54 protein-coding genes (1 of these 54 only partly in view) are annotated in these 53,871 nt (G+C 71.2%); 29 read left to right on the top strand and 25 right to left on the bottom strand.

What is annotated here, in order from left to right; genetic code table 11:
• From ACP56T_RS06385 to ACP56T_RS06375, 3 genes are all read left to right on the top strand, one after another.
• Positions 1–2,047, top strand: partial view of a transglycosylase domain-containing protein gene (locus ACP56T_RS06385; protein WP_430911290.1) — the 3' portion only. The gene continues 185 nt to the left of window position 1, outside the view; only the last 2,047 of its 2,232 coding nucleotides appear in the window; the start codon falls outside the window, past its left edge; its stop codon occupies positions 2,045–2,047.
• 94 nt (positions 2,048–2,141) lie between these two features.
• Entirely contained in the window at positions 2,142–2,747 is a 606-nt protein-coding gene (locus tag ACP56T_RS06380) for a DUF1214 domain-containing protein (RefSeq protein ID WP_430911479.1), read from the top strand.
• On the top strand, positions 2,744–3,340 hold the full coding sequence (locus ACP56T_RS06375; protein ID WP_430911289.1) for a DUF1254 domain-containing protein: 597 nt from the start codon (positions 2,744–2,746) through the stop codon (positions 3,338–3,340). Before ACP56T_RS06380 ends, ACP56T_RS06375 begins: the two co-directional genes overlap by 4 nt.
• A 12-nt stretch (positions 3,341–3,352) precedes the next feature.
• On the opposite strand, the gene ACP56T_RS06370 is transcribed toward ACP56T_RS06375, so the two are convergent.
• Both ACP56T_RS06370 and ACP56T_RS06365 read right to left on the bottom strand, forming a co-directional pair.
• A complete protein-coding gene (locus ACP56T_RS06370) occupies positions 3,353–4,153 on the bottom strand; it encodes a hypothetical protein (protein ID WP_430911288.1) in 801 nt (266 codons plus the stop codon).
• A gap of 18 nt (positions 4,154–4,171) precedes the next feature.
• On the bottom strand, positions 4,172–4,390 hold the full coding sequence (locus ACP56T_RS06365; RefSeq protein ID WP_430911287.1) for a hypothetical protein: 219 nt from the start codon (positions 4,388–4,390) through the stop codon (positions 4,172–4,174).
• A gap of 490 nt (positions 4,391–4,880) precedes the next feature.
• On the opposite strand from ACP56T_RS06365, the gene ACP56T_RS06360 reads away from it, so the two are divergent.
• From ACP56T_RS06360 to ACP56T_RS06340, 5 genes are all read left to right on the top strand, one after another.
• Positions 4,881–5,096, top strand: coding sequence for a hypothetical protein (locus tag ACP56T_RS06360; protein ID WP_430911478.1), 216 nt, complete (start codon positions 4,881–4,883; stop codon positions 5,094–5,096).
• A gap of 51 nt (positions 5,097–5,147) precedes the next feature.
• Positions 5,148–6,101, top strand: coding sequence for a glutathione synthase (gene gshB / locus ACP56T_RS06355; RefSeq protein ID WP_430911286.1), 954 nt, complete (start codon positions 5,148–5,150; stop codon positions 6,099–6,101).
• Positions 6,102–6,215: 114 nt separating this feature from the next.
• Positions 6,216–7,814 carry a gamma-glutamyltransferase family protein gene (locus ACP56T_RS06350; RefSeq protein WP_430911285.1) on the top strand — a complete coding sequence of 533 codons (1,599 nt, stop codon included), beginning with the start codon at positions 6,216–6,218 and terminating at the stop codon, positions 7,812–7,814.
• A gap of 75 nt (positions 7,815–7,889) precedes the next feature.
• Entirely contained in the window at positions 7,890–9,170 is a 1,281-nt protein-coding gene (gene oxlT / locus ACP56T_RS06345) for an oxalate/formate MFS antiporter (RefSeq protein ID WP_430911284.1), read from the top strand.
• 156 nt (positions 9,171–9,326) lie between these two features.
• On the top strand, positions 9,327–9,593 hold the full coding sequence (locus ACP56T_RS06340) for a hypothetical protein (protein ID WP_430911283.1): 267 nt from the start codon (positions 9,327–9,329) through the stop codon (positions 9,591–9,593).
• 70 nt (positions 9,594–9,663) lie between these two features.
• On the opposite strand, the gene ACP56T_RS06335 is transcribed toward ACP56T_RS06340, so the two are convergent.
• Together ACP56T_RS06335 and ACP56T_RS06330 are read right to left on the bottom strand one after the other, a co-directional pair.
• On the bottom strand, positions 9,664–10,173 hold the full coding sequence (locus tag ACP56T_RS06335; RefSeq protein WP_430911282.1) for an OsmC family protein: 510 nt from the start codon (positions 10,171–10,173) through the stop codon (positions 9,664–9,666).
• Positions 10,174–10,282: 109 nt separating this feature from the next.
• Positions 10,283–11,059, bottom strand: a complete 777-nt coding sequence (locus ACP56T_RS06330; RefSeq protein WP_430911281.1) for an ABC transporter ATP-binding protein — start codon at positions 11,057–11,059, stop codon at positions 10,283–10,285.
• 113 nt (positions 11,060–11,172) lie between these two features.
• On the opposite strand from ACP56T_RS06330, the gene ACP56T_RS06325 reads away from it, so the two are divergent.
• Both ACP56T_RS06325 and ACP56T_RS06320 read left to right on the top strand, forming a co-directional pair.
• A complete protein-coding gene (locus ACP56T_RS06325; protein WP_430911280.1) occupies positions 11,173–11,448 on the top strand; it encodes a hypothetical protein in 276 nt (91 codons plus the stop codon).
• A gap of 201 nt (positions 11,449–11,649) precedes the next feature.
• A complete protein-coding gene (locus tag ACP56T_RS06320; protein WP_430911279.1) occupies positions 11,650–11,829 on the top strand; it encodes a hypothetical protein in 180 nt (59 codons plus the stop codon).
• Between the two features lie 6 nt (positions 11,830–11,835).
• On the opposite strand, the gene ACP56T_RS06315 is transcribed toward ACP56T_RS06320, so the two are convergent.
• From ACP56T_RS06315 to ACP56T_RS06300, 4 genes are all read right to left on the bottom strand, one after another.
• Complete coding sequence (locus ACP56T_RS06315; protein ID WP_430911278.1) at positions 11,836–12,693, bottom strand: ABC transporter permease; 858 nt, start codon at positions 12,691–12,693, stop codon at positions 11,836–11,838.
• Positions 12,694–12,782: 89 nt separating this feature from the next.
• Positions 12,783–13,751, bottom strand: coding sequence for an aliphatic sulfonate ABC transporter substrate-binding protein (locus ACP56T_RS06310; protein ID WP_430911277.1), 969 nt, complete (start codon positions 13,749–13,751; stop codon positions 12,783–12,785).
• A 98-nt stretch (positions 13,752–13,849) separates the two neighbouring features.
• Positions 13,850–14,236: a type II toxin-antitoxin system PemK/MazF family toxin gene (locus ACP56T_RS06305; RefSeq protein WP_430911276.1), complete on the bottom strand. Its 387-nt coding sequence runs from the start codon at positions 14,234–14,236 to the stop codon at positions 13,850–13,852.
• Positions 14,190–14,435 (bottom strand): AbrB/MazE/SpoVT family DNA-binding domain-containing protein, encoded by a 246-nt coding sequence (locus tag ACP56T_RS06300; RefSeq protein ID WP_430911275.1) that lies wholly within the window; start codon positions 14,433–14,435, stop codon positions 14,190–14,192. The genes ACP56T_RS06305 and ACP56T_RS06300 overlap by 47 nt, the downstream gene beginning before the upstream one ends.
• A 213-nt stretch (positions 14,436–14,648) precedes the next feature.
• On the opposite strand from ACP56T_RS06300, the gene ACP56T_RS06295 reads away from it, so the two are divergent.
• Complete coding sequence (locus tag ACP56T_RS06295) at positions 14,649–17,438, top strand: [protein-PII] uridylyltransferase (protein ID WP_430911274.1); 2,790 nt, start codon at positions 14,649–14,651, stop codon at positions 17,436–17,438.
• 87 nt (positions 17,439–17,525) lie between these two features.
• On the top strand, positions 17,526–18,152 hold the full coding sequence (gene grpE, locus ACP56T_RS06290; protein ID WP_430911273.1) for a nucleotide exchange factor GrpE: 627 nt from the start codon (positions 17,526–17,528) through the stop codon (positions 18,150–18,152).
• A gap of 7 nt (positions 18,153–18,159) precedes the next feature.
• On the opposite strand, the gene ACP56T_RS06285 is transcribed toward grpE, so the two are convergent.
• From ACP56T_RS06285 to ACP56T_RS06270, 4 genes are all read right to left on the bottom strand, one after another.
• Positions 18,160–18,543 (bottom strand): hypothetical protein, encoded by a 384-nt coding sequence (locus ACP56T_RS06285; protein WP_430911272.1) that lies wholly within the window; start codon positions 18,541–18,543, stop codon positions 18,160–18,162.
• A gap of 106 nt (positions 18,544–18,649) precedes the next feature.
• Positions 18,650–19,408 carry an outer membrane protein gene (locus tag ACP56T_RS06280; protein ID WP_430911271.1) on the bottom strand — a complete coding sequence of 253 codons (759 nt, stop codon included), beginning with the start codon at positions 19,406–19,408 and terminating at the stop codon, positions 18,650–18,652.
• Between the two features lie 41 nt (positions 19,409–19,449).
• Complete coding sequence (locus tag ACP56T_RS06275; RefSeq protein ID WP_430911270.1) at positions 19,450–19,590, bottom strand: hypothetical protein; 141 nt, start codon at positions 19,588–19,590, stop codon at positions 19,450–19,452.
• Positions 19,587–19,958: a hypothetical protein gene (locus tag ACP56T_RS06270; RefSeq protein WP_430911269.1), complete on the bottom strand. Its 372-nt coding sequence runs from the start codon at positions 19,956–19,958 to the stop codon at positions 19,587–19,589. The genes ACP56T_RS06275 and ACP56T_RS06270 overlap by 4 nt, the downstream gene beginning before the upstream one ends.
• Positions 19,959–20,099: 141 nt before the next feature.
• Between ACP56T_RS06270 and ACP56T_RS06265 the strand changes: the two genes are divergently transcribed.
• Together ACP56T_RS06265 and ACP56T_RS06260 are read left to right on the top strand one after the other, a co-directional pair.
• Positions 20,100–20,948: a DUF6502 family protein gene (locus tag ACP56T_RS06265; RefSeq protein WP_430911268.1), complete on the top strand. Its 849-nt coding sequence runs from the start codon at positions 20,100–20,102 to the stop codon at positions 20,946–20,948.
• Positions 20,945–22,315 carry a DUF5666 domain-containing protein gene (locus ACP56T_RS06260; RefSeq protein WP_430911267.1) on the top strand — a complete coding sequence of 457 codons (1,371 nt, stop codon included), beginning with the start codon at positions 20,945–20,947 and terminating at the stop codon, positions 22,313–22,315. The genes ACP56T_RS06265 and ACP56T_RS06260 overlap by 4 nt, the downstream gene beginning before the upstream one ends.
• Before the next feature lie 22 nt (positions 22,316–22,337).
• Here ACP56T_RS06260 and ACP56T_RS06255 read toward each other — a convergent pair whose 3' ends face one another.
• The 3 genes from ACP56T_RS06255 to ACP56T_RS06245 form a co-directional block, all read right to left on the bottom strand.
• The gene (locus tag ACP56T_RS06255) at positions 22,338–22,571 is read right to left on the bottom strand and encodes a hypothetical protein (RefSeq protein WP_430911266.1); all 234 of its coding nucleotides are present in this window, start codon (positions 22,569–22,571) and stop codon (positions 22,338–22,340) included.
• Positions 22,572–22,663: 92 nt separating this feature from the next.
• Complete coding sequence (locus ACP56T_RS06250; protein ID WP_430911477.1) at positions 22,664–23,941, bottom strand: hybrid sensor histidine kinase/response regulator; 1,278 nt, start codon at positions 23,939–23,941, stop codon at positions 22,664–22,666.
• 137 nt (positions 23,942–24,078) lie between these two features.
• Positions 24,079–25,308: an FIST N-terminal domain-containing protein gene (locus ACP56T_RS06245; protein WP_430911265.1), complete on the bottom strand. Its 1,230-nt coding sequence runs from the start codon at positions 25,306–25,308 to the stop codon at positions 24,079–24,081.
• Positions 25,309–25,550: 242 nt separating this feature from the next.
• Here ACP56T_RS06245 and ACP56T_RS06240 point away from each other — a divergent pair, with 242 nt between their 5' ends.
• The 3 genes from ACP56T_RS06240 (at position 25,551) to ACP56T_RS06230 (ending at position 27,433) form a co-directional block, all read left to right on the top strand.
• Positions 25,551–26,228 carry a response regulator gene (locus ACP56T_RS06240; RefSeq protein WP_430911264.1) on the top strand — a complete coding sequence of 226 codons (678 nt, stop codon included), beginning with the start codon at positions 25,551–25,553 and terminating at the stop codon, positions 26,226–26,228.
• A gap of 107 nt (positions 26,229–26,335) precedes the next feature.
• Entirely contained in the window at positions 26,336–27,007 is a 672-nt protein-coding gene (locus ACP56T_RS06235) for a transglutaminase-like cysteine peptidase (RefSeq protein WP_430911263.1), read from the top strand.
• Positions 27,008–27,106: 99 nt separating this feature from the next.
• Positions 27,107–27,433: a hypothetical protein gene (locus ACP56T_RS06230; protein ID WP_430911262.1), complete on the top strand. Its 327-nt coding sequence runs from the start codon at positions 27,107–27,109 to the stop codon at positions 27,431–27,433.
• Positions 27,434–27,452: 19 nt separating this feature from the next.
• Here ACP56T_RS06230 and ACP56T_RS06225 read toward each other — a convergent pair whose 3' ends face one another.
• The 4 genes from ACP56T_RS06225 to ACP56T_RS06210 all read right to left on the bottom strand — a co-directional run bounded on the left by ACP56T_RS06225 (position 27,453) and on the right by ACP56T_RS06210 (position 31,050).
• Positions 27,453–27,959: a Ros/MucR family transcriptional regulator gene (locus ACP56T_RS06225; RefSeq protein ID WP_430911261.1), complete on the bottom strand. Its 507-nt coding sequence runs from the start codon at positions 27,957–27,959 to the stop codon at positions 27,453–27,455.
• A gap of 213 nt (positions 27,960–28,172) precedes the next feature.
• The gene (locus ACP56T_RS06220) at positions 28,173–29,330 is read right to left on the bottom strand and encodes an ABC transporter permease (RefSeq protein ID WP_430911260.1); all 1,158 of its coding nucleotides are present in this window, start codon (positions 29,328–29,330) and stop codon (positions 28,173–28,175) included.
• Positions 29,331–29,358: 28 nt separating this feature from the next.
• On the bottom strand, positions 29,359–29,796 hold the full coding sequence (locus tag ACP56T_RS06215; RefSeq protein WP_430911476.1) for a DUF4112 domain-containing protein: 438 nt from the start codon (positions 29,794–29,796) through the stop codon (positions 29,359–29,361).
• A 99-nt stretch (positions 29,797–29,895) separates the two neighbouring features.
• Positions 29,896–31,050 carry an aminotransferase gene (locus tag ACP56T_RS06210; RefSeq protein ID WP_430911259.1) on the bottom strand — a complete coding sequence of 385 codons (1,155 nt, stop codon included), beginning with the start codon at positions 31,048–31,050 and terminating at the stop codon, positions 29,896–29,898.
• A gap of 425 nt (positions 31,051–31,475) precedes the next feature.
• Between ACP56T_RS06210 and ACP56T_RS06205 the strand changes: the two genes are divergently transcribed.
• The 6 genes from ACP56T_RS06205 to zwf all read left to right on the top strand — a co-directional run bounded on the left by ACP56T_RS06205 (position 31,476) and on the right by zwf (position 42,989).
• Entirely contained in the window at positions 31,476–31,664 is a 189-nt protein-coding gene (locus ACP56T_RS06205) for a hypothetical protein (protein ID WP_430911258.1), read from the top strand.
• A 204-nt stretch (positions 31,665–31,868) separates the two neighbouring features.
• Positions 31,869–33,194: an MdtA/MuxA family multidrug efflux RND transporter periplasmic adaptor subunit gene (locus tag ACP56T_RS06200; RefSeq protein WP_430911257.1), complete on the top strand. Its 1,326-nt coding sequence runs from the start codon at positions 31,869–31,871 to the stop codon at positions 33,192–33,194.
• A 250-nt stretch (positions 33,195–33,444) separates the two neighbouring features.
• On the top strand, positions 33,445–36,567 hold the full coding sequence (locus ACP56T_RS06195; protein WP_430911256.1) for an MdtB/MuxB family multidrug efflux RND transporter permease subunit: 3,123 nt from the start codon (positions 33,445–33,447) through the stop codon (positions 36,565–36,567).
• Positions 36,564–39,896 carry an efflux RND transporter permease subunit gene (locus tag ACP56T_RS06190; protein ID WP_430911255.1) on the top strand — a complete coding sequence of 1,111 codons (3,333 nt, stop codon included), beginning with the start codon at positions 36,564–36,566 and terminating at the stop codon, positions 39,894–39,896. Before ACP56T_RS06195 ends, ACP56T_RS06190 begins: the two co-directional genes overlap by 4 nt.
• Entirely contained in the window at positions 39,893–41,395 is a 1,503-nt protein-coding gene (locus tag ACP56T_RS06185; protein ID WP_430911254.1) for an efflux transporter outer membrane subunit, read from the top strand. Before ACP56T_RS06190 ends, ACP56T_RS06185 begins: the two co-directional genes overlap by 4 nt.
• 97 nt (positions 41,396–41,492) lie before the next feature.
• Complete coding sequence (zwf, locus tag ACP56T_RS06180) at positions 41,493–42,989, top strand: glucose-6-phosphate dehydrogenase (protein ID WP_430911253.1); 1,497 nt, start codon at positions 41,493–41,495, stop codon at positions 42,987–42,989.
• A gap of 3 nt (positions 42,990–42,992) precedes the next feature.
• Here zwf and ACP56T_RS06175 read toward each other — a convergent pair whose 3' ends face one another.
• The 3 genes from ACP56T_RS06175 to ACP56T_RS06165 form a co-directional block, all read right to left on the bottom strand.
• Positions 42,993–43,754: a restriction endonuclease gene (locus ACP56T_RS06175; protein WP_430911252.1), complete on the bottom strand. Its 762-nt coding sequence runs from the start codon at positions 43,752–43,754 to the stop codon at positions 42,993–42,995.
• A 248-nt stretch (positions 43,755–44,002) separates the two neighbouring features.
• Positions 44,003–44,488 carry a Ros/MucR family transcriptional regulator gene (locus ACP56T_RS06170; RefSeq protein WP_430911251.1) on the bottom strand — a complete coding sequence of 162 codons (486 nt, stop codon included), beginning with the start codon at positions 44,486–44,488 and terminating at the stop codon, positions 44,003–44,005.
• 360 nt (positions 44,489–44,848) lie between these two features.
• Complete coding sequence (locus ACP56T_RS06165) at positions 44,849–45,505, bottom strand: class II aldolase/adducin family protein (protein ID WP_430911250.1); 657 nt, start codon at positions 45,503–45,505, stop codon at positions 44,849–44,851.
• A gap of 89 nt (positions 45,506–45,594) precedes the next feature.
• Between ACP56T_RS06165 and ACP56T_RS06160 the strand changes: the two genes are divergently transcribed.
• Together ACP56T_RS06160 and ACP56T_RS06155 are read left to right on the top strand one after the other, a co-directional pair.
• Entirely contained in the window at positions 45,595–45,750 is a 156-nt protein-coding gene (locus ACP56T_RS06160) for a hypothetical protein (protein WP_430911249.1), read from the top strand.
• Between the two features lie 104 nt (positions 45,751–45,854).
• The gene (locus tag ACP56T_RS06155) at positions 45,855–48,518 is read left to right on the top strand and encodes a bifunctional acetate--CoA ligase family protein/GNAT family N-acetyltransferase (protein ID WP_430911248.1); all 2,664 of its coding nucleotides are present in this window, start codon (positions 45,855–45,857) and stop codon (positions 48,516–48,518) included.
• 3 nt (positions 48,519–48,521) lie between these two features.
• Here ACP56T_RS06155 and ACP56T_RS06150 read toward each other — a convergent pair whose 3' ends face one another.
• Positions 48,522–48,725, bottom strand: coding sequence for a hypothetical protein (locus ACP56T_RS06150; protein WP_430911247.1), 204 nt, complete (start codon positions 48,723–48,725; stop codon positions 48,522–48,524).
• A gap of 298 nt (positions 48,726–49,023) precedes the next feature.
• On the opposite strand from ACP56T_RS06150, the gene ACP56T_RS06145 reads away from it, so the two are divergent.
• The 3 genes from ACP56T_RS06145 to ACP56T_RS06135 all read left to right on the top strand — a co-directional run bounded on the left by ACP56T_RS06145 (position 49,024) and on the right by ACP56T_RS06135 (position 50,085).
• Positions 49,024–49,233 (top strand): cold-shock protein, encoded by a 210-nt coding sequence (locus ACP56T_RS06145; RefSeq protein WP_430911246.1) that lies wholly within the window; start codon positions 49,024–49,026, stop codon positions 49,231–49,233.
• Positions 49,234–49,340: 107 nt separating this feature from the next.
• A complete protein-coding gene (locus ACP56T_RS06140; protein ID WP_430911245.1) occupies positions 49,341–49,709 on the top strand; it encodes a DUF6481 family protein in 369 nt (122 codons plus the stop codon).
• A gap of 172 nt (positions 49,710–49,881) precedes the next feature.
• Entirely contained in the window at positions 49,882–50,085 is a 204-nt protein-coding gene (locus ACP56T_RS06135) for a hypothetical protein (RefSeq protein ID WP_430911244.1), read from the top strand.
• A gap of 92 nt (positions 50,086–50,177) precedes the next feature.
• Here ACP56T_RS06135 and ACP56T_RS06130 read toward each other — a convergent pair whose 3' ends face one another.
• A complete protein-coding gene (locus ACP56T_RS06130) occupies positions 50,178–50,711 on the bottom strand; it encodes a Dps family protein (protein WP_430911243.1) in 534 nt (177 codons plus the stop codon).
• 185 nt (positions 50,712–50,896) lie between these two features.
• Positions 50,897–52,537 carry a L,D-transpeptidase family protein gene (locus ACP56T_RS06125; RefSeq protein WP_430911242.1) on the bottom strand — a complete coding sequence of 547 codons (1,641 nt, stop codon included), beginning with the start codon at positions 52,535–52,537 and terminating at the stop codon, positions 50,897–50,899.
• Between the two features lie 240 nt (positions 52,538–52,777).
• Between ACP56T_RS06125 and ACP56T_RS06120 the strand changes: the two genes are divergently transcribed.
• The coding region (locus ACP56T_RS06120; RefSeq protein ID WP_430911241.1) for an MCP four helix bundle domain-containing protein at positions 52,778–53,871 on the top strand (1,094 nt) is incomplete at its 3' end.

Genomic DNA, 53,871 nt, shown 5'->3' with positions numbered 1-53,871 from the left:
CAGCGAGGGCGTCACCATCGGCACCGGCGGCGGCATCCTGATGCTGGCGCTCGCGCAACCCGCCTTCAACCTGACCAGCGACAACTGGCTCAAAGCACAGGACCTCGCCGTCACCTTCCTCGACCGTTACGGCACCGAGGTCGGCCGGCGCGGGATCAAGCACGACGATTCGCTCAAGCTCGACGAGTTTCCCGAGATCATGATCCGGGCCCTGGTCTCGACGGAGGACAGGCGCTTCTACGAGCACTGGGGCATCGACCCGATCGGGACCTTACGCGCCGTGGTCTCGAACTCGCGCGGACGCGGCAACACCCAGGGCGGCTCCTCGATCACGCAGCAGCTCGCCAAGAACCTCTTTCTCACCAACGAGCGCTCGCTGGAGCGCAAGATCAACGAGGCCTTCCTGGCGCTCTGGCTCGAAAGCCATCTGACCAAGAACGAGATCCTGAAGCTCTATCTCGACCGCGCCTACATGGGCGGCGGCACCTTCGGCGCGGTTGCCGCGGCGGATTATTATTTCGGCAAGCCGCTGAAGGACATCAGCCTCGCGGAAGCCGCCATGCTCGCCGGCCTGTTCAAGGCGCCGACGAAATACGCGCCCCACGTCAACCTGCCCGCCGCCCGCGCCCGCGCGGCGGACGTGCTGCACAACATGGTGGAGGCCGGCTTCCTCACCGAAGGCCAGATCCAGACGGCCTTGCGCAACCCGGCGACCCCCGTGACGCGCACCCGCGACATCACGGCGGACTATTACCTCGACTGGGCCTTCGGCGAGATCAAGGCCATGGCCGACGCCGGCAAGTTCAAGAACGACCGCGTGCTCACCGTGAAGACGCCGCTCGACGTGCCGCTCCAGAAGCGCGCCGACGAGGTCGTGGCCGATACCCTGCGCAAGTTCGGCGACCAGTACGACGTCGACGAGGCGGCGATGGTCATCCTCGATCCCGACGGGGCCCTGCGCGCCATGGTCGGCGGCGCCGATTACGGCGAGAGCCAGTTCAACCGCGCCACCGACGCGCTGCGCCAGCCGGGCTCCTCGTTCAAGCCCTATGTCTATGCCGCGGCGCTGGCCTCGGGCGTGTTCAAGCCGGACACCACGGTGGTCGATTCGCCCGTGTGCCTCGGCAACTGGTGCCCGCAGAACTACGGCCGCTCCTATTCCGGCCGCCAGCCCATGTGGCTCGCGGTGGCGAAGTCGATCAACACGATCCCGATCAAGGTCTCGATCGCGCTCGGCAAGGCCGTCGGCATCAAGGGCGACTTCCAGGCCGCCAAGGCCGGGCGCGTCAAGATCATCGAGACGGCGCATGCCATGGGCATCACCACGCCGCTGGTGGATTCGGTCTCGCTCCCCATCGGCTCGGCCGAGGTGCGGGTGATCGACCAGGCGGCGGGCTACGCCGTCTTCGCCAACGGCGGCAAGCGCGCCACGCCCTACGCCGCGATGGAGGTGAAGAACTCCTCCGGCGAGGTGATCTACCGCCATTCCGACGAGAAGCCCGAGCAGGTGCTCTCGACCGGCGTCGTCGCCGACATGAACTACATGCTGAACAAGGTGGTCGAGGAGGGCACGGCCCGGCGCGTGCAGATCGAGGGCGTCAAGATCGCCGGCAAGACCGGCACGACGAACGCCTACCGCGACGCCTGGTTCGTCGGCTACACGGGCAATTACGTCGGCGCGGTCTGGTACGGCAACGACGACCACACCTCCACCAACAAGATGACCGGCGGCTCGCTGCCCGGCCTCACCTGGCACGACGTGATGGAGACCGCCCACAAGGGCATCGAGCTCAAGCCCCTGCCGGGCCTCAAGGACGGCGGCCGCCCGGCGGCGCAGGCCAAGGCGGACGACGCCGCGCCGGGGAGCCAGCCGGGCGCCTCCGGCAAGCTGTCGCGGCGCTCCTTCGAGGTCATCGGCGGCCTGACGGGGCTTTTCCGGGACGTGGCGCCCGCCGCCCCGGCGGGCTTCAAGCCAGGGGCCGAGGGGCCGGCCGGCGGCAGCTTCGCCGAGGGCAACCGTCCCGCCGGCCGCTTCGCGACCCCGTGAGCGCGGAGGCTTTTTTCGCGTGAGCGGTGGGGCGCAGACGATCACCGGCTCGGAGGCTGCCTCGGGCGAGGAGGCGGGTCCGCTCCGGCGCGGCCTGCGCCGCGTCGTGACGCGCTCCTCGCGGGTCTGGCTCTCGCTCTACGCCCTCGCGCTCGGCGCCGGGCTCGGGCTGGGGAGCGCCGACTGGGCGACGCGCGGCGGCTATCCGTTCGGCGGGGTTCCGGTGGGAAGCTGGACGGCCTGGCCGCGCTCGGGCTCCGTCGGCTCCGATCCCTATACCCGCGCCGTCAACGCGCGGCGGGGCGAGATCGCGCTGGCCATCGGGGAGGGCATGCTGCTCACCGCCGCGAGCGACGATGCCGGGCGTGGGCTCGACGCCGGCTGCACCTACCGCATCGCCGGCAACACCCCGCCCGCCCGCGCCTGGACGCTCACCGTCGCCGGGCGCGGCAAGCGCGATCCCGAGCGGCCGCTGCTGCGCGAGGGCTTCACCTCGACGGAGGTGCTGCGCGAGCGCGACGGCCGCTTCGTCGTGACGCTGAGCCCCGAGGTCGAGCCCGGCAACTGGCTGCCGACCCCGCGCGCCAGCGGTCCGCTGCGGCTGGCCCTGCGCCTCTACGACACGCCGGTCGCGGCGAGCGTCGCCTCCCTCGACCGGGACGCGCTCCCCGCGATCACCCGCGTGGGATGCCCCCGATGAAGGCGCCTTTCCTCCTCGCCACGGCGGCCGGGCTGGTGATGGCCGGCATCGTCCATATCGTCACGGTGCTGGCGATCCCGCTGCTCTCGGAATCGGACGCGCTCACGCGGGCGCAGGCGAGCGAGAGCCTCGACCATCCCTTGCGCATCTATACCCTCGCCACCGGGGACAACCCGGCCCCGGCCGAGGCGTGGCTGCCGATCCCCGATCCGGCGGTGGCGGTGGGCGTCTGCGCCTACGATCTCGGGGACGGCCCGATGCGCGTCTCGGCCCGCACGGGGCCGCTCGCCCTGTCGCTCGCCGTGCACGGGCGGCGCGGCTCGTTCTATGCCGTGACCGATCAGGCGGCCGTGCGCGGGGCGCTCGACCTCGTGATCCTCACCCGCGCCCAGTACGACGAGGCGCTCGCCAACGACGACGAGAACGAGCCGAGCCGCGACGTGCGCATCGTCGCGCCGGAGGCGAAGGGCTTCGTGGTGATGCGCGTCGTCGCCGGCCTGCCGAGCCAGCGTCCGGCCGCCAACGAGGCGGTCCAGGCGGTGTCCTGCACCCTCGACGCCCCCGGCGACGAGCCGGCCAAGCCGAAGGGCTGAGACCGCCCCGTCCTAATTCTTCACGACGAGGGGGGCTGCCGGCGGCGGCAGGCTCGCGGCGGCGGTGGCGCCGGGGGCCAGCCCGCAGCGGATGGCGGCGTCCGGCGGCAGCAGCGGATCGAGGAGCGCCCGGCGCCCGGCCAATCCGGTGAGCGCGCGCTCGGCCGCGACGGCCTCCGTGCCCGGAACCTCGATGAGCAGATGCTCCAGCGCGTAGCGGTAGCCCTCGGCGCGCTCGGCCGCCGCGAGGCGGACCCAGGCGATGAGGCAGCGGTTCTCGCCCACCCGCATCGCCGCCTCGCGCACGTCGTCGTCCTCCAGGGTCTTGACGAAGGGCAGGCTGCGCAGCCTGAGCGCGTCGGCGTCGATCACCCGCTGCGCCGTCGCGGCGAAGAGCGGGATCAGGCGGCCGTCCGCGACGATGTCGTCGCCGAGCCGGCGGTAGCGCGACACCGGGGAGCGGAAGGCCCCGGCCATCAGCGAATCGTGATAGTCGGCCACCTCCGGCCAGCGCCAGGAGGGCGGCAGCACCCGCGTGCGCGTGAGGTTGGCGAGGACGTCGAGGAAGGCGTCGCGGGTGAAGGCCGGCATCAGGAAGCGCCAGGCGCGATCGCGCAAGACCGTCTCGTCGTCCGTGAAGGCGAAGGCGGAGGCCGGTTCGCCGCGCGTGCGGGCGGCGAGGGTGCCGGTGGTCTCGACGAGGCTGTTCCAGGCGCCCGGTTTCGGCCGGCCGAAATCGCCCTCCTGCGCGCAGGCCCCGAGCAGGACGAGCGGCGCCAGGATCCAGCGCGAGCGGGGCGGGCGCGGCGGCACGGTTTCCGACGCGGACGTTCAGGAGCGGCGGCGGCGGCGCGGGGCCGGCTCGACCGCTTCCGGCATGCGCTCGTAGCGCACGCCGAGGAAGAGCAGGATTTTTCCGCGCGGCTCGTCGTCGCGCAGGGCGTCGCGCTGGCGAAGGCGGTGGGTCGGGAAGGGGACCACCGAACCGGTCCGCGCGCGGATGGGCGCCGAGGGGCCGGGCGGAGGGGCGGGCATCGTGTCGCAGGCCATGTCGAAGCTCCTTGCGTGTCTCACCGGGGGCGGCGCGGATCGCGGCCGGTCCCCCGGACGGGGACGTCGGCAGGGTGTCTCGTCGGTACGAGCGAAAATCAGCACGACATGGTTAACGGAGCGTTGTCGAAGCGCACATGGCGGTCGCTCCACGGCCCGGTTTTCCGGCTGGCAGGTGACTTGCATGGCCTGTTGAGCCCATGGCGGGCGTTTCCTCCCTTTTGACTTGGGCCCCGTGCGTCTCGCGCGGGGCCCTCTTTCTGTCCGGCCCCCGTCCCGGCCGCCTGTCACCCGGTGGCAACAAGGGGAACCTCCCGCGCCCGGCGACGCTTGCCTCCCCGGCGCGCCGGCAGATATGCCCTCCCCCATGCGCGCTCAGGACGAAGGACAGAGCTTCATGCGAGCGGATACCGCCGGACCCCGTCGCTTCCCCACGCGCCTCAAGCGGCGCCTGCTGGCCCTGCTCGGGGCCTCCTGCGTCGTGCTGCCGATGCTGGCGAGCCCGGTCATGGCGCAGCGCGAGGACCAGGGCTTGCAGCTCGGCTGTGCCAACGACTATTTCCGCCTCTGCGCAGGCGTCGACCCCAACAGCGACGAGGCCGAGGCCTGCATGACGAAGAACCGCAAGCGGCTCTCCCCCGATTGCCGCAAGGCCATCGGCGTCTACGACAAGAAGACGGGTACGAAGTCCTTCCAGGACGACTGACCGCGTCGGGAGGGGGCGGCGCGGTATCGGACGGGGGTTCGAGGGAAGACGATGAGCCTCACCGTTGCGGTCCAGATGGACCCGATCCAGGCGATCAGGATCGCCGGAGATACGACCTTCGCGCTGCTGCTCGAGGCGCAGGCGCGCGGGCATCGCCTGATCTACTACACGCCGGACCGCCTCTCCCTTCAGGGCCGGCGGGTCACGGCCCGCGTCCAGGACCTGAGCGTGCAGGACGTGGAGGGCGCGCATGCGAGCCTCGGCGAGATCCGCCGCGTCGACCTCGCGGAAGCGGACGTAGTGCTGATGCGCCAGGACCCACCCTTCGACATGGCCTATGTCACGGCGACCCATATCCTGGAGCGCCTGCCGGCCTCAACCCTGGTCGTCAACGACCCGAGGGAGGTGCGCAACGCTCCCGAGAAGCTCTTCGTCCTCGACTTCCCCGAGCTGATGCCGCCGACGCTGATCAGCCGCGACAAGGCGGAGATCGAGGCGTTCCGGGCCGAGCACGGCACCGTGGTGATGAAGCCCCTGCACGGGCACGGGGGCGCCGCCGTGTTCCGGGTGTCCGAACGAGACCCGAATTTCGGCTCGATGTTCGACCTCTTCTCCGCCACCTTCCGAGAGGCCTGGGTGATCCAGCGCTTCCTCGAGAAGATCACCGAGGGCGACAAGCGCATCATCCTCGTCGACGGGGAGCCCATGGGCGCGATCAACCGCGTGCCGGCGGTGAACGACATCCGCTCCAACATGGTGCGCGGCGGCGCGGCGGCGGCCTCCGACCTCACCGAACGCGAGCGCGAGATCTGCGCGACCATCGGCCCGGAGCTGCGCCGGCGCGGCCTGATCCTCGTCGGCATCGACGTGATCGACGGGCATCTCACCGAGATCAACGTGACCTCGCCCACCGGCATCCGCGCCATCCGCCGGCTCGGCGGGCCCGATCTCGCGGTCTCCGTCTGGGACGCGATCGAGCGGCGCCTCGCGGCGCGGGGCGCCTGAGCAGGACGCTCCGCCTTCCAAAGAAAAATCCGGCGGATCGGCGCCGGGCGCCTGCGGCGGCGCCCGTCTTGCGTCCGCCCGGCGCCGGCTTCCCTCTTCGCATCGGACGCGACCATGCCCGAAACCCCCGTCTTCGCCACCGCCGCCGTCGCGGCCCCTCACCGGCTCGCCGCCAAGGCCGGCCAGGGCGTGCTCGCGCAGGGCGGCAACGCCATCGAGGCCATGGTCGCGATGGCCGCCGCCATCGCGGTGGTCTACCCGCACATGAACGGCATCGGCGGCGACGGCTTTTGGCTGGTGCGCGAGCCCGGAGGCCGGGTGCGCGGCATCGAGGCCTGCGGGCCCGCCGGCAGCCTCGCCACCATCCGGCGCTACCGCGAGAAGGGATACGACGCGATTCCCTCGCGCGGGCCGGACGCGGCGGTGACGGTGGCGGGCACCATCGGCGGCTGGAGCCTCGCCCTCGATCTGTCCCGTGCGCTGGGCGGCCGCCTGCCGCTCTCCGCGCTCCTCGCCGACGCGATCCGCCATGCGCGCGAGGGCTGCCCGGTCTCGCCGAGCGAGGCGCGCTACGTGCCCCAGGAGCTCGACACGCTCCACGGCGCCCCGAACTTCGCCGCGACCTTCCTGAAGGACGGCAAGCCCTGGCCGGAGGGCGAGATCCGGCGGCTGCCGGCCCTCGCCGCGACGCTGGAGCAGCTCGCCCATGCCGGGCTCGACGATTTCTACCGGGGCGATCTCGGCCGGGAGATCGCCGCCGATCTGGAGCGGCTCGGCGCCCCCGTCACGCGCGCCGATCTCGAAGCCTACGCGGCCCGCGAGCGGGCGCCCCTCTCGCTGCGGCGGCGCGACGCCACGCTGTTCAACTTCCCGCCCCCGACCCAGGGGCTGGCGGCGCTGATGATCCTGGGGCTCTTCGACCGGCTGAACGTCACGGCGCCGGAGACGCCGGACCATTATCACGGGCTGATCGAGGCGACGAAGCGGGCCTTCTCCGTGCGCGACCGCGTGGTCACGGATTTCGACCGCCTGAGGCACGACCCGGCGACCTTCCTCGATCCCGCGTTCCTCGCCCGCGAGGCCGGCGCGATCCGCATGGACCGGGCAGCGAGCCTGCCGATCCGCCGCCCCGACGAGGGCGACACCGTCTGGATGGGCGCCATCGACAAGGACGGCATGGCAGTGTCCTTTATCCAGTCGGTCTATTGGGAATACGGCTCGGGCACGGTGCTGCCGGCCACCGGCATCTGCTGGCAGAACCGGGGCACCTCGCTCTCCCTCGATCCGAACGCCGTCAATCCGCTGGAGCCGGGCCGGCGCCCCTTCCACACCCTGATCCCGGCGCTCGCCGTCTTCGACGACGGCCGCGTCATGCCCTATGGCAGCATGGGCGGGGACGGGCAGCCTCAGTTCCAGTCGCAGATCTTCACCCGCTACGCCGATTACGGCATGAGCCCGGCCGACGCGGTCGACGCGCCGCGCCTGCTCTACGGCCGTACCTGGGGCGCGGAATCGCTCACGGTGAAGGTCGAGGATCGCTTCGATCCCGCCTGCATCCGGGCCTTGCGCGCGCGCGGCCACGACGTCGAGGAGCTCGGCGGCCCCTATATCGATTCGCTGGGCCATGCCGGCATGCTGATCCGCCATCCCGGCAACGGCCGCGTCGAGGCGGTGCACGATCCGCGCTCGGACGGAGGCGCCGAGGGTCTCTGAGCGCTCCCCGCGACGCCGGGAAGGCAGCCGCTGGCGCGGATGTTGCCTTCTCCCGGCGGTCCTGTGGAGTGTATTATGGATACAACAATTTCGAAGCGCCGCTGGGTGCAGCTCGCGCTCGGCCTCGTCGTCATGATGACGATCTCGAGCCCGCAATATGTCTGGACGCTCTTCACCAAGCCGCTGATGGCGACGACGGGCGCCAGCCTGCCGACGATCCAGTGGACCTTCACGATCCTGATCGTCCTCCAGACCTTCTTCTCGCCGATCCAGGGCTACCTGATCGACCGGTTCAGCCCCAAGCTGATGATCGCGCTCGGCGCGGTGCTGTCTGGCCTGGGCTGGGTGCTCGCCGCCAAGGTCACGACGATCTGGGGGCTCTACGCCACCTACGGGCTGTTCTGCGGCCTCGGCACCGGCATCGTCTATGTCGGCATCGTCGGGCTGATGGTGCGCTGGTTCCCCGACCGCCGGGGCTTCGCGGTGGGCATCGTGGCCGCCGGCTACGGCATGGGCGCGATGCTCTCGACCTTCCCGATCACCGACATGCTGGCGGCGTCGGGCTACCGGCATACATTGACCGTGTTCGGCTTCGTGCTCGGCGCCATCGGCCTGATCGCGGCCCTGGGCCTGCGCGCGCCGCATGCCGACGAGGTGCTGCCGGCGCCGGCCGTCAACCTCGCCACCGCCGCCCACGACACGGCCCCGAAGGCCATGCTCAAAACGCCGCTGTTCTGGCTGATGTTCGCGATGATGGCGATGATGTCGACGGGCGGCCTGATGGTGGTGGCCAACTTCGCCTCCTTCGCCCGCTCCTTCGGGGTGGCCGACGCCATGGTGTTCGGCTTCGCGGCGCTGCCCTTCGCGCTCACCTTCGACCGCATCACCAACGGCCTGACCCGTCCCTTCTTCGGCTGGGTCTCGGACAGGTTCGGGCGCGAGAACACCATGGCCATCGCCTTCTCGGGCGAGGCGGCGGCCATCGCCCTGCTCCTGGTGTTCCGCGAGAACGCCTACGCCTTCGCCCTGCTCTCGGGGGTGGTGTTCTTCGCCTGGGGGGAGATCTTCTCGCTCTTCCCCTCGCTCCTGACCGACACCTTCGGGACGAAGCACGCCACCACGAATTACGGCTTCCTCTACATGGCGCAGGGGGTGGGCTCGCTGCTCGGCGGTCCGGTCGCTGCGGCGATCTACGACGGGGCGGGAAGCTGGATGCCGGTGTTCTGCATCGCCATCGCGCTGGACCTGATCACCGCGACGCTGGCCTATCTCGTGCTCAAGCCCGCCCGCCGGAACTGGCTCGGCCTCGGGCCCTCCGAGCCCGCGCTGGCGACGGCCAAGCCCGCCCTCGGCTGAGACCGAAATGGTTAGCCGCCGATGTGCGCATCCGCACGTCGGCGGCGCCGGCCGCGACCCATATCCCGCTCAACGAAGAAAAGCAGCCCGATGTCTTCGTAGTATTCCTTCGGGAATACGACTTCTCAGGCTGTGTCGAAGCAAATGGATATGGTCATGAACACCCGTATCGTCTCGGTCGCTGCCGCCCTCCTGATCGCCGTCGCGCCGCTGTCCTCGGCCTCCGCGCGCAGCCTCGTCGGCTACGGTCATCCCGGCGGCGAGCAGACCGCCGCGGTCGCGCCCTACGCCTCGGAGGACGTGATCGTCACCGGCTCGATCGGCCTCCGCGAGGCGGACTCCTCGGCCAAGTACGGCAACGCCAACCAGCCGGAGCGCTCGGTTCCGCAGTTCGGCACCACCTCCGGCGGTCCGGCCTTCTGACCGGCCCTCTCGTCCCGGACGGCGACAGGCGGCGGAGCATCGGCTCCGCCGCCTTTTCCATGCCCGGCCCTCAGCCCCGCGTGGCGGTGACGGCGAGCGCGGGCTTGTGGTTGAGGGTCTGGAAGACGACGCAGTAGCGCTCCGTCAGCTTGAGGAGCTGGTCGAGCTTCTCCTGGGGGGCGTCGGTGTCCAGCGCGAAGGAGAGGCGGATGGCGCGGAAGCCCACCGGCGCCTCCTTGTCGACGCCGAGCGTGCCGCGGAAGTCGAGATCGCCCTCGGCGCTCACCGTGCCGGCGCGCAGCGGGATCTCCAGGGCGGTGGCCACCGCCTTCACGGTGACGCCGGCGCAGGCGACGAGTGCCTCGAGCAGCATGTCGCCCGAGCACAGCTCGGCGCCCGATCCGCCGGTCGCCGGATGCAGGCCGGCGATGGCCAGCGCCCGCCCCGTCTCGACCTTGCAGGCGATCGAGCTGTCGTCGAGGGTGCCCTTGGCCTTGAGCGTGATGACGGCCGAATTCGGCGTGGAGCGGTACTGGTCCTTCAGGGGGGCCTGAAGCGCGCGCAGGGTTGTGGCGTCCATGGGATGTTTCCTCGGTCTCTTGTCTGGCGTTCCGATGCCGACCGCCGTTAGCGGTTCGAGCCGGCAAGCTCAAATCGAATCGGCCCGATGAGATGGGGCAGCCCCGCCGCTACCACCAGGCGGCGCTCGGTTCGGCCACCCTGTCCGTCTCGGCGGGCCGCAGCGAGCGATCGAGGGCGGCCAGGATGCGCCGGGCCGCCGCCTCGCTCGACGCCGCGGCCGGATCGCGCGGACGGGCGAGGGGCAGGGCGACGGTGTCGTCGAGCCGGCCGGGCTTGGGCCGCATCACCACCACCCGGTCGGCCAGCGCCACCGCCTCGCCGACATCGTGGGTGACGATGAGGACGGTCGGCCGCGTCTCCGCCCAGAGCGCCAGGAGATGCCCGTGCAGGTCGCGCCGGGTGAAGGCGTCGAGCGCCGAGAACGGCTCGTCGAGGAGCAGCACGCGCGGGTTGGCGACGAAGGCGCGCGCGATCGAGACCCGCTGCTGCTGGCCGCCGGACAGTTCCCTCGGCCAGCGCCGCGCGTGCTCGGAAAGCCCGACCCGTTCGAGGGCATGGGCCACGCGCGCCTCGCGCTCGGCGCGGGGAACGTCGGAGAGCCCGAAGCCGACATTGCCGGCGACGTCGAGCCAGGGCAGCAGGCGCGGCTCCTGGAAGACGAGCCCGACGAACGGATGGGGGGCCGAGATGGTCTCGCCGTCGAGGCGGATCGCGCCGGCGCTCGCCCGGTCGAGCCCGGCGACGAGCCGCAGCAGAGTGGTCTTGCCGCAGCCCGAGCCGCCGATCAGCGCGACGATCTCGCCGGCCGGCACCGCGAGCCGGATGTCCGAGAGCGCCCGCGTGCCGTCGGCATAGGTCTTCGAGAGATCGTCGATGTCGAGCATGCGCCGCCCCCGTCCCGCCGCGCTCCTCCGAGGGGCACGGCCTGTCGCGCCAATGCCATAGGCGGCGGGGGCCGCCAGTGCTAGGCGGGTGGCGTCGAGAGGGAGTGCCGAGCATGCCGGGACAGGTCCGCCGGGGCGCGATGCTCGCGCTCGCCGTCCTCGCCGCGCTTCCGGCTTCCGCCGCCGATCTGCGCGAGCCCGTCCGCGCCGGGCGCTTCCTCGCCACCTGCGAGCATCTCGGCCGGTTCTGCTCCGCCGACGGGTGCGGGCGCGATCAGATCGACGCCGCGCTCGCCTGCCGCGCCCTGTGTCCGGGCTCGGTCACGCTCCGGGTGGTGCCGGCCCGCTGCCCCCTGCCGGAGCCGGTCGTGCTGCGCCGGCGCGGGTGATCGGCGTTCTGAATTCAGATTCGCCACAGTTCTGGGCGGGGCGCGGCATGTCTCCGCGCCGGGCATGTGCGTTTTAGGCCCTCTGAATACGCGTGAAACCAATAGCGTGATCGTGCATTGACACGGGTCGACACATCACCGGCCGCACCGTGGCGGCTTACCGGGAGCGAGCGGCTCGCCGGACGCGGAAGGCACGCCGTCATGTACAAGAAGGATCTTCACCCACCCCATTCCGGCCCCGCCGCGAACCCGGTCCTGTACGGGATCGCCGCCGGCCTGGCGCAGCTCTTCCCGCCCGTGGACGCGCCGATGCACGGCAAGGACGAGCAGCACTCCGGCCGCGAGCGGCGCGACGAGGGCTCCGAGCGCGAGGGCGAGTAGGTCCCGTCAGAGGGTTTCGCGGGCCGTGTCCTGCCAGCGGGTCAGGGGGCGGGTCAGGGCCACGAGGATGGCGTCGGCGAGCTTCCCGAGGACGGCGAAGGCGATGATCGCGGCGAGGATCTGGTCCGGCTTGCTGAATTGCTGGCCGTCCACCAGCAGGTAGCCGAGCCCCTCGGACGCTCCCATCAGCTCCGCCGCCACCACGAACAGGAAGCCGAGGCCGAGCCCGGTGCGCAGCGCGATGAGCGTCGCCGGCAGCACGGCGGGCAGCAGGATGCGCCGTGCCAGGGCGAGCCGCGACAGCCGGAAGATGCGCCCGACCTCGACGAGCTTGCGGTCCACCGAGGCGATGGCGCCCGCCACCCCGACATAGACCGGGAAGAACACGCCCACCGCGATCAGCGCCACCTTCGGCGTCTCCAGGATGCCGAGCCAGAGGATGAAGAGCGGCACCCAGGCGAGGGAGGGCACCGCCCTCAGGGCCTGGAGGCTGGGGTCGAGCAGGTCGCGCGCGAGCGGCAGGGTGCCGGTGAGCGCGCCGACCGCGATCCCCGCCACCGCGCCGAAGGCGAAGCCGAGCAGTACCCGCAGCAGTGTCGCCGCGACATGCGTCCAGAGTTCGCCCGAGGCCGCGAGCCCGTAGAGGGTCGCGCCGATCCGGCTCGGCGGCGGCAGCAGCCTGCCCTGCGCGTAGCCGTTGCGGACGGCGAGCTCCCAGGCCAGCGCCAGCGCCAGCGGCAGGAGGATGCCGAGCGCCAGCCGGCCGGCTCTCCCGAGCGTCCTTCGCGCCGGGTGCGGGGACGGGCGGGTCGCCTCGCGGGGGAGGGACGAGGGGAGGGCGGGTGTTGCGGTCTCGGCCGGCATCCGCTCCTCCTAGAGGCGTTTGCCTCCGTGTGGAACGGGGGGCTCGCGGCTCTGCCGCCCCGCGCCCCGTCCGCGCGTCCGGTAAAGGGCTACCGGGCGGCCGGCGGGTTGAACTGCGGGTCGATCAGCGCCTCCACCGCCGCCTTCACGTCCGTCTCCGGCGGCACGATTCCGGCCTGCTGGAGGGCGATTCCCGCCGCGCGGATGCTGTCGGCCTGGGCCGGGCCGACGGCGGGATGGGACAGGTCGGTGCGCTCGACCTGGCGGGCGATCACCGGCTCCGGCAGCTTGGTGGCGGCCGCCAGCGCCGCCTTGAGCGCGTCCGGGTTCTTGAGCGCGAAGTCGCGGGCGCGCTCGTAGGCGGCGATCACGGTCCGCACGATCTCGGGATTCGCCTTGGCGAAGTCCTCGCGCACGTCGAGGACACCCCAGGTGTTGGCGGCGGGGTCGCGGAAGAACAGCACGTCGTCGTTCTCGATCTCGGAGGCCGCCATCATCGGGTCGAGCCCGGCCCAGGCGTCGACGTCGCCCCGGTCGAGGGCCGTGCGGCCGTCCGCGTGCTGGAGCAGCACGAGCTTGGCGTCCTTCTCGGTGAGCCCGGCGCCCTGGAGCGCCCGGATCAGGAAGATGTGCGGATCGGTGCCGCGCGTCACGGCGATGCGCTTGCCCTTGAGGTCGGCGACCTTGGCGATGCCCGTCCCTTTTCGGGTGACGAGGGCCGTCCATTCCGGCCGCGAGAAGGCGTAGACGACCTTGATCGGGTTGCCGTTGATGCGCGCCAGCAGCGCCGCCGCCCCCGCCGAGGAACCGATATCGATCGCCCCGCCGTTGAGGAACTCGAGCGCCTTGTTGGAGCCGAGCGACTGCGTCCAGCGCACCGTGATGCCCTGCGGCTTCAGGGCCTCCTCGAGATAGCCCTTCTCCTTCAGGAGCAGGCTCACGGGGTTGTAGGTCGCCCAGTCGAGCCGGACCTCCTTCACCTCGGCGGCGGAGGCCGCGCCGTGCGAGAGGAACAGGGCGAGGGCGGCGCTGGCGAAGGCGCGACGGGACAGGTGCATGGCGGGTCTCCCCGGCCCGTCGGACGCGGGCCTTTGCCGTCCGAGCTAAGGCGATCGCGTTCGGTTTGTCAAACGACAAATCCGCTGAAGAGAACGGATCACTCCAACTGCAAGAAGGCCGCGAGTTTTGCCTTCACCTCGGCGACGACCTGTCCGGGGGCCAGATCGGCGAAGCGCGCCCCGCGTTCGGACCAGGACACGGGCTTGCCCTGATCGACTAGGACGAATCCGTGGATCTTGAGATCCGAAGGCAGGGCGACCTCGTACGGATAGCCGCGCCCCCGACTGGTGATCGGGCACGCGAAGCAGCGCCCGACGAGACCGTTGTAGGATCGCGGCGTCAACACCAGTGCCGGGCGCCAAAAACCTTGCTCGGTCCCGACATGCGGACTGAAATCCAGAACGATAATCTCGCCGAGATCGGGACAATAGGGAGGGTTACCAGAACTCGGTTCCGATGGCTGGCCCGACGAAATGCTCGTCATGAAGATTGTCTTTCGTGATGCCGGCGAGCAATTCTTCGAATGTATAGCGTGGCGGCGTTACGTGTGGAGAGATGATGATCTGTCCATCTTCGACGCGCAGTTCGGCGCTGCTTCCTTCCTTGGCGCCGACATCCCGCAGGATGTGCGAAGGGATTCGAAGGGCAACGCTGTTACCCCACTTCGAGAACTGAACGATCATCTTTCGATCCAAACGGAAAGACGTGACGGCAAGCACGCGCGGGCCCATTGTCCCGCCAATGTGTATACTATGTAGATACGTTCGATTGGGGCGACCGTCAAGCGACCTGCACGGCTCGTGCGGAGCCGTATGGCGCGGCGGGTGACGGGTCTTGCGCCCCAGCCGCAACAAGTCCCGCTGTCGGCGCGGGCTTATCATGCTACGGGAGCGGCCATGTTCGACGCCGCCGCAGCCCTGGGCAAGATCCTTGAGGACCTCGACCGCGATGCCCGTGAGCCGACCCAGTTGCGGGCCGTCCTGGTCCCTCAGCTGAAGGCGGTGATCGAGCGCGGCCACAAGGAGGCCGAGCGCCGCCTCCTGAAGGACCGCGACGGCATCGCCTGCGCCCAGGCGATCAGCAACCTCACCGACGCCGTGGTCAAGGCGATCCACGACGCCGTGGTCTGGCGCCTCTACCCGGCCGACAACCCGACCACGGGTCAGCAGCTCGCCATCGTCGCCACCGGCGGCTACGGCCGGGGCACCATGGCGCCGGGCTCGGACATCGATCTGCTGTTCCTGCTGCCCTACAAGCAGACCGCCTGGTCCGAGAGCGTCGTCGAGGCGATGCTCTACGTGCTGTGGGACCTCAAGTTGAAGGTCGGACACGCCACGCGCTCGGTGGAGGAATGCCTGCGCGAGGGCCGCGCCGACATGACCATCCGCACGGCGCTGCTGGAGGCGCGCTTCCTGTTCGGCTCGCGCGCCCTGTTCGAGGAGCTGGTGACGCGCTTCGACGCCGAGCTGGTGATGGGCACCGCCCACGAGTTCGTGGAGGCGAAGCTGCGGGAGCGGGACACCCGCGTCGCCAAGGCCGGCTCCTCGCGCTACCTCGTCGAGCCGAACGTGAAGGACGGCAAGGGGGGCCTGCGCGACCTCAACACGCTGTTCTGGATCTCGAAATACACCTACCGGGTGCGCGATCAGGCCGAGCTCGTCGGGGCCGGCCTGTTCACGCCGGAGGAGTACCGGCTGTTCGAGCGCTGCGACGAGTTCCTGTGGCGGGTGCGCTGCCACATGCATTTCGTCACGGGCCGGGCCGAGGAGCGTCTCTCCTTCGGGTTGCAGCCGCGCATCGCCGAGCGCTTCGGCTACGGGGCGCGGGGCGGCCTGTCGGGCGTCGAGCGCTTCATGAAGGCGTATTTCCTGATCGCCAAGGATGTCGGCGACCTCACCGCCATCGTCTGCGCGGAGCTGGAGGCGCGGCACGCCAAGCGCACGCCCGTGCTCGACCGCTGGATCGGCCGCTTCCGCGACCGCTTCCGCGCCACCGCCATCGAGGCGGAGGATTTCTGGATCGACCACGGCCGCGTGAATCTGAGGGCGGAAGACGCCTTCGAGCGCGATCCGGTGAACCTGATCCGGCTGTTCTGGCTCGCCGACCGGCACAACCTGCCGATCCACCCCGATGCCAAGCGGCTCGCCAACCGCTCGCTCAAGCTCATCAACCACTCGCTGAGGATCGACGCGGAGGCCAACCGCCTGTTCCTCGACCTTCTGACCTCGCGCAACTCCCCCGAGACCATCCTGCGCCAGATGAACGAGGCGGGCGTGCTCGGCCGCTTCATCCCCGATTTCGGGCGCATCGTGGCGATGATGCAGTTCAACATGTACCACCACTTCACGGTGGACGAGCACCTGATCCGCTCGGTCGGCGTGCTGTCGGACATCGAGTCGGGCCGGGTCGAGGAGGAGCATCCCCTGTCCTCGCGGCTGATCGGCACGATCCAGCACCGCCGGGCGCTCTACGTCACCATCCTGCTCCACGACATCGCCAAGGGCCGGCCGGAGGACCATTCCATCGCGGGCGCCGCCATCGCCCAGAAGCTCTGCCCGCGCTTCGGCCTGACCCAGGTCGAGACCGACACCGTCTCCTGGCTGATCGAGCATCACCTGCTGATGTCGATGACCGCCCAGAGCCGCGACCTCTCGGACCCGAAGACCATCGAGAAGTTCGCCGCCGTGGTGCAGTCGCTGGAGCGGCTGAAGCTGCTCACCATCGTCACGGTGGCCGACATCAAGGCGGTCGGCCCCGGCGTCTGGACGGCGTGGAAGGGCTCGCTGCTGCGCACCCTCTACGACGAGACCGAGGTGCTGCTCTCCGGCGGCCATTCCGAGATCGCCCGCACCGACCGCACCCGCCTCATCCAGATGGCCCTGCGCGAGCAGCTCACCGACTGGGCGGCGGAGGATTTCGACGCCTATGCCGCGCGCCACAACCAGGCGTACTGGCTCAAGGTCGACAGCCTGCGCCACTTCAAGAACGCCGGCTTCATCCGGCGGCTGACGGAGGAGGGCCGCACCGTCGCCACCGACGTCGAGACCGATCCGATCCGGGGCGTCACCGAGATCACGGTCTATTCCCCCGACCATCCGCGCCTGCTCGCCATCATGACCGGGGCCTGCGCGGCGGCGGGCGGCAACATCGTCGACGCGCAGATCTTCACGACGAGCGACGGCTTCGCCCTCGATTCGATCTTCGTCTCGCGCGCCTTCGACCGGGACGAGGACGAGCTGCGCCGCGCCCGCCGCATCACCGCCGCCATCGAGAAGGCGCTGAAGGGCGAGATCAAGATCGCCGACCTCGTGGCCGACAAGCACCCGGTCTCGGCCCGCGCCAAGACCTTCCTGGTGCCGCCGGATGTGTTCATCGACAACGCGCTGTCGAGCCGCGAGACCGTGGTGGAGATCACCGGGCTCGACCGGCCGGGCCTGCTCTACGAGCTGACCACCGCGCTCTCCCGGCTCAACCTCAACATCACCTCGGCGCATGTGGCGACCTTCGGCGAGCGGGCGGTGGACGTCTTCTACGTCACCGACCTCACCGGCACCCGCGTCACCCAGCCCGACCGCCAGGCGGTGATCCGCGCGGCGGTGATGGAGGTCTTCGCCGGAGACGTCGCGGCGCTCAAGGCCGAGGGCCTGGAGGCGCTCGTCGCCGCGCCCCCTCCGCGCGAGCAGTGAGGGGCGCCGCCTCGGGTTGATTTCACGGCCCCGCCGCCTGATATCGGAGCCATCCCCGACACATTCGTTGCGACGACCGAACTCACGATGATGGGCAAAGACATGGACCACGAGGGCGCCAAGCACGCCGAGGCAACCGGCACGGAGGCGCGCGCCCAGGCCGAGGCCTTCGCGGAGGCGCAGACGCATGGCGGCCAGGGCTCCGATTTCGAGGCGCTCGCCGCCCTGACCGCCGAGCGCGACGAGCTCAAGGACCGCATGCTGCGCACGCTCGCCGAGATGGAGAACCTGCGCCGCCGCACCGAGCGCGAGGTCGCCGACGCCCGCGTCTACGCGGTGACGAACTTCGCCCGCGACCTCCTGAACTCCGCCGACAACGTCCGCCGCGCCATCGAGAGCGTGCCGGAGGCCGAGCGCGCCGCCGCCAGCGGCGCCCTGAAGGGCCTCCTCGACGGCATCGAGCTGACCGAGCGCGACCTCATCAAGACCCTGGAGCGCCACGGCGTGAAGCTCCTGGAGCCGCAGGGACAGCGCTTCGACCCGAACCGCCATCAGGCGATGTTCGAGGTGCCCAACCCCGACGTGCCCGCTGGCACCGTGGTGCAGGTGATGCAGTCGGGCTACGTCATCGGCGACCGGGTGCTGCGCCCGGCCCTCGTCGGCGTGGCCAAGGGCGGGCCGAAGCCCGCCGCCGGCCCCGCCGACGCGGCCTGAGCGGCCCTCAATCGTCGTCGTCGCAGGGCAGCGCGAGGGCGCCGTCGGCGATGAACTGCGCGGTCTGGCGGACCTTCGCGGGGGTCGCCGGATCGTCGGCGACGAGGCCGGCCTCCTCGTGGAGCCTGTCGTTGCAGGAGCAGTGGGCCAGCTTCCCCGCCGGCGGCGTGCAGGCGTCGTGATGCATGCAGGCGAGGTCGAGCGCGTCGATGGGCGGATGATTCGGGCCGCGATTGCCCGGTCCGCAGAAATTGCCGTGGATCAGCAGGGCGCCGTGCCTGATGTCGATGCGCGGGGTCTCCTGCGCGCTCGCCGACGATGAGGTGCCGGCGAGGACGAGGGCGAACGCGGCGGCGAGCGCCGGGTTTCGGTATGTCGTGAGGTCGGGCATCGCGGCGGTCTCCTGGTCGCTGGAAAGCTCCCCTCGAGACCGAAGATGGGATGGCTGTCCCGCAGGGCAACCATCCTCGTGTGCGCCGCAGCGAAGCGTCGCGGTGTTAGAACCGGTAGTTCACGCCGGCCCGCACCACGGTGAAGCTCGGGTCCGTCTTGCCGACCCCGTAATACGCGGCGGTTGTGGTGCTGTAGGAGGTTGGGTCGGCGTATCGCTTGCCGAGGTCGACGCGCAGGGCCTCGAGCTTGACCGAGATCTGGTTGGTGAAGGCGTACTCGATGCCGCCACCGAAGGCGTAGCCGGTGCGCGAGGTGCTCGGCAGCGTGTAGGAGTAGTAGCTGGCGCTCGACGGCGTCGAGCCGCCGGCATAGGCGAAGCCCCCCGTGCCGTAGATCAGCACCCGGTCGAAGGCGTAGCCGACCCGGCCGCGCACGGTGCCGAAATAATCGAGGCGCGGCGCGACGTTGTAGTAGGGCGTCGTCCCGAGATAGGTGGCGTTGGCCTTGGCGGAGGCCATGCCCTGGATGTCGGTCTCGACGCCGACGACGAACCCGGAGCCCGGCGTCAGTTGCAGGTTGTAGCCGATCTGGCCGCCGCCGGCGAAGCCGCCCTTGCCGCTCGAGCGGCTGACGGTGCCGCCGAAGGTCGGATCGGTGTAGCTCCCCGAGCCGTCGCGGAAGCCGTAGCCGGCGTTGAGGCCGGCATAGAGCCCCGTCCAGGTGAAGACCGGCAGCGCCGGGGCGAGGACGGGGGGCGCCTGCCGCCTCGGCAGGTCGGCGGCATGCGCGGATAGCGGGAGGACGCAGGCGAGCGCGCAGGCGGCCGCGATGCCGCGAAGCGCGGCCCGGTTCGAGCGGGACATGGAGGATCTCTTCTGTTGCGGGAGGGGAGGCGGGCCGGCGCTCAGAGCGCCAGCATCAGCAGACCGACCACGGTGACGGCGATGATCAGGCAGATCGCGAGGTCGAGGACGAGGGCGCCGCCGCAGGCGTCGGGCTCGTCCGGCGGGAGCATCCCGGCATCGGTGCCGGAGAGGGTGGTCATGGCCGGCCCGCCGGGTCGGAGGTCTCGCGGGCGCTGAGCACGATCCGCGCCCCGCGCGGCTCGATGCGCGCGCCGCGAAGCTCGATGAATGCCGCCGCTGCGCCGTCGAGGGGGGGTCGAGGAGCAGCGGCGGCCTGCGTCGCCTGGGACGATCTCGCGCGGTGGACCGGATCGGCGAGAAGCGCCCCGAGGGCGGGCAGTGCGAGGGCGGCGAGGGTCAGGAGCCCCCGCCGCAAGAGGATGAAGCCGGCGACACGGCCGTGGATGCGGGACGGCCCGCCGGGCACGAGGCTCAGCGGCGGCAGATGCGGGCAGCGCAGGGCGCTCCTCGCGATGTCCGTCCCCTCGGCGAGGCGGGTCTGGGTCACGTCGCAAGCTCCGTGGGAAAATTGACCACGCAACGAACCTACGTGTGCAAAAATCCCACGTCAACGCGGAATCCCCTGCTCCATGTGTGGTGACGCACATTGTGGGATTGTGTCCCACGGGCGAGGCCCTATGCTGAGGGCATGTCCGATACGACCGATCAACCCTCGGAGGGGGCCGCCCTGCACCGCCCGGTGGCGCGCCTTCTGCGCCCGCTGGTGCGTCTCTGCGTGGCGCGCGGGATCACCTTTCCGGCGCTGACCAACCTGCTGCGCGAGCTCTACGTGAACGTCGCGGAGTACGATTTCGCGCTGCCGGGCAAGGAGCAGACGGACAGCCGGGTCAGCCTGCTCACCGGCATCCACCGCAAGGAGGTCCGGCGCCTGCGCGGGGCGGGAGCGCCCGTGAGCGCGGTGCCGGCGGCGGTCTCGCGCACCAGCCGGATCATCGCGCGCTGGATCGCCGACCCGCGCTTCACCGACGCGGACGGCCGTCCCCTGCCGCTGCCGCGCCAGTCCGAGGGCGAGGCGCCGTCCTTCGAGACCCTGGTCTCCGGCATCACCCGCGACCTGCGCCCGCGCGCGGTGCTGGACGAGTGGCTCGACCGGGGCCTCGCCGTCGCCGACCCCGAGGGCCGCATCGTGCTGGCCGAGAGCGCCTATGTGCCCAAGGGCGGCGGCGAGCCGCAGCTCTACTATTTCGGGCGCAACCTGCACGACCACCTCGCGGCGAGCGTCGCCAACGTCGTCGGCGAGACCCCGCGCTTCCTGGAACGCGCGGTGCATTACGACGGCCTCTCGGCGGAGCTCGCCGGGCGGCTGGAGGCGCGGGCCCGCGAGATCGCCATGGACGCCCTGCGCGAGGCCAACCGGGAGGCGCATGCCGCCTGCGAGACCGATCCAGGCGGACGCCACCGCTGGAACTTCGGCGTCTACGTCTATTCCGAGGAGCCGCCGGAGCCGCGCCCGGCATCGGAGGCGGGCGGGGCATGAGCGGTGGCAGAGGAGGCCGTCCGCGCCCCCGCGACCCGAGCCGGCGCGGTCTCCTGGCGCTGCTCGCCGGTGTCTCGGCGGGTGCGCTGCTGCCCGCCCCCGGCCGGGCGGGCCCGGACGACGCGCCGATCCGCGACCAGGGCATCGGCGGCACGGGCGCGCGCCCGGACGAGGTGATGCCCGGCGAGGGCGACCGGGGCATCGGCGGCACGGGGGTGATCGGCACCATCCGGCGGTTCGGCTCGATCGTCGTCAACGACCTGCGCATCTCCTACCCGGAGGACGTGGCGGTGCGCATCGACGGCGAGCCGGCCACGGCGAAGGCGCTGAAGCTCGGGCAGGTGGTGCGCGTCGTGGCCTCCGGGCCCTCCGGGGGGCTCGCCACGCGCCGCATCGAGGTGACGAGCGAGGTCGTCGGCCCGGTGGAATCGCTCGCCAAGGGCGGCATGACCGTGCTCGGCCAGCGGGTCTCCGGCGTGCGCGGCACGTTCAAGCCCGGCGACCGGGTCGCGGTCAGCGGCCTGCGCCGCCCGGACGGCGTCGTCGTCGCGAGCCTGATCGAGCCGCGCCCGGCCGGGGCGGACCGGGTCGCCGGGCCCGTGAGGAAGGACCGGGACGGCAGCCTCAGCATCGGCGGCCTGCGGCTGGAGGGGGCCGATCCGGCGCTCGCCGGGCGCCGCGCCCTCGTGGTGGGGACCGCCTCGGAGGGCACGCTCAAGGTGGCGCGCGTGGAGGAGGCCGGCCTACCCCCCCTGCCGGGGCTCAGGCAGCTCTCCATCGAGGCCTATATCGGCCGCGCCAAGGGAGGGATCGCCCTCGGCTCGGGCCTCGCCGTGGCCGGCGCGCCCGATGCCTCCGTGCCGCGAAAGGGGAGCGTGCGTGCCGTGCTCACCACGGAGATCTCCCGCGACGGGCGCCTCACCATGCAGTCGCTGCGCATCGACGAGCGCACGGCGCCAGGGGCCGGGCAAGGACAAGGTCCTGGGCAAGGTCCGGGACAAGGCGGCTCGGGACAGGGCCGCTCGCCGGACGGGGGCGACCTCTTCCGGCGCGAGCCCGACCGGCTCGACCTGCGCGACGGGCTGCCCGGCTCGCGCCGCGATTCCCTCGGCGGGTTCGGCGACCAGCGCCGCCTCGACATCGACACCCGGCCCCCCATCGGGGAGCGGTCGGGCGGGTTCGGCGGGACGATGCCGGGCGGTTCGGGCGGGGGGGCCGGAGGATTCGGCGCGCCCGGAGGGCTCGGCGGCGGCGGGGGGCTCGGCGCTCCCGGCGGCTTTGGCGGGCCGGGTGGTCTCGGTGCCCCTGGCGGTGGCGGCGGCGGATTCGGCGGGGGAGGGGGCGGCGGTTTCGGCGGCCGTCGGTGAGGCGGGGCGGTCGTCCCGCCGCTCAGATCGCGATGCCGGCGGCGCCGAGCAGGGCGCGCCGCTCGGCGGTGTCGGCGCGGTGGCCGTGGACGAGCTCGGCCAGGCGGCGCGCCTCGTCCTCGTCGCCCTCGAGGCGCGCCTGGTCCGCACCTTCGGACAGGACGGCGAGGAACGATTCCTCCAGGGCGAGGCTCAGCACGACGCGGTCGTGCAGCCGCCGGAAGAACGCGTTGTCAGGCGTTCGGAAGACGGGCATGGCCGCGCGTCGGCTGGTGGGCTTCACTGTATGGCTTCATACGCGGGAACGGACCCCGTTTCCGGCCTTCCGTCAAGCGGGAGGCTCGCGGATCAGGCCAGCATGTAGGTCAGGAGCGAGCGCAGTTGCGCGGGCTTCGTCGGCTTGTGGACGAGCTCAGCCCCGATCTCTGCGGTGCGCATCTCGATCTCGGGCGAATGGTCGGCGGTGGTCACGATCACCGGCAGGGGCGCCGGCGAGATGCTGCGCAGGTAGTCGGCCACGTCGAGGCCGCAGGCGCCGTCGTCGAGATGATAGTCGAGGATGAGGAGATCGGGCGCCGTCGCCCCCGCGCTCATGGCCGCCGCGACGCCGGCGAGGTCGCGGTAGACGCTCACCTGCGCGTCCCAGTTCTGGAGCAGGCGCGTCAGGGCGTCGGCGGTGGAAGGGTCGTTCTCCACCACGAGGATGCGCGCCCCCGTCAGCCGCGTCAGCGGCGCGAGGCGCGGCGGCTCCCGGTCCGGGAGCGGCGGGGCCGCCTGCGGAAGGCGCAGCGAGACCCGCGTTCCATGCTCCGGCCGCGAGGTCAGGGCGAGGGGATGGTCGAGGGCCTGGGCCATGCGCCGCACGATGGACAGGCCGAGGCCGAGCCCCGGCGCGCCGTCGTCGCGATGGCCCGATCCGGTGCGCGAGCCGCGATAGAACTCCTCGAACACGAGGTCGCGCTCGGCCTCCGCGATACCGGCGCCCGAATCGACCACGTCGATCCGGATCCCCCCCTCCCGCCGCCGCGCGGCCACCAGCACGCCCCCCGAATCGGTGTAGCGGATGGCGTTGGCGACGAGGTTCTGGAGGATGCGCTGGAGCAGGACCGGATCGCTCTCCGCGTGGAGGTCTGGGCAGCGGATGGCGAGCCGCAGCCCCTTGCGCTCGGCGAGCGGCTGGAAGCTCGCGGCCAACGCGGCGAACAGGTCGCGCAGGCCGATTCCCTTCATCGCCGGCCGCACCACCCCCGCATCGAGCTTGGAGATGTCGAGCAGGGTCTTGATGAGATCCTCGATGGTCTGGAGCCCGCGCTCCACCTGCCCCGCGATGGCGAAGGCTTCCGGTCCGAGCGGCAGGTCGACCATCGCCGAGAGGGAGAGCCGGGCGGCGTTGAGGGGCTGGAGCAGGTCGTGGCTCGCGGCGGCGAGGAAGCGGGTCTTGGAGCGGTTGGCGGTCTCCGCCTCCTCCTTGGCGGCGACCAGCGCCTCGTTGGAGCGCTCGAGCCGGTGCATCAGGCCGGTGAGCTCCTCCGTCCGGGCGCGCACCCGCCCTTCCAGCATGATCGCCGTCTGGAACAGCGAATAGGCGCTGCCCTGCTGGTCCATGCTGCGCTCGACATGGGCCATGAGGGCGCCGTTGATGCGCTCGAGCTTCTCGATGCGCCGCAGCAGGCTCGCCTCCCGCGCCTCGGCGCCGGTCGCCTCGCGGGCGAGGAGGATGGCGGGATCCGCCGCGCCGGTCTCCATCGTGGCGCTCCGCCCACTCACCCGGCGCCCGTCCGCTCGACGGCCGGCGCGCCGACGGTGGCCTTGTCGATGGCCGTCTTGCCGATGGCGATGCCCGTGAAGGTCTGGTTCAGGTGCATCGAGCGGTACTGCTCGCCATAGGTCTCGAAGCCGACGACGTTGTAGCGCCGGTAGAGGTCGGCGATGCCCTGGCGGGCCTGCCGGCTCTGCGCGTCGAGGCGCCGCAGCACGCATTCGAAGCCGATGACGAGATCGACCCCGCCGAGCGCCGTGTCGAGCCGGTTGAGCTCGGCGCGGGTGGCCGCGACGATGTCGCAGGGCTGCGCCAGGGTCAGCACCACCCCCTCGCCGATGGCGCAGAAGAAGCTTAAGCTACCGTCCGCGTTCATGCGCCGGATCGAGCGGCAGAAATACTCGCCGCCGACCTTCACCGCGAGCGGATAGGCCGCGAAGCTCATGGGCGAGAGCCGCTCGGGATCGAGTCCCACGGCCATGGCGTATTCGCGCGCCGCCGGCTCGGCGTTGAGCTCGTGGACGGTGCGCCGCTCGTCGTCCGAGGCGGTGACGACGAACTTCGTGCTCGTGGGCTCGAAATTGTCGCTCTTGAAGATCTGGGTGGGGTAGTCGCTCTCGACGATGAGCAGCGCCGCCGCCTTGCGGTGGATGCGCCCGGCATGCAGCACCACCGTCTCGCGGAAGGTGAGGTCGTCCCCCGACGAACCGCCGACGAGGGGGATGCCGTCGAGCGCCCAGGCGATGGCCGAGACCACCGTCTCCTCGGCGTTGGCGAGCCCGTCGATCAGCGAGATGGCGAAGCGGCCGCCGGGCTCGCGCGCGCGGCCGGTCTCCTCCAGGGTCCGCCGCAGGGCCCGCACGGCGGTGGCCGTGCGCTCGACGTCGAGATGGTCGATGGCGTCGAGGACCGTCGAGACGATGCGGAAGCCGCGCTCCGGGAAGGCGATCACCACGAGCCCCCGGTCGAGGCCGCCGGCGGGGGAGATTCCGCCCGACATCGTGCAGCCCGAGACGCTGGCGCCGGGAAACCCCTCGCCGAGAGCCGCGTTCAGAACGTCGACGTCGTAGTCCGGCGAGAAGAAGGCCACCAGATGCGCGATCCGGCTCTCGCCGGCGGAATCGCCGCCGATGCCCGCGACGATGTCGGACACGGCGGCGCGCGCCTCGGCGGCGTCCGTCCAGCCCGTTCGAATGCCGCACAGGTGCCTGCGCACCCGCGTGCCCTGTTCCACGCGTCGCTCCCGACCGGCCCGGCGGGCTTCATGCCCGTCTCTCCATGGCCGGGGCTAAGTATGTCGCCCGATCAGATCGGGCGCAACGGGCAGCGCTGCGTAACCTCGAGGGGCCGGTGCCCTGTCCGGTCCGGGGGAATGGCGCGAGGCGACGGATACGGCCGCCCGGAGCGGCGGGTTGCTTTTTTCGCGTCCGGTGTGAGCATGGCGGCCGGGCCGTCCGGGGGGAGGGGCGGCGGGCCATGCGTCTACTGATCGTCGACGATCATCCGTTGTTCCGCGAGGCGCTGGGGAGCGCGCTGCGCCTGGCCTACCCGGAGGCGTCGCTGCACGAGGCGGGGGGGCTGGAGGCGGCCTGTGCGCTTTTGGCCGCCGAGCGGGGCTTCGACCTCGTGCTGCTCGACCTCGCCCTCCAGGGCGTCTCGGGATTCGAGGGCCTGCTGACGCTCCGCGCCCGCTTCCCCCGCCTGCCAGTGCTGGTGGTCTCCGGCCACGAGGACCCGCGCGTCATGCGCGAGGCGCTCCATCACGGGGCCGCCGGCTTCGTGCCCAAGGCCGTCGACAAGGCGACGCTCACCACCGCCATCGCCACCGTGCTCGGGGGCGCCCTCTACCTGCCGCCGGGCGTCGACGGAGCCGCAGGCGCGGAAGCCCCCGGCCGCTCCCCCGACCCCGCCGCGCGCGGCACGCCGGGACGCCGGGCGCCGCTCGCCGAGCGCGTCGCCCGCCTCACGCCCCAGCAGGTGCGCGTGCTGATGATGATCCGCCAGGGCAAGCTCAACAAGCAGATCGCCCACGAGCTCCAGGTCGGCGATTCCACCGTCAAGGCCCATGTCTCCGAAATCCTCCGAAAGCTCGAGGTCATCTCAAGGACGCAGATCGTCATCGAGACCGCGCCGCTGGATTTCGAGAGGGCCTGAGCCCTGGGCGGTGCACGCCGTTAACCGAACATGAACGACCCCGTTGCGGACGGGGCCCGGCCGTGAGAGCTTCGTTAACGAAAGCTTAACGGATCAGGCCAGAAGCGATGCGGTGCGCGGTTGCGATGCGGCGGAAGGCCGGCCGGGGACTGAGGACCGCCGCGCTCGCAACGGTGGCGGGGGCCGTCCTCGCCTCCCCGCTGTCGATGCCCGCCCAGGCCCTCGGGCAGACCTATGCGGCGCTTCCCCCCGTCACCGGCGCGGCCGAGATCGGCGGTCCGGCCAAGCCGATCATCGCCTGGGTGTCGTTCTGCCGGTCCTACGCGGAGGAATGCGCGGTGGACACGTCCGAGCCGGCGCGGATCGCGCTGACGCCGGCGGTGTGGTCGAGCATCGTGGCGGTCAACCGCAAGGTGAACCGCTCGGTCGAGGCGATGACCGACATGGACCACCTGCATGTCCCCGACCGCTGGGACCTCGCCGAGGACGGCATCGGCGACTGCGAGGACTTCCAGCTCCTCAAGCGCCACTTGCTGGCGAGGGCCGGGCTGCCGCGCCGGGCCATGCGGATGACCGTGGTCATCGACGAGAAGGGCGAGGGCCACGCGGTGCTGACGCTCCTCACCGACCGGGGCGACCTGATCCTCGACAACAAGACCAGCGCCGTGCTGCCCTGGCACCAGACCGGCTACACCTTCATCAAGCGCGAGAGCCAGGACGCCGTCGCCTGGGTCTCCCTCGGCGGCCTCACCTCCCCCGCGACAACCGCAAACCGGTGACACGGCGGCGCTTGTCCCGATCCGGGACGGGGCCGGGCGGGTCCGTTAACCGCCCGTCAAGCGCGCGGGGCGAAGGCTCCGGCGGTCCCGGAGGCCGCCATGCCGTCACGCCGTTTCACGATCGGGCTGTCCGCGTCTCTGCTGGCGCTGTCGTCCCTGCCGGCGCTCGCCGGGGAAGCGGCCGAGCGCCATGCCGCCTGGCAGGGATGCCTGTCGCGCAGCTTCGCGCTGCAATCGGCGATGACAGGGCGCCGTCTCGCGGCCGACGCCGCCCTCCGGCAGTGCCGGCAGGCGGAAACCGCCTATCTCGACGCGCTCGCCGCCTCGCCGCTTCTCGATCCCGAGGATGTCGCCCGCGCGCGGCCGATGCTTCTGGTCCGAGCCCGCGAGGGGCTTGTCGCCCGCGCCGCGAACCCGGACCTGTAGGCCCCTCCCTCCGTCCCGCTCAGGCGGCCTCGGCCGTCTTCGCCTCGCCGGCCGCGCCCTTGCGCCGGGGAGCGCGCTTGGCCGTCTCCGCCGTGTCGTCGGCGTCGGAGGCGCGAGCCGGCTGGCCGAGACCGAGCTCCTTGGCGAGCGCCGAGCGCTGGGCCGAGTAGTTCGCCGCGGTGGTCGGATAGTCGGCGGGCAGGCCGTAGCGCTCGCGGTAGCTGTGGGGATCGAGCCCGTGCTTGGTCAGATGGCGCTTAAGGGTCTTGTAGGACTTGCCGTCGATGAAGCTGATCAGCCCGTCGGGGCGGATCGACTTGCGGATCTGCGCCGGGGTCGGCTTCTCGACGGTCTCGACCTCCTGGACCACCGGCGCGCCGCCGAGGCTTCCGAGCGTCTGGTAGATGCTCGCGATCAGGGCCGGGAGTTCGCCGATCGGCAGCGAGTTGTTCGCGACATAGGCGGAGACGACGTCCACCGTCTGCTCGACTTGACGCTGCGAAGGGCTTCGTTCGGTGTCGGTCATCATATCGTCCTGGTCTGCGCCGTCCCTCATCCGGCAACATACGGCCAGAAAAGCGCGGAACAAGGACTATGGGATAAATATTCCGTGTGCCGCCCGAAAATGAATGCTGAGACTCCGAGAGCGTCGAACGGACAACTTCTGGTTTTTTCTCCGATTGTTTCCGGCGCTTTCGAGATGCTTCGCGCGAATGCTGGACGGCCGCTCGCGCAGCGTTCAGCGGAAGGTCTTGCGCGGGTCGAAGGCGTCGCGCACGGCCTCCCCCGCGAAGATCAGCAGGCTCAGCATGCTCGCGACCACGAGGAAGCCGGTGAGCCCGAGCCAGGGGGCCTGGATGTTGTCCTTGCCCTGCGCCAGCAGCTCGCCCAGCGAGGGAGAGCCCGGCGGCAGGCCGAAGCCGAGGAAGTCGAGCGAGGTCAGCGTCGTGATCGAGCCGTTCAGGATGAAGGGCAGGAAGGTCAGCGTCGCCACCATGGCGTTGGGCAGGAGATGCACGCTCATGATGCGCAGGTTCGAGAGCCCGAGCGCGCGGGCCGCGCGCACGTATTCGAAGTTGCGCGCCCTCAGGAACTCGGCCCGCACCACGCCGACGAGCGCCACCCAGGAGAACAGCAGCATGATCCCGAGCAGCACGAAGAAGCCCGGCGCGATGAAGGCCGAGATGATGATGATGAGATAGAGCGTCGGGATGCCGCCCCAGACTTCGATGAAGCGCTGGAAGGCGAGATCGACCCAGCCGCCGAAATAGCCCTGCACCGCGCCCGCCACCACGCCGATGGCGGACGAGATCACCGCCAGCACCAGCCCGAACAGCACCGAGATGCGGAAGCCGTAGATGATCCGCGCCAGCACGTCGCGGGTGGTGTTGTCGGTGCCGAGCCAGTGCCACTCGATGTCGCGGCAGGTGCTGCCGCCGGTCTTCTCCGCGACGGGGCGGCACTGCGCATCGCTCAGCATCCAGGTCGGCGGCGAGGGGGAGGGGGTCGGCAGGTCGGTGAGGATGGTGTCGTAGGAATAGGGGATCGGCGGCCAGACCGCCCAGCCGTGCTCTGCGATCTCCCTGCGGGTCTCCGGGCTGCGGTAGTCCGTGCGGGCGAGGAAGCCGCCGAACTTCTCCTCCGGGTAGTCCACCAGCACCGGAAACAGGATCTCGCCCTTGTAGGAGACGACGATCGGCTTGTCGTTGGCGATCACCTCGGCGAACAGGCTCACCCCGAACAGCGCGGCGAAGATCAGGAAGGACCAGCAGCCGAGCCGGTTGCGGCGGAAATTCGCGAGCCGCCGCCGGTTCAGCGGCGAAAGCCCGCGCCGCGTCGGCGGTGACAGGACGGGCGCACGGGCGCCGGGCATGAGCGAGGCCGCCGCTTCGTTCATCGGACGGCCGCCTTCGGGCGGGGGACGCTCAGTCGAGCCGCACCGCCGTGCCGTCGATCTCGCCGGGGCGCAGCGTGCCGGTGCGCTCCAGATGGCGGCGCAGCAGCCGGACGTTGCGGATATTGGCCTTGAAGGCTGCGTCGAACAGGTCGCCCGCCAGGGGCACCACCCCGACCAGCCCGTCGAAGGCGACGTTCATCGCCATCCGCCCGAGGACGTGGCGCGGCACCCCGAGCCGGCGCGCCTCGAACAGGATGTAGGAGGAGAGCGCCACCCCCGCGACATCGCCGATCACCGGGACGAGGCCGAGCACCGCGTCGACCCCCACCCGGCGGTTGGTCCCCGGCAGCACGAAGGCGGCATCGAGCAGGAAGGCGAGCTGCTCCAGCCGCCGCAGCGTCGTCTCGCGGCTTTGGTCGGCGTAGCGGTGCGGCGGGTTCATGCCGGCGGTCGTCGAGAAGGCCATCGCGGGATCCCCGAAATCGGTCGCGCTCATGCGGCATCATGTGGCCCCCGGCTTCTGAGCCGGCAAGACCGTGCCGAACGACGATCGAGCGGGCGGCGCTCACGCGGCCTTCCGGGCGAGCGGGGCCAGGCGCGAGAGCGCCTCGTCGAGGGTGGCGTCGGCCTTGGCGAAACACAGGCGCACGAGGGTGTCGACCGCCGCCTCCGGATAGAAGGCGCTGACGGGGATCGCGGCGACGCCGCGCTCGCGCACCAGCGCCTCGCAGAAGGCGAGGTCGTTCCCGCATCCGAGCCCGGAGACGTCGATGGAGAGGAACCACGTCGCCTGCGCCGGCAGCACCGTGAAGCCGAGATCGGCGAGCCCCCGCGCCAGCCGGTCGCGCGAGCGGGCGTAGCCGGCGCGCATCGCGGTGAAGTAGCCGTCCTCCTTGGTCAGCCCGTAGGCGACGGCCGCCTGGAGGTTCGGCGGCGTGGTGAAGGTGATGAACTGATGCGCCCGCGCCAGCACCCGCATGAGCGCGGCGTCGGCCATGACGAAGCCGACCTTCCAGCCGGTGAGCGAGAAGATCTTGCCCGCCGAACCGATCTTCACGGTGCGCTCGCGCATGCCGGGCAGGCTCATCAGCGGGACATGGCGGGCGCCGTCGAAGACGACATGCTCCCAGACCTCGTCGCAGACCGCCACCACGTCGTGGCGCCGGCAGAAGCCCGCCAGCAAGGCGAGTTCGTCCCGGCCGAAGACCGTGCCGCTGGGGTTGAGCGGGTTGTTCAGGAGGACGAGCCGGGTGCGGTCGGAGAACGCCTCGGCGAGCGCCGCCTCGTCGAGGCGGAAGGCGGGCGGCGTCAGGCGCACCACGCGCGGCACGCCGCCGGCGCGGCGCACCAGCGGCAGGTAGGCGTCGTAGAGGGGGGCGAACAGCACCACCTCGTCGCCGGGCTCGATCAGGGCGAGCAGGGCGCCGGCCAGCGCCTCGGTGGCGCCGGAGGTGATCATCACCTCGCTCTCGGCGTCGAGGGCGAGATCCTGGTGCCGGCGGTAATGGGCGGCCACGGCCGCGCGCAGGACCGGAAGCCCCATCATCGGCGGGTACTGGTTGTCGCCCTCGATGAGCGCCCGCGCGGCCTGCGCGCGGATGTCGGCGGGGCCGGCATCGTCGGGGAAGCCCTGGCCGAGATTGATCGCGCCGTGCTCGTGCGCCAGCCGCGACATCGTCTCGAACACGGAGGTGCCGAGGGAGGCGAAGACCCGGTTCATCGGGCGCGCCCGCGCCGCGCGGCGGGCGGGGCGGCCCGGCGGAGGCATGGCGGGTCGAGAGGCGGGAGTGTTGTCGGGCGCGGCACGGCTCCGCGTGTAGCATGAGCGCGAGACACCCGAAAACGTGCGAAAACGCACGCGGCCGCGTCCCCCCTGACGGCTGGAGACTGACGAATGTTGACATTCATCAGTCGTGATTTATCTCTCGGTTCACGGCCGGAGCGGTCATCGCTCCAACCCGGAACTCCGCCCCCTCGTTTCGGGCGCGGTGCTCCGCTCCGGTCGTGGCTAGGGCTGCTCTCGCCGAGCGGCCCTTTTTCTTGCGCGCTCCCCGTGTTTTGCGCGTGCCGCGATGCCGCCGACCGGCTATGTCCGGCCTCGACCGGGCCCTCCGAAGGCCCACCGAGGCCTTTGGGAGGTGTGCCGTGCGGACCTGCCTGATCGCCGCCCTCGCGGCCGGCTTCCTCGGCGCCGGCCTGCGCCTCGCCATGCCGGTCGCGCCCGTGGACGACTCCTTCCGGGAGGTCATCCGGTTCTATCGCGCGATGCCGCTCGGCGGTCCGGGCCGTCCCGAGCGGGGCGGCAGCAACATGGGCGAAACGCGGCTGCCGTAGTGACGGCTCATTGGCAGCGCATCCACGGGCCGCGGGGGCGAGGCGCCGATCCGGGGGGATCCGCGTGGTCCGGTGGGGATGCCGCCCGAAACGACCGAAGCGCGGGCGGCGACCGGCGGCCCCTTCACGGCGTCTTCTGCTATGGAGGGACGTGCGGAGGCGGCCGCCGATCCGCGGCCCGGCGCCGTCGGGCTTGAGGCAGGCATGAACGAGAGCTCACCGATCAGGAGGGAGACGGCCCGCGAGTACCCCGTCGCGCCCGCCGACGCGCCGGTGCGTCCCCGGCGCTCGCGCCTGATCCGTTGGCTGCTCCTCGCCCTCGTGCTCGCGGGGGCGGGCGCCGTCGCGCATCGCTGGTACGAGGCCCGCACGCGGAAGGGCGCCGAGACGCCCGCCGCCACCGGGGGCCGTCACGGCGGCCGCCACGGCGACATGCCGCAGGCGGTGGGCATCGCCGCCGTCGCGGCCGGGGACATGCCCGTGGTGCTCCAGGGGCTCGGCACGGTGACGCCGCTCGCTACCGTCACCGTGAAATCGCAGCTCAGCGGCTACCTGACGCAGATTGGCTTCCGCGAGGGCCAGACCGTGAAGGTGGGCGACTTCCTCGCCCAGATCGACCCGCGCCCCTACGAGGCGCTGCTTGCCCAGTACCAGGGCCAGCTCGCCCGCGATCAGGCGCTGTTGCAGAACTCGAAGCTCGACCTCGCCCGCTTCCAGACCCTGAACCGGCAGGATTCGATCTCGAAGCAGAACGTCGACACCCAGGCCGCCCTGGTGAAGCAGAACGAGGGCACGGTGGCCTCCGATCAGGCCCTCGTCGACCAGCAGAAGCTCAACATCGCCTATGCGAGGATCACCTCGCCGGTGGAGGGCCGGGTCGGCCTGCGCCAGGTCGACCAGGGCAACTACGTCACCGCCGCCTCCACCGCGATCGTGGTGGTGACGCAGCTCCACCCGATCTCGGTGCTGTTCACGCTCCCCGAGGACGACGTGGCCCGCGTGATGAGGCGGCTGCGCGCCGGCGCCAAGCTGACGGTCCGCGCCTACGACCGGGGCGATTCCCACGAGATCGCCGCCGGCTCGCTCGACACGGTGGACAACCAGATCGACGTCACCACCGGCACGGTGAAGCTGCGCGCGCTCTTCCAGAACGACGACGAGACGCTGTTTCCCAACCAGTTCGTGAACGCCAAGCTCACCGTCGACACGGTGACGAACGCGCCCCTGGTGCCCACCGCCGCGATCCTGCGCGGCACGCCCGGCACCTATGTCTATCTCATGGACGGCGACGAGAAGGTCGTGGTCCGTCCGATCGCGGTGGGCGAGAGCGACGGGCCGCGCACGGTGGTCGTCTCCGGCCTCAAGGTCGGCGACCGCGTCGTCACGGACGGAACCGACCGCCTGCGCGACGGCGCCCCCGTGCGCATCACCGGCGGCGGGGATGCGTCGAAGAAGGACGGCGACAAGGCCTCCCCCACGCCGGACGCGGACGGCGCGGCCAAGCACGGCCGCCGGCGGCCGCAACCGTGACACGAAACCGAAACGCCGAGCCTTCCCCCTCTCCCCGTACGCGGGGAGAGGCCCGGCTGCACCCCGTCGTGCGGCCGGGAAGCGAAGGCGAAGCCGGAGCGGCGGTGAGGGGGCGTGAACGAAGGAGCCTCCTTCGGTGCCGCCCCCTCACCCTCGGCTGCCGCCTCGCTGCGACGACGACGAGGCCGTCGCAGCCCTCTCCCCGTGCACGGGGAGAGGGGATGCGCGCATCCGCCCGCGAGGGCCGCCCGTGAATCCATCCCGCCTGTTCATCCTGCGCCCGGTGGCGACGACGCTGCTGATGCTGGCGATCCTGATCGTCGGCGCGGTGTCGTATCTGAACCTGCCGGTCTCGGCGCTGCCCTCCGTCGACTACCCGACGATCCAGGTGCAGACCTTCTATCCCGGCGCCAGCCCCGAGGTGATGACCTCGGCCGTGACCGCGCCGCTGGAGCGCCAGTTCGGCCAGCTCGCCAACCTGAGCCAGATGACCTCGCAGAGCTCCGCCGGGGCCTCCGTCATCACGCTCCAGTTCAGCTTGGATCTTTCCCTCGACATCGCCGAGCAGCAGGTCCAGGCGGCGATCAACGCGGCCGGCAACCTGCTCCCGAGCGACCTGCCGGCGCCGCCGGTCTACGCCAAGGTGAACCCGGCGGACGCTCCGGTCCTCACCCTGGCGCTGACCTCGAAGACCCTGCCGCTGACCCAGGTGCGCGATCTCGCCGAGACGCGGCTCGCCCAGAAGATCTCCCAGGTGGCCGGCGTCGGCCTCGTCAGCGTGGGCGGCGGCCAGCGCCCGGCCGTGCGGGTGCGCTTCAACGCCCGCGCGCTGGCGGCTTACGGGCTCAACATCGACGATCTGCGCACCACCATCACCAACCTCAACGTCAACACGCCGAAGGGCAGCATCGACGGCCCGAAGCAGTCCTACGCCATCAATGCCAACGACCAGATCCGCGACCCCTCGATCTATGCCGATGCGATCATCGCCTACCGCAACGGCGCTCCCGTCAAGCTCTCCGACGTCGCCGACGTGGTCGAGGGGCCGGAGAATACCCGGCTCGGCGCCTGGGCCGACGAGACCCCGGCGGTGATCCTCAACATCCAGCGCCAGCCCGGCGCCAACGTCATCGCCACCGTCGACAAGATCAAGGCGCTGCTGCCCCAGCTCCAGGCGACGCTGCCGGCGGCGGTCTCGGTGGCGCCGCTGACCGACCGCACCGTCACCATCCGCGCCTCCGTGGCGGACGTGCAGTTCGAGCTCGGCCTCGCCATCGCGCTGGTGGTGCTGGTGATCTTCCTGTTCCTGCGCAGCCTGTCGGCGACGCTGATCCCGAGCCTGTCGGTGCCGCTCTCCCTCGTCGGGGCGCTGGCGATCATGGACCTCTACGGCTTCTCCCTCGACAACCTGTCGCTGATGGCGCTCACCATCGCCACGGGCTTCGTGGTGGACGACGCCATCGTCGTCATCGAGAACATCGCCCGCCACGTCGAGGACGGGGATTCGCCGCTGGAAGCCGCGCTGAAGGGCTCGCGCGAGATCGGCTTCACCATCATCTCGCTCACCGTCTCGCTGATCGCGGTGCTGATCCCGCTCCTGTTCATGGGCGACGTGGTCGGCCGCCTGTTCCACGAGTTCGCGATCACGCTGGCCGCCACCATCGTCATCTCGGCGGTGGTCTCGCTGACGCTGGTGCCGATGCTCTGCGCGCGCCTGCTCAAGCACGTCCCCGAGGGCCAGGTCCGGCGCGAGGGGTTCTTCTCCCGGATCGGACGCGGGGCGATCGATCGGACCATCGCCGGTTACGGGCGGGCGTTGCGCGTGGTTCTGGACCACCAGGGCCTGACGCTCGTCGCGACGCTCGCCACCGTGGCGCTGACGGCGTGGCTGTTCGTGGTCGTGCCGAAGGGCTTCTTCCCGGTGCAGGACACCGGCGTGATCCAGGGCATCACCCAGGCCGACCAGACGGTCTCCTACGAGGCCATGGCGGAGCGCCAGCAGCGGCTCGCGCAGGTCGTCCTCAAGGACCCGGACGTGGCGAGCCTGTCCTCGTTCATCGGCGTCGACGGCCAGAACGTGACGCTCAATTCCGGCCGCTTCCTCATCAACCTGAAACCGCGCGACGCGCGCGCGGCGAGCGCCAGCGACATCATCCGGCGCATCACGGCCTCGACGGCGGAGGTCTCCGGCATCCGCCTCTACATGCAGCCGGTGCAGGACCTCACCATCGATACGGCGGTCTCGGCCACGCAGTATCAGGTGATGCTGGAGAGCCCGAACCTCGCCGAGTTCGAGACCTGGGTGCCCCGCTTCGTCGACGCGCTGAGGAAGTCGCCCCTTCTTCAGGACGTGGCGAGCGACCTCCAGGCCAGCGGGTTGGCTGCCTATGTCACCATCGACCGCTCCACCGCCGGCCGCTACGGCATCACGCCCGCGACCGTCGACAACGCGCTCTACGACGCCTTCGGCCAGCGCATCGTCTCCACGATCTTCACCCAGTCGAACCAGTACCGGGTGATCCTGGAGGCCGACCCGGAGCTGCACCGGACGCTGGACAGCCTCAACGCGCTCTACCTGCCCTCGTCCACCGCGACGAACGGGCAGGTGCCGCTCTCGGCCATCGCCCGCGTGGAGGAGCGGCGGGCGCCGCTGCTCATCGGCCATCTCGGGCAGTTCCCGGCCACCACCGTCTCGTTCAACCTCGCGCCGGGCGCGGCGCTCGGCGACGCGGTCGCGGTGATCGACAGGACGGGCCGGGAGATCGGCCTGCCGGCGAGCTTCCGGGTGGTGCCGCAGGGCTCGGTCTTCGCCTTCCAGTCGGCCCTCGGCAACGAGCTCTTTCTCGTGCTCGCGGCCATCGTGACCGTCTATATCGTGCTCGGCGTGCTCTACGAGAGCTTCGTCCACCCGATCACCATCCTCTCGACGCTCCCTTCGGCCGGCATCGGGGCGCTGATCGGGCTGATGATCTTCGGGCTCTCGCTCGACATCATCGCCATCATCGGCATCGTGCTGCTCATCGGCATCGTGAAGAAGAACGCCATCATGATGATCGACTTCGCGCTCCAGGCGGAGCGCGAGGGCGGGATGGCGCCGCGCGAGGCCATTTACGAGGCCTGCCTGCTGCGCTTCCGGCCGATCCTGATGACGACGCTGGCGGCGCTGTTCGCGGCGGTGCCGCTGATCCTCGGCTCCGGCGTCGGCTCGGAGCTGCGCCAGCCCCTGGGCATCGTCATCGCCGGCGGCCTGATCGTCAGCCAGGTGCTGACCCTGTTCACGACCCCCGTGATCTACCTCGCCTTCGACCGCCTGGAGCGCCGCCTCTCGGGCCGCCGCGAGGGTGGGTTGCCGGCGGGCGAGGCGCTGCCGTGAACGTCTCCGCCCCCTTCATCCGGCGGCCCGTCGCGACGACGCTGCTCACCATCGGCGTGCTGCTCGCGGGGCTCTTCGCCTTCACCAGGCTGCCCGTGGCGCCGCTGCCGCAGGTGGATTTTCCGGTCATCCTCGTGCAGGCGCAGATGGCCGGCGCCTCGCCGGAGACCATGGCGACGACGGTCGCCGCGCCGCTCGAGCGACGCCTCGGCATCATCGCCGACGTCAACGAGATGACCTCGACGAGCTCCACCGGCAGCGTGCGCATCGTGCTGCTGTTCGGGCTCAACCGCGACATCGACGGGGCCGCCCGCGATGTCCAGGCCGCCATCAACGCGGCGCGCGCCGACCTTCCGACGGCGCTGCGCCAGAACCCGACCTATCGGAAGTTCAACCCCTCCGACGCGCCGATCCTGATCCTGGGGCTCACCTCGGACACGCTCTCGCCGGGCCAGCTCTACGATTCCGCCGCGACGGTGGTGCAGCAGAAGCTCTCGCAGCTCTCCGGCGTCGGCAATGTCGACATCGGCGGCTCCTCGCTGCCGGCGGTGCGGGTGGAGCTCGATCCCACCGCCCTGTTCCACTACGGCATCGGCCTGGAAGGCATCCGCGCGGCGCTGGCCTCGGCCAACGCGAACTCGCCCAAGGGCGACATCTCGGCGGGCGGGCGCCGCTACCAGCTCTACGCCAACGACCAGGGCCGGCAGGCGGCGGACTACCGCGACATCGTGGTCGCCTACCGCAACGGCGCGGGCGTCAAGCTGACGGATGTCGGCCGGGTGGTCGACGGCGTCGAGGACAAGCGCAACCTCGGGCTCGTCAACGGCAAGCCGGGGGTGATCCTGTTCGTCTACAAGCAGCCCGGCTCGAACGTGGTCGAGACCATCGACGGCCTCAAGGCGGCGCTGCCGCAGGTGAAGGCGGCGCTGCCGGGCGACATCGACCTCACCGTCACCGGAGACCGCGCCGCCACCATCCGCGCCTCCCTGGCCGAGACCGAAGACACGCTGGTCATCGCCGTCGGGCTGGTGGTGCTGGTGGTGTTCGTGTTCCTGCGCTCCCTGCGCGCCACGCTGATTCCGGCCATCGCGGTGCCGATCTCGATCATCGGCACCTTCTCGGCCATGTACCTGCTCGGCTACTCCCTCGACATCCTGTCGCTGATGGCGCTCATCATCGCCACGGGCTTCGTGGTGGACGACGCCATCGTCGTCCTCGAGAACGCCCAGCGCCATATCGAGCTGGGGCGCCCACGCATCGAGGCGGCGCTGCTCGGGGCGCAGGAGGTGGGCTTCACCGTCATCTCCATGAGCCTGTCGCTGATCGCGGTGTTCATGCCGATCCTGCTGATGGGCGGCATCGTCGGGCGGCTCTTCCAGGAATTCGCGGTGACGCTGTCGCTGGCGATCCTGATCTCGCTGGTGCTGTCGCTCACCACCACGCCGATGATGTGCGCCCGCCTCCTCAAGCCGCATGGGCACGGCACGAGACCGGCCAAGCGACCCAACATCCTGGTCCGCGCGCTGGAGGGCGCCTTCGACGCCACGCTGGCCGCCTACGAGCGTACGCTGCGGGTGGCGTTGCGCCACCGCCGGCTGGTGCTGGCGACGTTCTTCGCCACTATCGGGCTCAACGTCTATCTCTACGTCATCGTGCCGAAGGGCTTCTTTCCCGATCAGGACACCGGGCAGATGATGGGTGGCATCCAGGCCGACCAGCGCATCTCCTTCCAGTCCATGGAGCAGAAGCTGCGGCAGGCCTGCGCCATCGTTCAGGCGGACCCGGCGGTGGACAGCGTCGTCGGCTTCACGGGCGGGCGCGGCACCAACTCGGCCAACGTCTTCGTCGGCCTCAAGCCCAGGGGCGAGCGCGACGGCATCGAGGCCGTGATGACCCGGCTGCGCCCGAAACTCTCGCGGGTGGCCGGCGCGCGCCTGTTCCTGTTCCCGCGCCAGGACCTGAAGATCGGCGGCCGCCAGAGCTTCGCCGCCTACCAGTACACGCTCCAGGGGGACACGGCGGAGGAACTCTACGCCGCCGCGCCGAAGCTGCTCGCGGAGCTCCAGAAGAACCCGATCTTCGCCGACGTCACCTCCGATCAGCAGGAAGGCGGGCTGGAGAGCCGGCTGGTGATCGACCGGGCGACGGCCGCGCGCTTCAACATCACCCCCAACAAGATCGACAACACCCTCTACGACGCCTTCGGCCAGCGCCAGGTCTCGACCATCTACAACCCGCTGAACCAGTACCACGTCGTCATGGAGATCGCGCCGCGCTACCTCCAGTCCCCCGAGACGCTGAAGATGATCTACGTCTCGACCTCGGGCGGCAACGCGCGCGGCTCGGCCGTCACCAACGCGGTGGCCGGCACCGTCGCGGCCAACGGCGCCACCAACACCAACGGGTCCGGCACGGCGGGCGCGGCGACCGCCGCGACGACGGACCCGAGCGCCACGGCCGCCGCGGTGGCCGGGGATTCCGCCCGCAACGCCGCCGCCAACGCCATCGCCGCCACGAAGGGGGGCGCCTCGGCCTCCGCGCCGGTGTCGAGCGCGGTGGAGACCATGGTGCCGCTCTCGGCCTTCGCGCGGATCGAGACCGGCAGCACCCCGGTGCAGGTGAGCCACCAGGGCCTGTTCGTGGCCACCACGATCTCGTTCAACCTGGCGCCCGGCAAGAGCCTCAGCGACGCCACCGCCGCCATCGAGGACGCGATGGCGTCCCTGCGCCTGCCCGCCAGCATCCACGGCGAGTTCGCGGGCGTCGCCAAGAACTACCAGGATTCCGCCTCGCGCCAGCCGCTGCTGATTCTCGCCGCGATCCTCACGGTCTACGCGGTGCTCGGCATCCTCTACGAGAGCTTCGTGCACCCGCTCACGATCCTCTCGACGCTGCCCTCGGCCGGCATCGGGGCGGTGCTGGCGCTCCTCGTCACCGGCACCGAGTTCACCATCATCGCGCTGATCGCGGTGTTCCTGCTCATCGGCATCGTCAAGAAGAACGCGATCATGATGATCGACTTCGCCCTCGACGCCGAGCGGACGCGCGGTGCCGCCCCGCGCGACGCGATCTTCGAGGCCTGCCTCTTGCGCTTCCGGCCGATCATGATGACAACGCTCGCCGCGCTGCTCGGCGCGGCTCCCCTCGTGCTCGCCGGCGGCGAGGGCTCGGAACTGCGCCGGCCGCTGGGCATCGCCATCATCGGCGGCCTCATCGTGAGCCAGATCCTGACCCTGTACACGACGCCCGTGGTCTACCTCTATCTCGACCGGCTGCGGCGCCGCGCGCCCCGGCCCGGCGAGGCGACGGCGATCCAGGCCGCCGAATGACCCTGCTCAGGCTCGCTCGCGCCGCCGCCGCCCTGGCGCCCGCGCTCATCACGGCCGGCTGCATGGTCGGGCCGGACTATGCGCGCCCCTCCGTCGAGACGCCGCTCGCCTTCAAGGAAGGGGGCATGCGCGAGGACAGCGTGGCCCATGTCGTGGCCAAGAAGGGCTGGCGCGCGGTGGCGCCCAACGACGGGGCCGAGCGCGGCGACTGGTGGCGCGTCTTCCGCGATCCCGGTCTCGACCGGCTGATCCGCCTCGTCGACGTCGACAACCAGACCCTGCGCCAGTCCGTGGCCTCCTACCGGCAGGCCCGCGCCCTGGTGGAGCAGGCCCGCGCCGCGCTCTATCCGACCGTGATCGGCGCGCCAAGCATCACCCGCTCGCGCTCCCTCGGCTCGGAAAAGACCACGGTGTCTCTCCAGGGGCAGGCGAGCTGGGAGCTCGACCTGTTCGGCGGCATCCGGCGCGGTATCGAGAGCGAGACGGCGGCGGGGCAGGCGAGCGCGGCCTCCCTTGCCGCCACCCGCCTCGCGATCCAGGCGGAGCTCGCCGCCGACTATATCGAGCTGCGCTACTACGATTCGCTCCAGCGGCTCCTCAACGACACGGTGGCCGCCTACAAGCGCACGCTGGCCATCGCCGAGAACCAGTATGCGGCCGGCGTCGCGGCGCGCTCCGACGTCATCACCGCGCAGACCCAGGTGCAGACGGCCCAGGCCCAGGCTATCGCGGTCGGGCTCCAGCGCGCCACCTACGAGCACGCCATCGCCACCCTCGTCGGCCGGCCGCCCTCGGAGGTGACGATCCCCGTGGGCACGCTCGCGTCGCGCCCCCCCGCCGTGCCGGTGGGCATCCCCTCCGACCTGCTGGAGCGCCGGCCCGACGTCGCCCAGGCCGAGCGGCAGGTGCAGGCGCAGAGCGAGCAGATCGGCGTCGCGGTGGCCGCCTTCTTCCCGACGGTGACGCTCTCGGCCTCCGGCGGAATCTCGGGGGCGACCAGCAACGGCGTCTTCTCCGCCGCCAATCAGGTCTGGTCGGTGGGGGCCGCCGCCAGCGAGGTGCTGTTCGACGGGGGCGCCCGCTCCGCCGCCCTCCAGAGCGCGCGGGCCGGCTACGATTCCAGCGTCGCCGCCTACCGGCAGACGGTGCTCACCGCCTTCGGCGAGGTCGAGAACGGGCTCGCTGGCGTGCGCATCCTCGCCCGCCAGCAGGTCGCGCAGGACGAGGCCGTCGCCTCGGCCCGCCGCGCCGTGGAGATCGCGCTCAACGAGTACCGGGCCGGCACCCAGAACTTCACCACCGTGGTCACGGCGCAGACCCTCGCCTTCAACAACGAGGTGACGGCGCTCGGCGTGCGCCTCAACCGCTTCACCACGGCGGTCTCGCTGATCCGGGCGCTCGGCGGCGGCTGGGACGCCCGCAGCCTGCCCACCGGCGCCGAGCTGAAAGGGCCTCGCCTGCCGATCGATTCGGGGCAGGCCCTGCGGACCGACGAGTAAGGCCCGCGACCGCCCGCCGCCGGAACGCCGGACCCCATCGCCCGTTTCGCCCCTGCCGCCGGGCCTATCCGGCGGGGCTTTCGGGAGACGCGTGCCGATGGACCAGACCGACGAGAGGCCGGCGCCCGCGCCGCCCTGCACCCTGGTGATCTTCGGCGCGGCCGGCGACCTCACGAAGCGCCTGCTCATGCCGGCCCTCTACAACCTCGCCGGCGGAGGGCTTCTCGACGAGGGCTTCAAGATCCTCGGCGTCGACCACAACGACAAGTCCGACGAGGATTTGCGCACCGAGCTCACGGAGACGATGGACTCCTTCGCCAGGGACCGCACCGGCGAATTCCACCCCGACCATATCGACCCGAAGGTCTGGGGTTTCGTGCGCGAGCGCATCCGTTTCCTGAAGGGGGATTTCGAGGATCCGGCGGCCTATGAGGCGCTCGCCGAGGCCGTCTCCGGCAATGTCGTGTTCTATCTGGCGGTGGCCGCGCGCTTCTTCGGGCCGGTAGTGGACGGGCTCGGCGGGGCCGGCCTCCTGAAGGAGACGGACGGCGCCTTCCGCCGCGTGGTGATCGAGAAGCCCTTCGGCTCGGACCTCGCCTCCGCCAAGGCGCTGAACGCGCGCATCCTGCGCCAGGGCGAGGAGAGCCAGTTCTACCGGATCGACCATTTCCTCGGAAAGGAGACGGTGCAGAGCATCCTCGCCATACGCTTCGCCAACGGCATGCTGGAGCCGGTCTGGCGCGCGGAGCATGTCGACCATGTCGAGATCACGGCGGCCGAGACCATCGGCGTCGAGGGGCGGGGCGCCTTCTACGAAGCGACCGGCGCGCTGCGCGACATGGTGCCGAACCACCTCGTGCAGATCTTCTCGATGATCGCCATGGAGCCGCCGGCCTCCCTCGATGCCGAGGACGTGCGCGATGCCAAGGCCGCCGTGGTGAAGGCCGTGCGGCCGGTGCCGCCGGAGGACGCCGTGCGCGGGCAATACGCCGCCGGCAGCGAGCAGGGCCAAGCGGTGAAGGGCTACCGCGAGGAGCCGCATGTGGCCCCCGAGTCCCATACCGAGACCTACGCCGCGCTGAAGCTCGCCGTCGACACGCCGCGCTGGCGCGGGGTGCCGTTCTACCTGCGCACCGGCAAGCGCCTCGGGCGGCGGCTCACCGAGGCGGCGGTGCATTTCAAACCCTCGCCCACGGGGCTCTTCCCCGATCTCGGCGAGGCACGGGGGCCGCATGGCAACGTCATGCGCCTGACCATCGATCCCGAGCAGGGCATCCATACCGGCTTCAACGTGAAGCGACCGGGCCCCCGGATGCGCATCGCCCCCGTGGAGACGGCCTTCTACTACGGCGACGCCTTCGAGGAGGCGCCGAGCGTCGGCTACGAGACCCTGCTCTACGATTGCATGATCGGCGATCCGACCCTGTTCCAGCGCGCCGACCAGATTGAGGCCGGCTGGGCCGCCGTGGAGCCGCTGCTCCGGGCCTGGACCGAGGGGCCGGCGGAGCCCTATGCGGCGGGCTCCTCCGGGCCGAAGGGGGCCGACGCGCTCCTCGCTCGGGAGGGGCATCGCTGGCTGCCCCTGGAGGAATGAGGCTCAGCGGCGTCCCGGCCGCGCCGAGGGCAGGTCCGGCAGGTCGTCGTGATGGAGCAGGAGCACGCCGGTCGCCGCCGCGAGCTTGCGGGCGGCGGGGGTGAAGCCGGCATTCGAGACCACCGCCGCCATGTCGCCGGACCAGTAGCGGCCGGCGGCGGCGGCCTCCTGCACGGCGGCATTGCCCACCGGCTTCCCGTAGCGCTTGCATTGCACCACGAGGCGCACGCGGTCGCGCTCTGCCACGATGTCGGCGCCCTGGTCGCCGCTGGCCGGGGTCGGATGCGCCCGCCAGCCGGCCGCCGCCAGCGTCTTCAGGCAGAACTGCTCGTAGCCGAGGCCGTCGTCGGGCGCCTCCGTCTCGTCCGGCAGGCGGACCCCGGCGGCGATGTCCTCGACCAGCGCCAGCAGATCCTCGAAGCGCGCGTCGACGAGATCGGCGTAGCCCTTCGCCTCGAGGGGCGGCACCAGGGTGCGCTCGGTGAAATAGGTTTTTTCGCGCAGCCAGCCGTCGCGGACCTCGTTGCCGTAGGCGTCGGTGAAGCATTCCTGCCGCCGCCGCAGGGCGAGGGTGCGCGCGTGCCGCTTCGCGAGCCGGCGGGCGAGCCGCCGGAAACGCGCCGGACGCCCGAGCCGGTGCAGGACGACGAGGGCGAGCGCGGCGGCGGTGGCCACCAGCGCCGGCCGGCCGAAGGCGAAGGCGAGGCCGCCTCCGGCGACCGCCGTCCAGAACAATCGGGCCACGAGGTTCGGCGGGCCGGCCATGCGTCATCCCGGAACGGCCCAGCGCGGTCGCTCGCGCCGGATCCCTTCCGAGATGTGTCAGCCGCCGATTGCCCTTTTCCTAACCGGCGCGGGACGACCTGTGCGAAACCCGGCCGAAGGGCGGCCGGACGGGCCCCGATCCGCCCGCCCCGCAAGGCGCGGGACCGCCGTCGCAGACCGATCGCGCGGGCGACGAACGGCCTGTGGACAACCGTCGCGCCCCGGCCGGACGCGCGGTTCCTGCGGGCCTACGCCTCGACGGTCGCGGCCTGCCGGGGGGGACGGCCGCGCGGGGCCGGGGTCTTGACCTCGGCCGGGCGCGCCTTCCGGCGCTGCTGGCCGAGCCCCATGGTCTTGGCGAGCTCGGAGCGGGCGGCGGCGTAGTTCGGCGCCACCATGGGATAGTCCGCCGGCAGGTTCCACTTCGCGCGGTACTCCTCCGGCGTCATGCCGTAGCGCGTGCGCAGGTGGCGCTTGAGCGACTTGAACTTCTTGCCGTCCTCCAGGCAGACGATGAAATCCGCGGTGACGGAGCGCTTGACCGGAACGGCCGGGTTCAGGGGCTCGCTGCGGTCCTCGACGGGGCCGCCCGTCAGTTTCGTCAGCGTGGCGTGGACGGAGGCGATGAGGGCGGGCAAATCCGAGATCGGAACCGAATTATTGCTGACGAAAGCCGATACAATATCCGAAGCGAGCGCGATGTAATCCGCTGCGGATTCGTTTTCCGATATCATCCCTGTCCCCTCTTTCGAGCGCGCCGCAGCTCTTCGATAGACCGAATTTCTCCGTCTCCGATCACGATCGATGCGACGAGCGTCATGCCGGAGCAGGTACTAGTGTGTCGTAAATGACGACGCAAGGTGAAAAACTGAGTGATCGGCCGAATAACATCATCGATTGGCTGAAACAGGACAGTCTTGATTCGGATTTGACGTCTGCGGCTTCGGCGCGGCCTTGAACAGACCCGTCCTGCACCCTGTATCCGTTCCGGCCGGTCACGCCCTCGATTTGAGCAGCCCGCGCCCGGTCCGTGCCGGATGCCGGCCGGGCCTCCGCTCCACCTGTGATGGCATGGTGAGCCGGCAGGCTTGGCCTCAGTCTTCGGCCTTGCGCGGACCGTAGGTCTTGAAGCGCTCGACCGTGCGGGCGATCTCGTCGTCGTCCAGCACCACCGGCGTGCCGATCCGGAGCGCGAGCGCGTATTGCCGGCAGAGGGTCTCCACCTCCACCGCGAGCCAGAGCGCCTTGGCGAGGTCGGGCCCGATGGCGATCATGCCGTGATTGGCGAGCAGGCAGGCGGAGCGGCCCTCGAGCGCCGCGAGCGCCGCCCGCGAGAGGGCCTCGGTGCCGTAGGGCGCGTAGGGGGCGCAGCGGATGCTCGGGCCGCCGGCCGCCGCGATCATGTAATGCACCGCCGGGATCTCCCGGCCGCAGATGGCGAAGGCGGTGCAGTAGGCCGGGTGGGCGTGGACCACGGCGCCGACCTCCGGCCGCGAGGCCAGGATGTCCCGGTGGAAGCGCCATTCCGAGGAGGGCGTGAGCGGGTGGTCGTGCCCGCCCGCCATGTCCATGGGGACGACGTGCTCCGGGCGCAGCTCCTCGGCCGGGATGCCGGAGGGCGTGACCAGGAAGCCGTCCTGCGTGCGCACCGAGACGTTGCCCGAGGTGCCCTGGCTGAGCCCCAGCGCGATCATCTGGCGCATGGCCGAGACGACGGCCTCGCGGGCGGAGCGGGAATCGGGGGACGTCATGGCCCTTCCGTAGACGAGGCGGGCAAGCGATGAAACCGCTGCGCCCCCCGGCACGTTGGACCGGCGAGACATCGTTAACCGGAGCCGACATGCAGACCGACTGGACCAATCTCGAGCGCGTCGCCCGCCAGCGCGGCATCACCCTCTCGGAGGCGCAGTCGCTGGCCGAGCGCATGCGCTGGCCCATGGTGTTCAAGACCCACGAGACGCTGGTGCTCGCTCCCGTCTCCGCCGCCGGCGCCTGAGCGCCTCCTGAAAGAACCGACGGGGCATTGACCCCGCCGCCGATCCCGCGTTCCTGCTGCACCGCACGCGCTACGAACGGCGCGGATCGGGGGCAGGACCCGGCATGAGCACCTACCGTTTCGAGGCGCTTCTCCACCCGCGCTCCATCGCGCTCGTCGGCGCTGGCGAGCGCGAGGGGTCGCTCGGGCGGGCCATCTCGGAGAATCTGCGGGCGGCGGGATTCGCCGGCCCGATCCACCCGGTCAATCCGCGCCACGCGGAGATCGACGGGGATGCCTGCGTCCCGAGCGTGGGCGATCTCGCCGAGCCCCCCGACCTCGTCGTCATCGCGACGCCGCCGGCCTCCGTTCCCGGCATCGTCGAGGATGCCGGGCGCAAGGGCGCCGGCGCGGCGATCGTTCTGACCGCCGATCTCGGGACGGCCTATGACGATCCGGGTCCGAGGGCGCGGCGCATCGGCCGGCATTACGGGCTGCGCCTCCTGGGGCCGAACAGCATCGGGCTCGCCGTTCCCGGCCACGATCTCAACGCCAGCCTGCTGACCAAGGCGCCTCCGAAGGGCGACATCGCCCTCGTCTCGCATTCCGGCACGGTCGCCGCCGGCATCGTCGAATGGGCGCGAGCGCGCTCCGTCGGCTTCTCGGCGGTGGTCTCCCTGGGGCATGCCAGCGACGTGGACGTGTCGGACTGTCTCGACTACTTCGCCGCCGATTTCCGCACCCGCGCGATCCTGCTCTGCATCAAGCAGGTGCGCGACGCGCGCAAGTTCATGTCCGCCGCCCGCGCCGCCGCGCGAGCGAAGCCCGTCGTCGTCCTGCGCACGGGCCGCCATGTCCGCGAGGGCCGTTCCCCGGAAACCCATACCGGGGCGCTCGCCCGGCCCGACGCCGTCTACGAGGCGGCCTTCCGCAGGGCGGGCCTGCTGACGGTCGAGGATCTCGACGAGATGTTCTCGGCGGTGGAGACCCTCGGGCGGCAGCGGCCGTTTCCGGGGCGGCGCCTCGCCATCCTCACCAACGGGCGCGGCATCGGGGCGCTCGCCGCCGACCGGCTCATCGATTCCGGCGGCACGCTGGCCGTGCCCTCGCCCGCCGAGGGCCTGCCGCCGGGCAATCCCGCCGATCTCGGCATCGACGCGGGCGCCCCCGCCTATGCCCGCGCGCTGGCCCCTCTGATCGCAGACCGCGCCAGCGACGCGGTGCTGGCGATCCATGTCCCCACCGTCCGCTCCGATTCCGTCGCCGTGGCCTCGGCGATCGCCGAGACCGTGCGGGCGGCCCGCGCCGGAGGCAACCGGAGGAAGCCCGTCTTCGCGGTCTCGCTCGGGGACGACGCGGGGGCGACGGGCCTGCTCTCGGCCGCCGGCATCCCGCATTTCTCCACCGATTCGGAGGCGATCCGGGGCTTCTCGCATCTCGTGCGCTACCGCGAGGCGCAGGACGACCTGATGCGTACGCCAGGCTCGCTGCCGCGCGATTTCGTGCCGGCGGTGGGCCGGGCCCGCGCCATCGTCGCGGATGCGTTGCGTCAGGGCGCGGAGTGGCTCGACCCGATCGGCGTCACCGGGCTGCTCTCGGCCTACGGCATCGAGAGCGTCCCGCTGACGCTCGCCCCCGACATCGACGGCGCGGCGGCGGCGGCCTGGCCGATCATCGCGCGCGGCGAGGCGGTGGCGCTGAAGGTCGCCTCCCCCGACGTGGTCCACAAGTCGGATATCGGAGGCGTCCATCTCGATCTCGTCAGCGAGGCGGATGTGCGCGCCGCCGCCCAGGCGATTCTGGTGCGGGCCCGCCGCGAGCGGCCGGAGGCGCGGATCACCGGCTTCTGCGTGCAGCCGATGGTGCGCCGGGGCCGGCGCCGGGAGCTGATCGCGGGGCTCGCCGAGGATCCGACCTTCGGTCCCGTGGTGGTGTTCGGTCGGGGCGGCGTGGCGGTGGAGGTGATCGACGACCGCGCGCTCGGCCTGCCGCCCCTCGACCTCGTGCTCGCCGACGATCTCATCGGCCGCACCCGCGTGTCCCGGCGGCTCGCCGCCTATCGCGACGTTCCCGCCGCCGACAGGGGGGCGCTGGTGCTGGTGAAGCTGGCGCAGCTCGCCGCCGACCTGCCGCAGGTGCGCGAGCTCGACATCAACCCGCTGCTCGCCGACGAGACCGGCTGCGTCGCCCTCGACGCGCGCGTGCGCATCGCGCGCTCGTCCGGCGGCCGGGGGCGGGGCCACCCGCGCTTCGCGATCCGGCCCTATCCGGTGGAGTGGGAGCGCACCCTCACCCTGAAGGGCAACCCGATCCATGTGCGGCCGGTGCGGCCGGAGGACGAGGCGCTTTTCCGCCGCTTCTTCGAGAGCGTGGACCCGGAGGACGTGCGCCTGCGCTTCTTCGCGCCGGTGAAGGAGTTCAGCCACGCCTTCCTCGCCCGGCTGACCCAGCTCGACTATGCCCGCGCCATCGCCTTCGTCGCCACGGATATCGGCAGCGGCGCCATGCTCGGGGCGGTGCGCCTGCATGCCGACGCCAACCACGAGAGCGGCGAATACGCGATCCTCGTCGCCTCGACGCTCAAGGGCGCGGGGCTCGGCTACGCGCTCATGCGCCTGATGATCGACTGGGCGCGGGCGGAAGGCATCCGCCGGATCGAGGGGACCGTGCTCGCCGAGAACCGGCCGATGCTGGCGGTCTGCCGGCGGCTCGGATTCTCGGCGAAGCCCGACCCGGAGGACGCGGCGCTTGTGAAGGTCTCCCTCGACGCCGCGCCGCCGGCGGGCTGAGCGCTACTCGGCTTCGACGGCCGCGCGCGCCGTGGCGGGCGCGCTCGTCTCGGCGGACGGGACGTCCTTGCGCCAGCGGTTCGCGGGGGGGCGCCGCACCGATCCCTTCTCGACCTCGCCGGTGGAGGCGGAGATCCGCTTGGCCTTGGCGTTGAAGTCCGCGAGGGACATCGACGGCGCGCGGCCCGTGGGAATGATACGTGTCATCAGGCTTTCCAGATCATCGGCCCAAGGCACGGGATCGCGCGGAGGGAATATCATCATAGCATATCCGTAATCTCGACGAGCTTCGTATTTTCATCTCGCCAAAGTTCAAAAAATCCTCGCCGCGCTTGATTTGTGGGGTGTGAAGGTTTATCTGGATGAAATCGGTTCGAGGCCGAGGTTTTCGGTCTTTCCCGCCCCTCAGGGGCGCGCCTGATTTCCTCATCATCTTTCGATCGACGATGGGCCGCGCGGGGCACGCGCGGGCTATCCATACGAACTCGTCACACCAGGACTTCCCATGAGCATCGGCACCGTCAAGTGGTTCAACGATCAGAAGGGCTTCGGCTTCATCCAGCCGGATGACGGCGGCAAGGACGTGTTCGTGCACATCTCCGCCGTGGAGCGCGCCGGTCTGCGCGGCCTCGTCGAGGGCCAGAAGATCTCCTACGAGCTGGAGACCGACCGCCGCTCCGGCAAGCAGGCCGCCGGCCAGCTCCAGGCCGCCTGATCGGCCCGTCCGGGCACGACGCACGCGTTCTCGAAGCCGCTCCGGCAGGGGCGGCTTCTTCTTTATCGGGCCGGTCTTCGCCGCCGCGTCCCCAACCAGGGCATCTCGTGAGCTTTCTCGCCGATTCGACGCTGACCGACCGCCTCCAGGCCGCCGCCAAGGCCCGCGCGGCGACGCGCCTGCGCTTCCTGAACCGCCCCGGCGCGGACGACCCGGCCGTGCAGGCCCGGCAGGCGGAGCGCAAGGCGATCGTCGAGGCCCGCGATGCCCGTGCCGCGGAGCGCGAGGCCGCGCGCGTCGCCGAGGAGGAGCGCAAGGTCCTCGCCGCCCTGGCGGAACAGGAGGCCGAGATCGCGCGCAAGGCCGCCGAGGCGGCCGCCGCCGCCGAGCGTGGCCGGGCGGCCCTGGCCAGGCAGAAGGAAGAGCGCGACGCGCGCTACGCCGCCCGCAAGGCGAAGATCAAGGCCCGTCGCTGACGGGCGCTTGGCCCGGTTCAAGCCCGAGAGGGGGCGGGCCGGGGAAGGGGGAGCCGGCCTCGCGGAGGGGCGGGCTCGGACGACATCGGTTCGTCACGGGAATCGGCCGCCCCGTCCGGGAGCGGTCCGTCGTCGGGGGAGGCCCCGAGGGACGACTCCACGGAAGGCTCACATGTCCCACAAGTTCAAGGTCGGCCAGCGCGTGCGGCGCGCCCGCGTCGGATATGCCGAGGGCAAGTCCGCCGTCGGCGACATCTGCCAGGTCCTGCGTCTGATGCCGGATGACGGGACGGGCGAGCCGTCCTACCGCATCCGTTCGGACGGCGCCGGTGGCGAGCGGGCCGTCCGCGAAGGCGAGCTCGTCGCCGCCGGCTGAGCCGTCCGCCCATCGACCGCAGGATGCGAGAAGGCCCGCGCCGGGAAACGGCGCGGGCCTTCTCGTCGTGCGAGGGGATGCGCGGCGAGGGCTCAGTGGCCGTCCTGCGTGGATTCGCGGGTCGCCTCGTAGAGGAACCAGGTGCGGCGCTCGGCCTGGTCGATCCACTCCTCCAGCAGGCTGGTGGTGGAGACGTCGTTGGCCTCGTCGGTGACCTCGTGCAGCTCGCGCATATGGGCGACGAGCGCCTTGTTGTCGTCGCGCAGCTCCTTGAGCATGTCGAGCGGGCCGACATAGGCGTCGTCGTTGTCGGCGACGCGCTTCAGCTTGTCGGCCTGCCCCAGGGATTTCAGCGCGGTGCCGCCGATCTTGCGGGCGCGCTCGGCCACGTCGTCGATGATGCCGAAGATCTGCTCCCCCTGCTCGTCGAGGAGCAGGTGGTAGTCGCGGAAATGCGGGCCGCTCATGTGCCAGTGGAAGTTCTTGGTCTTGATGTAGAGCGCGAAGAGGTCCGAGGTCAGCACCGCGAGACCTTCGGAAATCGTCTTGACGTCGTTCGGATCGAGGTCGGTCGGGGTGTTCAGGCGATCGCTGCCGATGCGGCTGACGGGCTTGGCCTTGGCCATGGGAAACGCTCCGTGTCGGAAAAAACCGTGACTGGCGCCGCCCCGATGGCCCCGCGCGCGCGGAGCGGGATGCGGCGGCACCGCTCGCTCGGCAAAAGCCTCGCGCGGCCCGATTGTTCCGGCACGCAGGACCGCCCTGCGGGACTCGCGGGGGTGGTTTCCTATCGGTGCGCGTGAATCCCGCCTCAGCCGCGCGGTCCGACGAGGCCCGGCGGCAGCAGCGCCGGCTCGCCCGAGCGTGCCGTCGCGCGGGGAGAGGGCAGGGGGGCCGGACGCGGCGCCTGCGCCCGCGCGTCCGGTCTCGGCGCCTCCGCCTTCGCCTTGGGGGGAAGGGCCCCCGCCCCGGCGGCCGATGCGGGCTTGCGCGGCGCGATGGAGCCGGTGGTCGTCACCTCCGGGGCGCCCTCCCTCGGCCGGGGAGCGGCCTTCTCGGCGGAGGTCGCGGGGGTGTCGAGCCCGTAGATGTCGTCGCGGAACTGCGCCCGCCCGTCCGGGGTGGCGTAGCCGGTGAGATAGACGAAGGTCACGGGGATCGGCTTGCCGAGCTTGATGTCGCGGCGCTCGCCGCCGGCGATGCCGGTCTCGATCTCGATCGGCCCCCAGGACGAGCCCGGCCCGTTCGGACCCTCGACGCCCTGGAGCAGCCAGCCGATCAGCTCCTTGACGCCGCCGACCCGCACGCAGCCATGCGAGTGGAAGCGGATGTCGCGGGTGAAATACGACTTCGCCGGGGTGTCGTGCATGTAGACCGCGTGGCGGTTCGGCATGTCGATGCGCACCTGGCCGAGCGAATTGTCGAAGCCCGGATCCTGCCGCAGGGTGTAGTTGACGGCCTTCTCGCCCTTCCAGTCGATGGACGACGCCTCGACCTCCTGGCCCTTCCCGTCGAGCACGCGGATGTGGTTGCGGGCGAGCCAGCCGGCATCTTTCCGCATCTTCGGGATGATCTCGTTCCTCACCACCGAGACCGGGAGCGTCCAGGTCGGGTTGAAGTTCACGTCGGTGATCCGCGTCTCCACCGAGGGCGTCATCTTGTCGGGGCTGCCGACCACCGCGACGTAGCGGCGCGCCACGCTGCCGCGCTCCACCGCCTCGACGGCGGCCGAGGGGATGTTCACGACGACGTAGCGCTCGCCGAAGGGAAAGTTCGAGCCCATCAGCCGCGCCGCCGAGGCTGAAAGCTGTCGCTGGCGCACGGCCGCCGGCACGTTGAGCGCCGCGAGGGTGCGCCTGCCGATGGTCCCTGTCTCCTCCAGCCCGTGCCGGGCCTGGAAGGATTTCAGCGCCTCGACCAGCGGCGGGTCGAAGCGGTCGCTCGCCGGGGCGTCGGCGGGCAGGTCGCCGGTCAGGGTCAGGTGATGGCGCAGCGAGGGAATCGCCGGATCGCGCATCCCCGGCTTCGGGGCGAAGCTTGCCGGCAAAGCGTCCCAGCCGCCGGCCTCCGCGAAGGCCTGATAGCGGTCGGCCATCTTCAGGGTGTCGAGGAAGGTCGCGGGGCTTAGGGTCGGCACCGGATCGGCCGAGACGCGGGCATAGACGAGGGGCGCCGCCTCGCGGCTCTTCGTGGCGGCCTGCCCCGCCGAAGACGATGGAGCGGCGGCGGCCGGGGCGGCCTCCGGCGGCAGGGCCGGAGCCGGCGCGGCAGGCGCCGGGGCCTCCGCGCGGGGCGGCTCGGCCCGGCGGATCTCCTGGGGCGCGGCGGGAGCCGGCGGCGCGGCCGGCTGCGGCTGCTGCGCGAGCGCTCCGCCCAGGGCGAGGCACAGCGCCAGCGGCGAGGCGGCGAGCGCCCGGCGCGAGGACGCGAGGGCGGAAAGACGCGACGTCATCGCTTGATACTCGAACGACACGGGGCCGCAGAATGAGCGGCGAGGGTTAACCAATCCCTCCCGCCGCGATGCGGTGTCCGGCGGCGGCCAGTTACAAAATTTCGTATTCGCGAGAGGGGATTAATCGCGATCTCGAAGGGTTCGGTTAACCAAGCCGGCGCAGCGTGGCCTCTCGGTTTTGCACTGCGGCACAGATGGGCGGCGCAGTTGGCCCGCCCCCCGAACGGAAAGACCTTCCCGATGCGACTTTCGCTGAAGACATTGCTCGCGGGGCTGTTCGGCATCCTCGCCGTGATCGCCGTGGGTCAGGGCATCCTGGCGATCGTCGCGCTGAACCGGATCGACGCCGCCGTCCACGACGTCACCGGCAACTGGCTCCCCTCGGTGGACGCGCTCAGCAATCTCAGGGGATCGATCTCCTCGACCCGTACCCAACAGTACCGCTATCTGACGGCGACCAGCGACGCGGAGCGCGCGCAGGTCCTGCGCGATATCGACGACAACGCCCAGGCCGTGGGCAAGGCCCGCAAGGTCTACGAGCCGCTGATCTCCGACGATGCGGAGCGGCGCCTCTACGACGACTTCTCCCAGAGCTGGGACGCCATGCATAAGGCGTGGCTGGCCGTCCTCGCGACCGCCGAGGCGGGACGCTCCGCCGAAGCGATCGTCCTGTTCCGCAACGAGGCGCGCAAGCCGTATGTGGCGATGAACGAGGCCATCGCCAAGGATGCCGCCTTCAACCGTGACGGTGCCCTCGCCTCGGCTGCGGTGATCCGCTCGGCCCAGGACGGCGCCCGGATGACGACGCTGGTGGCCCTCGTGGCCGTGATCGCGGCGGCCCTGGGCGCCATCGCCTTCGGCTTCCTGGGCATCGCCCGCCCCATCGACCGCATGACGCGGGCGATGCGGGCCCTGGCCGGCGGCGACGCCACCGTCGCCGTCCCCGGCGCCGGGCGCCACGACGAGATCGGCGCCATGGCCGGCGCCCTCCAAGTGTTCAAGGACAACCTCGTGCGCACCCGCGCGCTGGAGGAGGAGACGGCGCTCGCCCGTGCCGGCGCCGAGGCTCAGCGCCGTGCCGCGATGCTGGAACTCGCGGATGGGTTCGAGCGTGCGGTGGGGTCTGTTCTGGGGATGGTTGGGTCTGCTGCGGCGCAGTTGCAGGGCACCGCGCAGGCGATGAGCGCCACGGCGGGCGAGACCGCCAGTCAGTCGACCACGGTGGCCGCCGCCGCCGAGGAGGCCGCCTCGAATGTCGGCACGGTCGCCGCCGCCGCCGAGGAGCTGGGCTCGTCGGTCCAGGAGATCGGCCGTCAGGTCAGCGGCTCGGCCGA

The organism is Methylobacterium endophyticum, from assembly GCF_050591105.1.
Lineage (GTDB): Bacteria > Pseudomonadota > Alphaproteobacteria > Rhizobiales > Beijerinckiaceae > Methylobacterium.
This window is presented reverse-complemented; position numbering and strand designations above follow the sequence as displayed.

What these genes read in the sequence shown, in the direction of transcription:
- ACP56T_RS06375 (WP_430911289.1), top strand. Translation starts at nt 2,744, where the DNA reads ATGAAGGCGCCTTTCCTCCTCGCCACGGCGGCCGGGCTGGTGATGGCC.
- ACP56T_RS06365 (WP_430911287.1), bottom strand. Translation starts at nt 4,390, where the DNA reads ATGGCCTGCGACACGATGCCCGCCCCTCCGCCCGGCCCCTCGGCGCCC.
- ACP56T_RS06360 (WP_430911478.1), top strand. Translation starts at nt 4,881, where the DNA reads ATGCTGGCGAGCCCGGTCATGGCGCAGCGCGAGGACCAGGGCTTGCAG.
- gshB (WP_430911286.1), top strand. Translation starts at nt 5,148, where the DNA reads ATGAGCCTCACCGTTGCGGTCCAGATGGACCCGATCCAGGCGATCAGG.
- ACP56T_RS06350 (WP_430911285.1), top strand. Translation starts at nt 6,216, where the DNA reads ATGCCCGAAACCCCCGTCTTCGCCACCGCCGCCGTCGCGGCCCCTCAC.
- oxlT (WP_430911284.1), top strand. Translation starts at nt 7,890, where the DNA reads ATGGATACAACAATTTCGAAGCGCCGCTGGGTGCAGCTCGCGCTCGGC.
- ACP56T_RS06340 (WP_430911283.1), top strand. Translation starts at nt 9,327, where the DNA reads ATGAACACCCGTATCGTCTCGGTCGCTGCCGCCCTCCTGATCGCCGTC.
- ACP56T_RS06335 (WP_430911282.1), bottom strand. Translation starts at nt 10,173, where the DNA reads ATGGACGCCACAACCCTGCGCGCGCTTCAGGCCCCCCTGAAGGACCAG.
- ACP56T_RS06330 (WP_430911281.1), bottom strand. Translation starts at nt 11,059, where the DNA reads ATGCTCGACATCGACGATCTCTCGAAGACCTATGCCGACGGCACGCGG.
- ACP56T_RS06325 (WP_430911280.1), top strand. Translation starts at nt 11,173, where the DNA reads ATGCCGGGACAGGTCCGCCGGGGCGCGATGCTCGCGCTCGCCGTCCTC.
- ACP56T_RS06320 (WP_430911279.1), top strand. Translation starts at nt 11,650, where the DNA reads ATGTACAAGAAGGATCTTCACCCACCCCATTCCGGCCCCGCCGCGAAC.
- ACP56T_RS06315 (WP_430911278.1), bottom strand. Translation starts at nt 12,693, where the DNA reads ATGCCGGCCGAGACCGCAACACCCGCCCTCCCCTCGTCCCTCCCCCGC.
- ACP56T_RS06310 (WP_430911277.1), bottom strand. Translation starts at nt 13,751, where the DNA reads ATGCACCTGTCCCGTCGCGCCTTCGCCAGCGCCGCCCTCGCCCTGTTC.
- ACP56T_RS06305 (WP_430911276.1), bottom strand. Translation starts at nt 14,236, where the DNA reads ATGACGAGCATTTCGTCGGGCCAGCCATCGGAACCGAGTTCTGGTAAC.
- ACP56T_RS06300 (WP_430911275.1), bottom strand. Translation starts at nt 14,435, where the DNA reads ATGATCGTTCAGTTCTCGAAGTGGGGTAACAGCGTTGCCCTTCGAATC.
- ACP56T_RS06295 (WP_430911274.1), top strand. Translation starts at nt 14,649, where the DNA reads ATGTTCGACGCCGCCGCAGCCCTGGGCAAGATCCTTGAGGACCTCGAC.
- grpE (WP_430911273.1), top strand. Translation starts at nt 17,526, where the DNA reads ATGATGGGCAAAGACATGGACCACGAGGGCGCCAAGCACGCCGAGGCA.
- ACP56T_RS06285 (WP_430911272.1), bottom strand. Translation starts at nt 18,543, where the DNA reads ATGCCCGACCTCACGACATACCGAAACCCGGCGCTCGCCGCCGCGTTC.
- ACP56T_RS06280 (WP_430911271.1), bottom strand. Translation starts at nt 19,408, where the DNA reads ATGTCCCGCTCGAACCGGGCCGCGCTTCGCGGCATCGCGGCCGCCTGC.
- ACP56T_RS06275 (WP_430911270.1), bottom strand. Translation starts at nt 19,590, where the DNA reads ATGACCACCCTCTCCGGCACCGATGCCGGGATGCTCCCGCCGGACGAG.
- ACP56T_RS06265 (WP_430911268.1), top strand. Translation starts at nt 20,100, where the DNA reads ATGTCCGATACGACCGATCAACCCTCGGAGGGGGCCGCCCTGCACCGC.
- ACP56T_RS06260 (WP_430911267.1), top strand. Translation starts at nt 20,945, where the DNA reads ATGAGCGGTGGCAGAGGAGGCCGTCCGCGCCCCCGCGACCCGAGCCGG.
- ACP56T_RS06255 (WP_430911266.1), bottom strand. Translation starts at nt 22,571, where the DNA reads ATGCCCGTCTTCCGAACGCCTGACAACGCGTTCTTCCGGCGGCTGCAC.
- ACP56T_RS06250 (WP_430911477.1), bottom strand. Translation starts at nt 23,941, where the DNA reads ATGGCCCATGTCGAGCGCAGCATGGACCAGCAGGGCAGCGCCTATTCG.
- ACP56T_RS06240 (WP_430911264.1), top strand. Translation starts at nt 25,551, where the DNA reads ATGCGTCTACTGATCGTCGACGATCATCCGTTGTTCCGCGAGGCGCTG.
- ACP56T_RS06235 (WP_430911263.1), top strand. Translation starts at nt 26,336, where the DNA reads ATGCGGTGCGCGGTTGCGATGCGGCGGAAGGCCGGCCGGGGACTGAGG.
- ACP56T_RS06230 (WP_430911262.1), top strand. Translation starts at nt 27,107, where the DNA reads ATGCCGTCACGCCGTTTCACGATCGGGCTGTCCGCGTCTCTGCTGGCG.
- ACP56T_RS06225 (WP_430911261.1), bottom strand. Translation starts at nt 27,959, where the DNA reads ATGACCGACACCGAACGAAGCCCTTCGCAGCGTCAAGTCGAGCAGACG.
- ACP56T_RS06220 (WP_430911260.1), bottom strand. Translation starts at nt 29,330, where the DNA reads ATGAACGAAGCGGCGGCCTCGCTCATGCCCGGCGCCCGTGCGCCCGTC.
- ACP56T_RS06215 (WP_430911476.1), bottom strand. Translation starts at nt 29,796, where the DNA reads ATGGCCTTCTCGACGACCGCCGGCATGAACCCGCCGCACCGCTACGCC.
- ACP56T_RS06210 (WP_430911259.1), bottom strand. Translation starts at nt 31,050, where the DNA reads ATGAACCGGGTCTTCGCCTCCCTCGGCACCTCCGTGTTCGAGACGATG.
- ACP56T_RS06200 (WP_430911257.1), top strand. Translation starts at nt 31,869, where the DNA reads ATGAACGAGAGCTCACCGATCAGGAGGGAGACGGCCCGCGAGTACCCC.
- ACP56T_RS06185 (WP_430911254.1), top strand. Translation starts at nt 39,893, where the DNA reads ATGACCCTGCTCAGGCTCGCTCGCGCCGCCGCCGCCCTGGCGCCCGCG.
- zwf (WP_430911253.1), top strand. Translation starts at nt 41,493, where the DNA reads ATGGACCAGACCGACGAGAGGCCGGCGCCCGCGCCGCCCTGCACCCTG.
- ACP56T_RS06175 (WP_430911252.1), bottom strand. Translation starts at nt 43,754, where the DNA reads ATGGCCGGCCCGCCGAACCTCGTGGCCCGATTGTTCTGGACGGCGGTC.
- ACP56T_RS06170 (WP_430911251.1), bottom strand. Translation starts at nt 44,488, where the DNA reads ATGATATCGGAAAACGAATCCGCAGCGGATTACATCGCGCTCGCTTCG.
- ACP56T_RS06165 (WP_430911250.1), bottom strand. Translation starts at nt 45,505, where the DNA reads ATGACGTCCCCCGATTCCCGCTCCGCCCGCGAGGCCGTCGTCTCGGCC.
- ACP56T_RS06160 (WP_430911249.1), top strand. Translation starts at nt 45,595, where the DNA reads ATGCAGACCGACTGGACCAATCTCGAGCGCGTCGCCCGCCAGCGCGGC.
- ACP56T_RS06155 (WP_430911248.1), top strand. Translation starts at nt 45,855, where the DNA reads ATGAGCACCTACCGTTTCGAGGCGCTTCTCCACCCGCGCTCCATCGCG.
- ACP56T_RS06150 (WP_430911247.1), bottom strand. Translation starts at nt 48,725, where the DNA reads ATGACACGTATCATTCCCACGGGCCGCGCGCCGTCGATGTCCCTCGCG.
- ACP56T_RS06145 (WP_430911246.1), top strand. Translation starts at nt 49,024, where the DNA reads ATGAGCATCGGCACCGTCAAGTGGTTCAACGATCAGAAGGGCTTCGGC.
- ACP56T_RS06135 (WP_430911244.1), top strand. Translation starts at nt 49,882, where the DNA reads ATGTCCCACAAGTTCAAGGTCGGCCAGCGCGTGCGGCGCGCCCGCGTC.
- ACP56T_RS06130 (WP_430911243.1), bottom strand. Translation starts at nt 50,711, where the DNA reads ATGGCCAAGGCCAAGCCCGTCAGCCGCATCGGCAGCGATCGCCTGAAC.
- ACP56T_RS06125 (WP_430911242.1), bottom strand. Translation starts at nt 52,537, where the DNA reads ATGACGTCGCGTCTTTCCGCCCTCGCGTCCTCGCGCCGGGCGCTCGCC.